At 48.2% G+C, this 57671-nt stretch carries 52 protein-coding genes and 1 tRNA gene (2 of these 53 cut by a window edge); 13 read left to right on the forward strand and 40 right to left on the reverse strand.

Going from position 1 to position 57671, the window contains the following annotated elements; all coding sequences use genetic code 11:
• On the reverse strand, positions 1-136 hold the beginning of the coding sequence (locus tag JSU04_10945; GenBank protein ID MBS1970818.1) for a GNAT family N-acetyltransferase. Its footprint begins 386 nt before the window's first position; 136 of the gene's 522 nt are visible here — the first part of the coding sequence; it begins with the start codon at positions 134-136; the stop codon falls past the left edge of the window.
• Between the two features lie 225 nt (positions 137-361).
• On the opposite strand from JSU04_10945, the gene pruA reads away from it, so the two are divergent.
• Entirely contained in the window at positions 362-3310 is a 2949-nt protein-coding gene (gene pruA / locus JSU04_10950; GenBank protein ID MBS1970819.1) for an L-glutamate gamma-semialdehyde dehydrogenase, read from the forward strand.
• A gap of 61 nt (positions 3311-3371) precedes the next feature.
• On the opposite strand, the gene JSU04_10955 is transcribed toward pruA, so the two are convergent.
• The 6 genes from JSU04_10955 to JSU04_10980 all read right to left on the reverse strand — a co-directional run bounded on the left by JSU04_10955 (position 3372) and on the right by JSU04_10980 (position 10087).
• Positions 3372-4379, reverse strand: a complete 1008-nt coding sequence (locus JSU04_10955) for a rhomboid family intramembrane serine protease (protein MBS1970820.1) — start codon at positions 4377-4379, stop codon at positions 3372-3374.
• A complete protein-coding gene (locus JSU04_10960; GenBank protein MBS1970821.1) occupies positions 4376-5623 on the reverse strand; it encodes an RDD family protein in 1248 nt (415 codons plus the stop codon). The genes JSU04_10955 and JSU04_10960 overlap by 4 nt, the downstream gene beginning before the upstream one ends.
• Positions 5624-5671: 48 nt before the next feature.
• Positions 5672-6301, reverse strand: a complete 630-nt coding sequence (locus JSU04_10965; GenBank protein MBS1970822.1) for a hypothetical protein — start codon at positions 6299-6301, stop codon at positions 5672-5674.
• 179 nt (positions 6302-6480) lie between these two features.
• Positions 6481-7716: a carboxy-terminal processing protease gene (locus JSU04_10970; protein MBS1970823.1), complete on the reverse strand. Its 1236-nt coding sequence runs from the start codon at positions 7714-7716 to the stop codon at positions 6481-6483.
• An 11-nt stretch (positions 7717-7727) separates the two neighbouring features.
• A complete protein-coding gene (locus tag JSU04_10975; GenBank protein MBS1970824.1) occupies positions 7728-8165 on the reverse strand; it encodes a hypothetical protein in 438 nt (145 codons plus the stop codon).
• A gap of 257 nt (positions 8166-8422) precedes the next feature.
• The gene (locus JSU04_10980; GenBank protein MBS1970825.1) at positions 8423-10087 is read right to left on the reverse strand and encodes a penicillin-insensitive murein endopeptidase; all 1665 of its coding nucleotides are present in this window, start codon (positions 10085-10087) and stop codon (positions 8423-8425) included.
• Positions 10088-10395: 308 nt separating this feature from the next.
• Between JSU04_10980 and JSU04_10985 the strand changes: the two genes are divergently transcribed.
• Positions 10396-11145, forward strand: coding sequence for a murein L,D-transpeptidase catalytic domain family protein (locus tag JSU04_10985; GenBank protein ID MBS1970826.1), 750 nt, complete (start codon positions 10396-10398; stop codon positions 11143-11145).
• 5 nt (positions 11146-11150) lie between these two features.
• Here JSU04_10985 and JSU04_10990 read toward each other — a convergent pair whose 3' ends face one another.
• The 3 genes from JSU04_10990 to JSU04_11000 all read right to left on the reverse strand — a co-directional run bounded on the left by JSU04_10990 (position 11151) and on the right by JSU04_11000 (position 14925).
• Positions 11151-12092: an aminoglycoside phosphotransferase family protein gene (locus tag JSU04_10990; protein MBS1970827.1), complete on the reverse strand. Its 942-nt coding sequence runs from the start codon at positions 12090-12092 to the stop codon at positions 11151-11153.
• Between the two features lie 223 nt (positions 12093-12315).
• Positions 12316-12834 carry a hypothetical protein gene (locus JSU04_10995; GenBank protein ID MBS1970828.1) on the reverse strand — a complete coding sequence of 173 codons (519 nt, stop codon included), beginning with the start codon at positions 12832-12834 and terminating at the stop codon, positions 12316-12318.
• A gap of 264 nt (positions 12835-13098) precedes the next feature.
• Positions 13099-14925 carry a TonB-dependent receptor gene (locus JSU04_11000; GenBank protein MBS1970829.1) on the reverse strand — a complete coding sequence of 609 codons (1827 nt, stop codon included), beginning with the start codon at positions 14923-14925 and terminating at the stop codon, positions 13099-13101.
• 126 nt (positions 14926-15051) lie between these two features.
• Between JSU04_11000 and JSU04_11005 the strand changes: the two genes are divergently transcribed.
• On the forward strand, positions 15052-15870 hold the full coding sequence (locus tag JSU04_11005) for a hypothetical protein (GenBank protein ID MBS1970830.1): 819 nt from the start codon (positions 15052-15054) through the stop codon (positions 15868-15870).
• Between the two features lie 103 nt (positions 15871-15973).
• Positions 15974-16471 carry a DUF2127 domain-containing protein gene (locus tag JSU04_11010; protein MBS1970831.1) on the forward strand — a complete coding sequence of 166 codons (498 nt, stop codon included), beginning with the start codon at positions 15974-15976 and terminating at the stop codon, positions 16469-16471.
• On the opposite strand, the gene JSU04_11015 is transcribed toward JSU04_11010, so the two are convergent.
• Both JSU04_11015 and JSU04_11020 read right to left on the reverse strand, forming a co-directional pair.
• A complete protein-coding gene (locus tag JSU04_11015) occupies positions 16468-17253 on the reverse strand; it encodes a hypothetical protein (GenBank protein ID MBS1970832.1) in 786 nt (261 codons plus the stop codon). The two genes, JSU04_11010 and JSU04_11015, sit on opposite strands and share 4 nt — an antisense overlap.
• A 55-nt stretch (positions 17254-17308) precedes the next feature.
• On the reverse strand, positions 17309-19186 hold the full coding sequence (locus JSU04_11020; protein MBS1970833.1) for an acetyl-CoA hydrolase: 1878 nt from the start codon (positions 19184-19186) through the stop codon (positions 17309-17311).
• A gap of 115 nt (positions 19187-19301) precedes the next feature.
• On the opposite strand from JSU04_11020, the gene JSU04_11025 reads away from it, so the two are divergent.
• A complete protein-coding gene (locus JSU04_11025; protein ID MBS1970834.1) occupies positions 19302-19874 on the forward strand; it encodes a hypothetical protein in 573 nt (190 codons plus the stop codon).
• Positions 19875-19893: 19 nt separating this feature from the next.
• Here the strand turns inward: JSU04_11025 and JSU04_11030 are convergent, their stop codons facing one another.
• On the reverse strand, positions 19894-20259 hold the full coding sequence (locus JSU04_11030; protein MBS1970835.1) for a hypothetical protein: 366 nt from the start codon (positions 20257-20259) through the stop codon (positions 19894-19896).
• 165 nt (positions 20260-20424) lie between these two features.
• Positions 20425-20991, reverse strand: a complete 567-nt coding sequence (locus tag JSU04_11035; GenBank protein ID MBS1970836.1) for a hypothetical protein — start codon at positions 20989-20991, stop codon at positions 20425-20427.
• Between the two features lie 106 nt (positions 20992-21097).
• Here JSU04_11035 and JSU04_11040 point away from each other — a divergent pair, with 106 nt between their 5' ends.
• Positions 21098-21523, forward strand: a complete 426-nt coding sequence (locus JSU04_11040) for a DUF2141 domain-containing protein (GenBank protein MBS1970837.1) — start codon at positions 21098-21100, stop codon at positions 21521-21523.
• Positions 21524-21549: 26 nt separating this feature from the next.
• On the opposite strand, the gene JSU04_11045 is transcribed toward JSU04_11040, so the two are convergent.
• The 6 genes from JSU04_11045 to JSU04_11070 all read right to left on the reverse strand — a co-directional run bounded on the left by JSU04_11045 (position 21550) and on the right by JSU04_11070 (position 26412).
• Positions 21550-22743 (reverse strand): GAF domain-containing sensor histidine kinase, encoded by a 1194-nt coding sequence (locus tag JSU04_11045; protein ID MBS1970838.1) that lies wholly within the window; start codon positions 22741-22743, stop codon positions 21550-21552.
• Complete coding sequence (locus JSU04_11050) at positions 22740-24083, reverse strand: response regulator (protein ID MBS1970839.1); 1344 nt, start codon at positions 24081-24083, stop codon at positions 22740-22742. Before JSU04_11050 ends, JSU04_11045 begins: the two co-directional genes overlap by 4 nt.
• 168 nt (positions 24084-24251) lie before the next feature.
• Positions 24252-24328, reverse strand: a tRNA-Arg gene (locus JSU04_11055).
• A 91-nt stretch (positions 24329-24419) separates the two neighbouring features.
• Positions 24420-25088, reverse strand: a complete 669-nt coding sequence (locus JSU04_11060; protein MBS1970840.1) for a TPM domain-containing protein — start codon at positions 25086-25088, stop codon at positions 24420-24422.
• Positions 25089-25091: 3 nt separating this feature from the next.
• Positions 25092-25814, reverse strand: coding sequence for a TPM domain-containing protein (locus tag JSU04_11065; protein MBS1970841.1), 723 nt, complete (start codon positions 25812-25814; stop codon positions 25092-25094).
• A 4-nt stretch (positions 25815-25818) separates the two neighbouring features.
• A complete protein-coding gene (locus JSU04_11070; GenBank protein MBS1970842.1) occupies positions 25819-26412 on the reverse strand; it encodes a LemA family protein in 594 nt (197 codons plus the stop codon).
• 75 nt (positions 26413-26487) lie between these two features.
• Between JSU04_11070 and JSU04_11075 the strand changes: the two genes are divergently transcribed.
• Together JSU04_11075 and JSU04_11080 are read left to right on the forward strand one after the other, a co-directional pair.
• On the forward strand, positions 26488-28113 hold the full coding sequence (locus JSU04_11075; protein ID MBS1970843.1) for a class I SAM-dependent methyltransferase: 1626 nt from the start codon (positions 26488-26490) through the stop codon (positions 28111-28113).
• A 6-nt stretch (positions 28114-28119) separates the two neighbouring features.
• On the forward strand, positions 28120-28758 hold the full coding sequence (locus JSU04_11080; protein ID MBS1970844.1) for a hypothetical protein: 639 nt from the start codon (positions 28120-28122) through the stop codon (positions 28756-28758).
• Positions 28759-28811: 53 nt separating this feature from the next.
• On the opposite strand, the gene JSU04_11085 is transcribed toward JSU04_11080, so the two are convergent.
• Both JSU04_11085 and JSU04_11090 read right to left on the reverse strand, forming a co-directional pair.
• Complete coding sequence (locus tag JSU04_11085) at positions 28812-29522, reverse strand: RNA methyltransferase (GenBank protein MBS1970845.1); 711 nt, start codon at positions 29520-29522, stop codon at positions 28812-28814.
• Positions 29523-29530: 8 nt separating this feature from the next.
• Positions 29531-30742, reverse strand: a complete 1212-nt coding sequence (locus tag JSU04_11090) for an acyl-CoA dehydrogenase family protein (protein ID MBS1970846.1) — start codon at positions 30740-30742, stop codon at positions 29531-29533.
• Positions 30743-30853: 111 nt separating this feature from the next.
• Here JSU04_11090 and JSU04_11095 point away from each other — a divergent pair, with 111 nt between their 5' ends.
• Positions 30854-31969, forward strand: a complete 1116-nt coding sequence (locus JSU04_11095; protein MBS1970847.1) for a competence/damage-inducible protein A — start codon at positions 30854-30856, stop codon at positions 31967-31969.
• Here the strand turns inward: JSU04_11095 and JSU04_11100 are convergent.
• Together JSU04_11100 and JSU04_11105 are read right to left on the reverse strand one after the other, a co-directional pair.
• Positions 31966-32217, reverse strand: coding sequence for a hypothetical protein (locus JSU04_11100; protein MBS1970848.1), 252 nt, complete (start codon positions 32215-32217; stop codon positions 31966-31968). The two genes, JSU04_11095 and JSU04_11100, sit on opposite strands and share 4 nt — an antisense overlap.
• Before the next feature lie 35 nt (positions 32218-32252).
• Positions 32253-34613, reverse strand: coding sequence for a vitamin B12-dependent ribonucleotide reductase (locus JSU04_11105; protein MBS1970849.1), 2361 nt, complete (start codon positions 34611-34613; stop codon positions 32253-32255).
• 18 nt (positions 34614-34631) lie between these two features.
• Between JSU04_11105 and JSU04_11110 the strand changes: the two genes are divergently transcribed.
• Together JSU04_11110 and JSU04_11115 are read left to right on the forward strand one after the other, a co-directional pair.
• The gene (locus JSU04_11110; GenBank protein MBS1970850.1) at positions 34632-35789 is read left to right on the forward strand and encodes a cysteine desulfurase; all 1158 of its coding nucleotides are present in this window, start codon (positions 34632-34634) and stop codon (positions 35787-35789) included.
• A 104-nt stretch (positions 35790-35893) separates the two neighbouring features.
• Complete coding sequence (locus JSU04_11115) at positions 35894-36220, forward strand: iron-sulfur cluster assembly accessory protein (protein MBS1970851.1); 327 nt, start codon at positions 35894-35896, stop codon at positions 36218-36220.
• Between the two features lie 64 nt (positions 36221-36284).
• Here JSU04_11115 and JSU04_11120 read toward each other — a convergent pair whose 3' ends face one another.
• From JSU04_11120 to JSU04_11185, 14 genes are all read right to left on the reverse strand, one after another.
• The gene (locus JSU04_11120; GenBank protein MBS1970852.1) at positions 36285-37862 is read right to left on the reverse strand and encodes a tetratricopeptide repeat protein; all 1578 of its coding nucleotides are present in this window, start codon (positions 37860-37862) and stop codon (positions 36285-36287) included.
• A 15-nt stretch (positions 37863-37877) separates the two neighbouring features.
• Positions 37878-38693: an alpha/beta hydrolase gene (locus tag JSU04_11125; GenBank protein ID MBS1970853.1), complete on the reverse strand. Its 816-nt coding sequence runs from the start codon at positions 38691-38693 to the stop codon at positions 37878-37880.
• Between the two features lie 70 nt (positions 38694-38763).
• Positions 38764-39297: a hypothetical protein gene (locus JSU04_11130; protein ID MBS1970854.1), complete on the reverse strand. Its 534-nt coding sequence runs from the start codon at positions 39295-39297 to the stop codon at positions 38764-38766.
• Between the two features lie 12 nt (positions 39298-39309).
• Positions 39310-39987, reverse strand: a complete 678-nt coding sequence (locus tag JSU04_11135; GenBank protein ID MBS1970855.1) for a 2Fe-2S iron-sulfur cluster binding domain-containing protein — start codon at positions 39985-39987, stop codon at positions 39310-39312.
• 26 nt (positions 39988-40013) lie between these two features.
• The gene (locus JSU04_11140; protein MBS1970856.1) at positions 40014-41228 is read right to left on the reverse strand and encodes a tyrosine--tRNA ligase; all 1215 of its coding nucleotides are present in this window, start codon (positions 41226-41228) and stop codon (positions 40014-40016) included.
• Positions 41229-41242: 14 nt separating this feature from the next.
• Entirely contained in the window at positions 41243-42808 is a 1566-nt protein-coding gene (gene rny / locus JSU04_11145; GenBank protein MBS1970857.1) for a ribonuclease Y, read from the reverse strand.
• 14 nt (positions 42809-42822) lie between these two features.
• The gene (locus JSU04_11150; GenBank protein ID MBS1970858.1) at positions 42823-43392 is read right to left on the reverse strand and encodes a 5-formyltetrahydrofolate cyclo-ligase; all 570 of its coding nucleotides are present in this window, start codon (positions 43390-43392) and stop codon (positions 42823-42825) included.
• 30 nt (positions 43393-43422) lie between these two features.
• Complete coding sequence (locus JSU04_11155) at positions 43423-43725, reverse strand: cell division protein ZapA (protein ID MBS1970859.1); 303 nt, start codon at positions 43723-43725, stop codon at positions 43423-43425.
• 166 nt (positions 43726-43891) lie between these two features.
• Positions 43892-44488 carry a hypothetical protein gene (locus tag JSU04_11160; protein MBS1970860.1) on the reverse strand — a complete coding sequence of 199 codons (597 nt, stop codon included), beginning with the start codon at positions 44486-44488 and terminating at the stop codon, positions 43892-43894.
• A gap of 45 nt (positions 44489-44533) precedes the next feature.
• Positions 44534-46282: a hypothetical protein gene (locus tag JSU04_11165; protein ID MBS1970861.1), complete on the reverse strand. Its 1749-nt coding sequence runs from the start codon at positions 46280-46282 to the stop codon at positions 44534-44536.
• 625 nt (positions 46283-46907) lie between these two features.
• A complete protein-coding gene (ftsY, locus tag JSU04_11170) occupies positions 46908-48104 on the reverse strand; it encodes a signal recognition particle-docking protein FtsY (GenBank protein ID MBS1970862.1) in 1197 nt (398 codons plus the stop codon).
• A gap of 2 nt (positions 48105-48106) precedes the next feature.
• Positions 48107-48301 carry a hypothetical protein gene (locus JSU04_11175; protein ID MBS1970863.1) on the reverse strand — a complete coding sequence of 65 codons (195 nt, stop codon included), beginning with the start codon at positions 48299-48301 and terminating at the stop codon, positions 48107-48109.
• Between the two features lie 58 nt (positions 48302-48359).
• Entirely contained in the window at positions 48360-51938 is a 3579-nt protein-coding gene (gene smc, locus JSU04_11180; protein ID MBS1970864.1) for a chromosome segregation protein SMC, read from the reverse strand.
• A gap of 271 nt (positions 51939-52209) precedes the next feature.
• The gene (locus tag JSU04_11185) at positions 52210-53073 is read right to left on the reverse strand and encodes a LysR family transcriptional regulator (protein ID MBS1970865.1); all 864 of its coding nucleotides are present in this window, start codon (positions 53071-53073) and stop codon (positions 52210-52212) included.
• 85 nt (positions 53074-53158) lie between these two features.
• Here JSU04_11185 and JSU04_11190 point away from each other — a divergent pair, with 85 nt between their 5' ends.
• Together JSU04_11190 and JSU04_11195 are read left to right on the forward strand one after the other, a co-directional pair.
• Positions 53159-53422, forward strand: coding sequence for a hypothetical protein (locus tag JSU04_11190; protein MBS1970866.1), 264 nt, complete (start codon positions 53159-53161; stop codon positions 53420-53422).
• A gap of 134 nt (positions 53423-53556) precedes the next feature.
• The gene (locus JSU04_11195; protein ID MBS1970867.1) at positions 53557-53805 is read left to right on the forward strand and encodes a hypothetical protein; all 249 of its coding nucleotides are present in this window, start codon (positions 53557-53559) and stop codon (positions 53803-53805) included.
• 39 nt (positions 53806-53844) lie between these two features.
• Here JSU04_11195 and JSU04_11200 read toward each other — a convergent pair whose 3' ends face one another.
• Positions 53845-57018 carry an efflux RND transporter permease subunit gene (locus JSU04_11200; GenBank protein ID MBS1970868.1) on the reverse strand — a complete coding sequence of 1058 codons (3174 nt, stop codon included), beginning with the start codon at positions 57016-57018 and terminating at the stop codon, positions 53845-53847.
• A 6-nt stretch (positions 57019-57024) separates the two neighbouring features.
• A protein-coding gene (locus JSU04_11205; GenBank protein ID MBS1970869.1) for a TolC family protein crosses the window boundary here: on the reverse strand, positions 57025-57671 show its end. The gene runs 712 nt beyond the window's last position; only the last 647 of its 1359 coding nucleotides appear in the window; its start codon lies off the right edge, out of view; the stop codon is at positions 57025-57027.

Genomic DNA, 57671 nt, shown 5'->3' on the forward strand with positions numbered 1-57671 from the left:
GTCCTTGGATCCAGCTCTCTGCTAAGCCATCCGGATATGGATACGGAATCATCCCGGTTCTTGAAGTGATCTCTTTGTTGCCCGCCAAATGCTGCACGGTTTTGGCGTCGCTCAGCTGGAAGGGTCTTAAGATCAATCTTTCGGTCTCGAATGAGGGTCGGTTGTCCTGAAGTAAAGCTTGTGTATCCATAGGAAAAGGATGAGATGGAATGCCGCCGGAAGCAACGAGAACGGGCCCCGTGTCACCTCGCGATAAACGCCGCGTCAACAGCGTCCAGAGTGGGGTTTACGTTCCCGTAAAGTCCTTGAGTTTTTGCTCTCACGGAGCGAATATGCGGGCCTCTCAATTGGGGTAAAATTTATGTCAGATATTCAGGCGCAGATTCTCGCTAAGGGCGAAGAAATTCTCAAAAACATGGAAGGCCAATCCAAGGCTTCAATTTTCTCTAAAGACTTCTGGTACGGCTCCATCATGGAATGGAGCATGAAGAACGAAAAGTTCAAAACTAACATGTTCCGCTTTGTCGACGTTTTGCCATCGCTCAATTCTGGCGACGAAGTGTCTCGTCACTTGAAAGAATATTTTTCTGAAGACGGCGGCAAGCTTCCTCCAGTGTTCAACGTGGGACTTGGTTTGGGATCACTCGCTCCGGGCTTAATGGCTGGTGCGATTAAGAAAAACGTTGTCGGTATGGCGCAAATGTTCATCACGGGTGAAAATCCCGATGAGGCTCTGCCGGTTTTGAAAAAAGCCCGTAAGAACAAAATGACTTTCACCGTGGACATCTTGGGTGAAGCGATTCTCTCTGAGAAAGAAGCGCAAGAGTACACGAACAAATACGTGGAACTTGTGAACTGGCTCGCGAAAGACGCTGAGAAGTGGGACGAAATTCCGCAAATCGACCGCGATCACGAAGGCGCGATTCCTAAAGTGAACGTGTCTGTAAAAATGACGGCGCTCTACTCGCAAATCAAAGATCTTGCTTGGGATGAGACTAAGAAAATCCTGAAAGACCGCATGCGCCCTGTTTTCCGTTTGGGTATGGAAAAAGGAGTCTTCATTAATCTGGATATGGAACATTACGGTGTTAAGCATTTGACGCTGGAAGTGTTCACCGAGCTCATCAACGAGCCTGAATTCAAAAATTACAAATACTTCGGTATCGTGATCCAAGCTTATCTTCGTGACTCTTTCGAAGACATCAAAGCCATGACAGATTTCGCGCAAAAACGCGGAACTCCGTTCTGGGTTCGCCTTGTGAAAGGCGCTTACTGGGATTATGAAACGATTGAAGCTGAACAACGTGGCTGGCCGATCCCGGTTTACACGAACAAAGCGGAATCCGATGCGAACTATGAAGTTTGCGCGAAGTACTTGCTTGAAAACATCAAACACATCCGCCCTGCTTTTGCTTCCCACAACGTGAGAACTCTTGCAGCGTGCATGGTCTATGCTGAGAAGCTGGGTATTCCAAAGGCGGCTCTTGAGTTCCAAATGCTTTACGGCATGGCCGAACCTGTGAAGAAAACCATCGTCGACATGGGCTACCGCCTGCGTGAATATGCTCCGGTGGGCGAACTCATTCCGGGCATGGCGTACCTTGTTCGCCGTTTGCTTGAGAATTCATCTAACGAATCTTGGTTGCGCGGAAAGTTTGCCGACAACAAATCGACGGCGGAACTTTTGAAAGATCCTGCTCAAGGTTTGACTCCGACCTCTTCACAAGTTGTGAAAAAGCCTGGCAAGTTCTACAACGAGCCTTTACTTGATTTTGCCGTGAAAGCAGACCGCGAAAAAATGCTCAAAGCTTTGAGCGACTTCAAAGCGACATTGCCTGTGAACGTGCCTTTGCACATTAACGGCAAAGAAATTCAAACGAGTAAAATCTTTGATCGCGTGAATCCATCTGAGTCTGCTCAAGTCGTGGGTAAGATCAACATGGCGTCTATCGAGCATGCTGAACAAGCGATGCAAGCGGCACAAACTGCTTACAAAACTTGGAAGAATGTTCCTTGCGAACAACGTGCAGCGATGGTTGATAAGCTCGCGGACATTATGGTTCGCGATCGTTTCAAGTTGATTGCGACTCAAGTGTTGGAAGTTGGTAAACCATGGGCCGAAGCGGATGGCGATATCGGTGAAGCCATCGACTTCTGCCGTTACTACGCTCGCGATATGCGCAATTTACAAAAACCACTTCGCGTGGGTGGTTTGCCTGGTGAGTTGTCTCATTACATCTACAAATCTCGTGGCGTGACGGCTGTTATTGCTCCGTGGAACTTCCCATTGGCAATCTTGGCCGGCATGGTGACGGCAGCAGCTGTGACTGGAAATACCGTTGTGATGAAACCTGCTGAACAGTCGTCAGTGGTTGCTTGGGGCTTGATGAAAATGATCGCTGAAGCGGGCTTCCCTGCTGGCGTGATTAACTTCTTGCCTGGTTACGGTGAAGAAGTTGGTGAATACATCGTGAACCACAAATTCACGACGACCATCGCTTTCACAGGTTCTAAAGCTGTTGGTTTGCACATCTTGAATCGCGCTTCGCACGTTCAGGCTGGTCAAACGCACGTCAAACGTTGCATCATCGAAATGGGTGGGAAGAACGCTGTCATCATCGATAACGATGCGGACCTTGATGAAGCCGTGGATGGAGTTCTTTACTCAGCCTTCGGTTTCAGCGGTCAGAAATGTTCTGCTGCGAGCCGCGTGATTGTATTAGACGAAGTTTATGATCGTTTCACGGATCGTTTGGTTGAGGCTGCAAAATCGATCGACGTTTTGTCTGCTGAAAATCCAAAAGCTTACATGGGCCCGGTTGTGGACCAAGAAGCTCATCAACGTATTTTGAATACCATTGCTGAGGCTGAGAAGACGAACAAACTTCTCTTCAAAGGCCAAGTTCCTACGACAGGCTTCTTTGCTCCGCCTACTATTTTTGGAAATGTTCCAGGAGATTCAAAGCTTGCTCAGCAAGAAATCTTCGGTCCAGTAGTGGCTGTGATTCGCGCAAAAGATTTGGATCAAGCTCTCGAGATCGCTAACAGCACGGAGTATGCTTTGACTGGTGGTATGTTCTCTCGTAGCCCAGCCAACATTGCTCGCGTGAAAGAAGAATTCGAAGTGGGTAACTTGTATATCAACCGTGGTATCACAGGTGCAATGGTTGACCGTCATCCATTTGGCGGTTTCAAAATGTCTGGTATCGGTTCAAAAACCGGCGGTCCAGATTACTTGAAACAGTACATGGAACCGGCAGCGGTCACTGAGAACACTCTCCGCCGCGGCTTCGCTCCGGCGGAAGAGTAGAAAAACTTAACTACAAATACCAAGGGGACCAGAAGGTCCCCTTTTTTTATTGATCTAAAGACTAAAACCACTCTTCGTCATCGTAATCGTCGCGGTCTTCTTCGTGCTTTGGAACCGGCACGGGATCGACAAATACCAGCGGACGCTCGACGTGCAAAACCCAGCGGGCAAAGGCGCCTGTGATCACACCAAAGATCGTACCGCCGACATGGGCTGAGTACGCGACTCCACTGCCGATCCCCTCAGGATTGGCGATCAAGCTCGTAAAATCGACCAGCAAGAAAAGCGGAATGATCAACAAGGTTGGCAGATAAATGAAGCCGTTATGCCCCGGGAATGGCGAGATGAAATACACAAAGCGCACGCGACGGCGTGTCTCAGCCACCACGTAGAAGGCCAAGAGCGCACTTATCGACGCACTCGCCCCGACCATCGGAATCACTCCGTGACCGTTATAGAATAAAAATGCTGCACCACCGGCGATGCCGCCTAAGAGATAAATCACTAAAAGCGCAAAACTACCCACCATGGTTTCAACCGCAGTTCCCATCACGACAAGAAAAAGCATATTACTAAATAAGTGAGTGAGACTCGCGTGCGAAAACTGATACGTGATCCAGGTAATAGAGTTCTTATCGGCTTTATTCAAACCGAAGTTGTACATCGTATCTTCATCGTAGAATTTCATGAAAGCCGCTGCTTGCTCGCGCCAGCGATTGATAGCGACTTGATCCCCCGTATAAGGAAAGCTCTCGGCTTGGCCCAGGAAATCCGCATCGCGAAGAGCATACGAGCCCAGGATTTCCATTTGATCATCGCTCTCGGCGTTGAGTTTGTAAATCCACGAAGCGCGGCTTGATTGCTCAAAGCTGCTGAGGTGTTGGAGATACTGATGATAGAGTTTGCCGGTAATAATCGTTGATTCTGTCTGCAAAATCTTTTGCTCTTGAAAAGCATCCGGCTGACCGGCAAAGAATAGAAAGTATATCAGAACATTCAAGGCTAGCAGCGTCCACGTCAGAGGATAGCGATGAAACTTTGAAAGAGGTTCTGGGTTAGGTAAAATCATTCGATTTCATACCGTTTCTTGAACTCTTGAAGAATTTGTTTTTCATCGGCACTCGCAGGAACACGAGAGTTCTTCTGAGTCGCCTGAGCATTCAAGATCCACGCCGCCTTCACGAGATTCTTATTTAAGAACCCCTCGAGCGGAGATTCCATCTCAAGATCCTTGATAAGACCGACCGCCGAAGCATAGTTCTTCTGATCCATTGAGTCTTTCAAAAGAAGCAAACGCGAAGACACAAGACCTAAACCCGCGCGACGCAGGATATTGCCCTTGTCTTTATCTTTAGATTTTAAGTAGTTTGAAATCGCACAAGCCTCGGACTTCTCACTCCCCGCGCAAACGAGGTCCTGATAAGCAGCGGCTTCTTTTTCATCCTCTGCGATAACAGCCATGGCCAAATTGCCGAGAGCTTTGTTTTCGCCTTCGAGAGCCCAAACAGCCTTCTGAGCTTCGGTGTAAACGCAGGCATCGTCGGCTTCATCCGCTAAGTACATCGCCAAAGCGACATCCAGACGCTTTTGCCCCTGATAGCGATCTGTCGGAATGCTTGGACAATAAGCCTGACTAAATGTCTTCTTACCGTTCAGACCTTCAAGGACTGCCGCTTTATAGGCTTTCCCCATCAATGCCAGCCCCATCACAAACATGAAGCCGAAGAAAATCCAAAGTGTCGAACTGATGTAACGAGTCTCGACCGCCAGTGGCAGATCCACCGGTTCATGCTTATGAGAAATCACGAGAGTGTCAGAAACTCGCTCATGAAAAGCACGACGCAGAGGATGGCCTAAGATCTCGAGAAATGGCACTCCCATCAACAGAGAGCCAAACCACCAGCCCATTGGACGCAAGAACGATTGTGCGAAGGTCAGTTTGCGATGATCACTCAAAGCTTGCGGATAGGAGATGACTTCCAACTGAAGAAACTTCTGCCCAGGGGTCGCCTGCCAGAAGTAGATGAAAAATGCCTGAACCAATGAAGACACACAAACAATGCCCACAACGAAGAGAGCCCAAATCACAACGGCTTCTTCAGAGTCAGAGTTTAAAAGCAAAACAGTTTTTAGATTTCTGAGCACTCCAGCGACACAAAAACTCACAACCGGAGAAAGGATAAGGAAATCCAAAATGAAGGCGATAAAGCGATCTGTGACTGGAGCCAGCGGCAGTTGCGCCGTCGCAGGTGTCGACGGTTTATAATTGCGTGGCGGATGTGTTTCTGAAAATGATAAATCCCTTACTACCATAAGGGATTTATCGGTCTAACAGTCTTAAAACTGCGGTCTAGTTATATATTATTGGACAATCTTCAAGGACAGAACTCGCCCTTGTTCATCGAGGTCAAACTGAGCATGACCGAGGTCTTTATTTGCCGAACTCATCAGTTTATAAACCTCTTTGCTGCCCTCGCGGCTTTCCAACTGGACTTTTGCATAACCCACTGTGAAAACGCTCTTGAAGATCTTCAAGAATTCCGCTTTCTCTTTGATGACCAAAGGCTGGTCTCCAGCTTGGTTTTCAGTAAAGTCGAAGCCTTCGATCTTTGCGTTGACCAAACGAGTTTTGTATTTCCCCTCAAGGAAACCAAACACCAATTCGTCTTTCAAAGTGGGCTTCACAGCCATGAGGCTTTTTGCAGACTCTTTTTCTTCAGCGAATTTTTTAGCGATTTCATGTTCCCATTTGATGCTCTCAACAGAATCGCGATCGTCGAAACTTGCGATTCCACGGTTGCCCTCAGTGATGGCATTGACTGACTGCTGGGATTTTACAATCCATTCATTGAGGAAAACCGTCATGACCAAAACAGACACAATCGAAAGACCCAAAACGGCTTTCTGATCCTGACCACGATCCATCAAACGCTTGCGCAATGATTTGGATTGTGGAAACTCAAGGACTTTGTTTTCTGCTTGTTTAGACATCTACGGCCCCTCTTGTTCGACACGTGAAATTTCCGGTCGGGTTAGTCTTAATGATCTATTATAAGACTTAAGCGAATCCCATGCCGAACCTGTACTTCACCAGCTTCTTTTAAAGTACATCTTATCGTACACTCGCTCAACATCCGACTGTAAGTTGTTAGACGTTTTAATATGAGACGCTAAAACAGTTGCACCGCAGTCTTCACCCAACTGTCTTCGCCATTCTGTAGCTCTCCCAAATGATAATAGAGAACTTTATCGACCTGGACTCCTGGACCTTCGATCTTGTGGCCCCGCTTCGTCTGATAAATCGCTTCAGGCACGGAGATTTTTACGCCCTGAGACAAAGCTGGCAATGGATACCAAACACCCACCAGCAACTGACCTGCACTGGCCGAGCCGAAGATTTTTGCTCCGATATAATCCTTCAATGCCTGCGCCACCATCTCGGCCGTCGAAGCACTGCTCGAGTCGACGAGAACCGCGACCGACGCCGTTAAGCAGTCATAGTCCTCAAAAGTTAAAAGCCGAACAAGAAAAGACTCATCCAGAATCTCCACCTGGTGTTCATCATCGAGATCATCAGGCAATACGGCTTCTTTTTTAAGTTTGGATTTTGGCTTCCACAAATACCCGATATCCTGAGAGCCGCACATAAACGGCGACAAAAACCGAAGACCTGCGACGAAATTCCCGCCCAAATTGCCGCGCAAGTCGACGATGATTTTCTGATACTTCTTAAGTTCTGCGATCTGCTTTCGCCACTGATCTTTTTCAAAATACTCCGCACGGAAAGAAGGGACAACGAGCCTTGCCGTGCGCTCTGAAACCCGCTCGACGCGGGGGTTTTCTTCGCGCTTAATTTCTTTTGCGACGATTTTGTATTCAGTGATTTTTTTATTCCTGACAATAAGGTATTTGCCCGAGGTTTTCTCTGCGATTTCCGGAGTGCCGAGGTCATCGTTAATTTGGTAAATGATATCACCCATGCGAAGGCCGACAGCCTCCGCCGGGGAATTGCGGTGAACTTTAAAGATGACAAGCTCCCCTTCGACGTAGCCGGACTCTATACCGGTCTCTGTACTCTCGCCGCTCCAGACTCGTTTTGACTCGGCAGCATTGTAAATCACTAAGTGAGAGGTGTGGAGTGCCGAGAATTGATCATTGAGATCTTCGATGATGTTGCCGACTGCGGTATCTGGCTGAACAAGTTCGGAGCGCTTCAAACAATTCTGGCCCCAAGTTCGGACCGTGTCGCCATTCATGTAGATGTGCTCGGTCACGAAATGGCAAATCTGTGCATAGGCGTTGACGGGTTTTGCTTTACGAACCGTCCAAACACCGAAGGCTATACACAGTAGTAAAAATAAAAAGCCAGGAATCCATCCTGGCTTTTCGAAGACCTTCATCTTCATAATAGGGAATATTAAGCCGCTCTCTTCTTACGAGCTTGTGACGGATCGATGTGATATTGCTTCACTTTACGATAAAGTGTCGCACGACCGATACCCAAAGCTTTTGCTGCTTCAGTCAAATTCCCTTTGTACTGAACAATCGCATTTTCGATAGCATGAGCTTCCAACTCATCCATCTTTTGGATTTTGTTGTCAGCTGTATAAGAGCCTGGACCTGGGAATGGCAATACATTGTTGCCACCAGTTTCGCCGCTGACTGAGCTAGAACCAAATGCCAATGCAGGAACACCAGCAACGAGTTGCTGACGGAAGAACGGAGATTCCATTCCTTCTCTCCATTGCGTTGGTGAGTATACTTGGAAAGTCACATCGCTGTGTTCCCATTGCTTCTTGGCATTATCGATCGCCTCAGCATTATCACTCACCATAATCATAATCGTACGAGACATTTCGTCCTCCCCTATTGATACGTTAAACGTTCATGTTTGAATCACTTTTATCGTATCGGCGTTTCATCGTGAGAATTTAGGGGTCTCAACAAAAATATTTTGAGACAGTTTAAGCCTCGAGAAAGACTCCACAATCAACCTGTCTCACAATGGGACTTGACTTATAACGAGAATGAGCACTGGACCCAGGTCGAGTTGAATCGAGCTGAGCCCAGTTCGGTGGAAACTGACAATATTATAGAGAGCAGCACAGCCGACTAGCAGCCCGTCGACGTGCCTGATGGCAATGGCTGCTGACGGCAACGAGGCTGACCTTCCGAACATTTCAAGCGCAGGTGGAAGTGATTGTCATGGCCTGGCGCTGATGTATTCAAGCTGCGCAATGTTCTGAATGCCACACTTGTTGTATCACCCGATTTGAAATCACCCGAGCGAGTTGCAAATGCACAGAGATCTTTCTTAATCACCGGATCGACAAAGATGAACGCCACGATGTTCTGTTCAACAAGGGACTTAAACAACGTCCACTGCTCATCTTCCATAAAACTTCTTACAACTTTCGAAGACTCAACAGCATCATCAAGACCCTTTTGCTTGTTCACGTCATCAAAGTAGTAAGAGATATCTGCATCAATACCCATTTGATGGGAGCTATGGTTACCGAGGCTACCACCCTTTTGACGAGAGACATCTCCGACTTTTGTCACATAGCCATTTACTTTAGCTTTGTTGAACTTACCGATATTCATGAGAGCGTTCAGCATATCTTCGGTACCGTAGTAAGTCTCACGCTTCGGATAGATAAAGTGAAAGCCGATATCTGGAATCTTCTGTTCATAGCTATAAAGATTCGTCGCGTTTTCCAAACGGCCAACCGTAAACTTAGGATTGCCACGCTTATCATAAACAACCGAAGTCACCGCCTGGTTCAACTTACGAAGAATCGTACCGACAATACCCGTGTTCTCAGAATCAGATTTTGTATCTGTCTTCTTATCGTCTTTTGCAGGTTGTTGCTTAGGTTCCTGCTTCGGATCTTTCTGAGTATCTTGACCTGCGTTCTGTTTGTCATCCTTCTTACCGCCGGATTTAGGGTCTTGCTTGTTATCATCTTTCTTCGGCGACTCCTTCTGTGGAGTCAAATCCGGGAAGATCACGTTCACGTCACGCTCTTGCTGACCGACGTAGAAACCACCATTTTCATTGCTGTCTGCATCGCCATCGCTATGCTCGAACTGAGAGCCGTCATCCTCATACTGCTTCTTAGGCTTCTTTGGTTCTGGCTTCGCTGGAACATCTTTAGATGGCTCTAAAGACGGTGCATTTCCGCCCGTGCCTTTGCCTGAGCCTTTTGTAGGAGCCGAAGTTGTATCCGAGTCCTCATCATGTTGAGGATAGTTCCCCTTCGTAAAATCAGGGATCTCGTTTTTGTGTGCCTGAACCTGATGATGGTAGACATAATTATTTTGGTAAACGTAGATATCGATGAAAGAATCCGCACAGTTTGCAGTCAAGCACGTGATCTTTGCGCCCATTCGCATATTCTGAGTGGCCAAGTGGTCGTTATTAAGCGGCTTCATGTATCCCATAGCGCCGAAATCAGGATCTTCTTCAATCGTTCCTTCGACATCGACTGGGACATTCACGCGACCGACGCCGATCACGTTTACAGCGACATTACCCTTCACAGATGTCTTTGCCGTTTTGCCGTCGATAGAAAGTTTGAGGTCGTTCGATTGAACATAACCTTCGACGATGGCGAGATCGCCGACTTTGCGGGAGATATAAGGTTGCTCAACTTTTTTGATTGTGGGTTGAGTTTCTTCCTTTTGCAGTGTCACCAATGGTTCCTGAAACCCGTGCGGCGAGCAGGATGCAAAAAGGAATGCCAGTAATGGTAATAATACGATCTTACGTTCCATAGGGATCTCCACGCTTCTCTACCAAGCACGAGATGTGCCAAAACGAGACACGCACTTAGCTCCAATTAATCCATCATCCATCCATTTTCATCTGTCGAACTTTTTAAAAAGCGACCCTTTTTGTCATCCCCCGAAGCCGCAAATTGTGGGGTCTCACCTCCAGGAGGCTTCGTTTATTTCCGCGACCTACGTTTTATTTTTTCTCAGTCGAAGGTCTTGATTTCAATTGTTTAGTCAGCAAATCCGCGCCAGCAGCCGAAAACGTCTTGTAGCCTTTGAACGCACACTGAAACCACAAGGGGGATCTAATGGTAAAAATGATTTCAAGAGTATTTCTGATGTGCAGTTTGGTATTCAGTTTCACAGCTTGTGGCAACAACTTCAGTAACCCTGGTCAAACTGCGCTCAACGATGATCCGACAACAGAGCAGCCTGGGAATTCCGCTGCCGGTGAGGGAGACACGACGAATAAGGATTTGGGAGAGTTGACTCCGCCATCCCAAAATCAAGGCGATAAAGACGTGGCTTTGTCCAAGTATGACTACTTGGATCCAAGTCACATCGTTCCAAGCAAAGCACTTGCTGATACTGTTGCTTACTTCGAGGCCAACCAATCAAAAATCAGCAACAAAAACTACATCGCTGTGATCAACTTCGCACAAAGCTCGAAAGAAAAACGTTTTTATATTATTGATATGAAAACCGGCAAGGTGATGGCAATCCACGTTGCTCATGGCAAAGGTTCCGATCCTGATCACGACAGTTACGCAACAAAGTTCAGCAACGTCTCTGGCTCAAACGCAAGTTCACTGGGCTTCTATACGACAGCAGAAACTTACAGCGGCAACCACGGTCTTTCATTGAAATTGGATGGACGTTCAACAACAAACTCAAACGCTCGTAGCCGTGCCATTGTTATTCACGGCGCAGACTATGTCAGCGAATCCAGCGTGACCCAAGGCCGCAGCTGGGGCTGCCCTGCAGTCACAATGAGCCTTCGCACTCAAGTGATCAACATGTTAAAGGGCGGCGCGCTCATCAACGCAGTCTACAAGTAGTGCCGTTAAATCATCCGCTCGAATTGTTCTAAGGTCGTTTTACGATATGATTGTGCCTCGTCTGCCGGGAAATGTTCTGCGGCGACGGGGCACAGTTCTATATTCTGAAGCATTTGATAGATCTCAATGCGCCGTAATTCCAGATCACTGAAGCCACTTCGGCCATAACCCTGTAAGAAGCCTTTACGGCTCCCCGGCCAGTCTTCACCATGAACCCAGCGGCAGAGATCATAAAGAGGATCTCCCGCAAAAGCCCATTCAAAATCCAAAACCGCAGTGACTTTCAAATCCTGGTGCAAAAGATTGCCAAGATGATAATCCATATGAATGAGGCTTGCTTCTGTGACAGATTCAAAAATCTCGCGGCGATCCTGCAAAGCCTGACGGAAGCGATCCTCCGTTGCGGCTTCAAAGATTTTAAATTTTGCTGATTGCTGAAGATGATACTCGAGCCGCGCTTCAAGATACTCAATCCAAGTCCCAGTACGTGGCAGCGGCCCGCGATTCGTCAGTTCTCCGAAAAAATCAAAGCTCTGTCGATGTAACTGCGCTAGCCATCGCCCGGCGTCTGCTGCTACGAGCTCACGCTCCTGCGTATCTAGAGAAGGCCATTGAGCTTCGATATTCTGACCCGGCAGCATTTTAGTGATCAGCACCTCATAAGGAACGAACTCGCGGCTTTCATCTAAAACAAACGACTTAGGAGTCGGGATCCGCGAAGCATGAAGAAGCGAGAACACAAACTTCTCGCGCTGAAATTTCGGCACCTCAGGATCGCGAGCGTTAAAACGAATGACATACTCCTCGTTTAAAAAGAAACAAGGATTGACCCATCCGTTCTCATCGAGCCGAAGCAAGATAACTTCACCGAGTCCATGCTTATCCGCCAGCTGCGGAATCGCTGTACGACAAACTTCTTTAATAGCTAAATGATTCGGAGATCTCATCTTTCAAAGCTAATTCCATAAAAATTAAAAGACAACTCCCAAGCACATTGAACTGACGGGCACGATGCCCGTCAGCAGCAGGAGCTCGAGGACAGAGTCCGCGATGAGCTGCGCTGCCCTTCGGGTATCAGGATGTAGAAAGACCAGCGGAGCCACCACTCCAAGGGCAAAAAAAAAGCTGACTTTCATAGTCAGCTTTTTTCTTTTCAAGTCTACGCAGAAACTATCTACGGCCAGACTTAATTTTTACCTGAAGTTTAGAAATCAAATGAACCGCCATCTTTTCTTGTACGCGGCACATTTTCAATTCGTCACGACGGTATGAACGTTGAGATGGAGTCAAAGTTCCTGTCTCGAGTTCCATTTCGTAATCAAGTTTAGAAGAACGGATGCCTTCCAACTCTTTCGTTTGTTGCTTGAACAGCTTAGTAACGCCACTCAATGGAGCCACTTCGATCCACTCTTCTTTAGAGCGGTACCAGCTCACCATGCGCAAGAAACGTGCTTTGTTCTTCGCGAGGGTGAACTTAGGATATTTGTCATCAGTGAGATCCAAGATATTGTCGATCTCATCAAGATTCATGTCTTCTTCTTCTTCGCCCAATTGGCCAAGAGAGTTCAGACCTAACTGACCTTCGAGAGCTTCGGCAGATAAACCGTCGTCACCGAACTGATCTTCGGCTTCTTCACCATCAAGATCCTCATCGAGTTCATCGTTGAGATCACTGTCGAGTTCATCCATTTCTTCTTCAATAGCATTTGGATTTGTACCAGTTGAATCGATCACGGCCCCAAGCCTCCCCATTTATTTTTTAAGCGTTTAGCAGAGGAAAAGGTTATATCCTAAAAGACCCAATGACACAATATGGCAATTGGATGAAAAAATGACAAAACCGAAAATTTCCAACTATTTAAACAAATCGATCGAGTGAAATTGCAATTTCTACGTAGAAAAACCATGCCTTTTTGGCGGGCACTTCGACGAGAAATTACACTGAAATCCTCTCTAGAAAAGCATCTTAGCACCTAACCAAACAAATCTTCCTGGAGTCAGATAGCCATAAATGTCTTCATAGAAAGTATTGCCAAGGTTGTTCACCCTTAAAAAGTATTGCCCATAAACGCCTTTATAGGTCACAGCCACGTTCCAGAGCGTCACGGCATTGAGAGCCACGCGCTGAGTTCCGGTACTATCCTCGCGCTCGCCGATGTAAACGAACTCGTTCATCAACCGGAGCGGCTCATAAATGTTATAGCCGAGGTTCCAAGCCCCCTGCCACACCGGACGACGGAGCAAATAAGATCCTGTCTCCTCATCCTTTGCGTAAACCTGCGAAAGCGAGAGCTGCGAATCCCAGAAAACCGCATCGTATTGATGGCTAAGTTCAGCGCCTTCGGTTTTGGCACGCTTGGTGTTCTTATATTTTGAAACCGCAAAGTCGTAATCAATGAGGTCCGTAAACTGATTGGTAAAGAGGGCGAGTTTCACCTTTTGTGGAGTCCCGAATCTCTGCACGAAGCCGAGCTCATAAGCCCGGCTTCGCTCCGCCGCCAAGCTTTGATCGCCGTAGCTCGAGTAAAGCTGATACAGCGTCGGACGCTTCAGACCGCTGCTCACAACGCCATAAAGGCTTCGCTGAGCTTCCGCCCAATGCCACTGGTAAGAGAGCTGATAAACCGCTACGCAGTCCTTAGAGTCCTGGCAATTGCCACGCACGCCCCATGAAAGGTCTGAGCTCTGAAAGTTCCAGTCGTTCACTAAATAAACGCTGCCGTCATTGGTGTGCGGGCTAAATGAACTCCCCGCCGGATCTGTATTGGAGTTTGAGTAAAAATCGCCATGCTCATCGTTATACTCAAGGCCCACTTGCCACAGGCTTTTGAGCGCACGGATGTTGTTGCGATTCAAGAAGCTGGTACGAAGTCCTTTGGATTGATCCAAATAATAATCAGAGTTGTAAACATCTGTCGGATTTTTATTTTCACGGTCGGTGTTCTGCTGCGTAACTAAGAACGAGCTGTCGGCGCTATCACTCCAGTTGGCTTTGTAGCGGGCCTTCCATTGCGTCCCGCGATTTTCAGTGTGCGCATTGATATCATCCAAAGGAGGAGCATCGTCGCTGAGCGTGTCGCGAAGGCCATTCACCATGATCTGCAACTGATCCTCACTCGGAAGGTCAAAGCTCGCAATAAGGCTGGCTGAACTTTTCTGACGGCCGTCGGTTTCAAGTTTGCCATCACTGCCACGCGGAACCGCCGCATTGTATGCTGAAACACCTTCCGTGCTAAGAGCTGAGCCCCCAACCGCTAGTTGCCAGCGATTGCCGCGGAAGCGGAACTCGCCAGTGCCACGGCTGGTGGCAAGGCTGCCGCCGGCGACCTCTAGGCTTGAATCCAAATCCGGATCATTATCGATCAGAACCACGCCGCCCATGGCTTGAGTTCCGTAAAGCAAGCTCTGCGGGCCTTTCAAAACACGAATGCGATTTGAAAACTCCGCGCCAAAACCGAACGGATCCGTTGCGCCGGTGGGCGCGGTGAAGTTATCCGCACGAAAATCATTCCAAATGAACAGTGTCTGATCGCCACTAGCTCCGCGCAAGAAGAGGCTTCCGGCATAGGTCGTCACTTCTGATCCCACCATCACCACACCCGGCAAGGATTTCATGGCTTCTGTCGGAGTGACATCCTGGCGCTCTTGAATCGTGTCGCTGGGAATTTCCTCTGCCGACGTCGGCGCCTGCATGAAAGATGTGTTGTTGTTCTGAATCTGAAGTCCCATTCCCAGAGCGAAGAATGGAACCATGAAGTGTTTGCGAAGCTGTGTTGTCATGGATTTGTCTTAACACCAAAAAGGGCCTCTGTCTAAAAGCTTAACAGCTGAGACCTGCGTAAAGAGTTTGCAACCCTGGTCTCGGGTTTGAAGGTAGCACCGGTTGGAACTTTCAGGAGAAATATTATGAAACGCGTTTTGTTGATATCTTTAGCTGCTACTTTCTGCGTTGCTGCTTGCGGTGACAAGAGCCAATTACAGCTCAAAGCCCGTCAAATGAAAGACAATCAGGCCAAGGCGGGAGCTGGAAATAGCGGAAACCCTTCTGAAAAGACCGGCGATGATAATAGCGACGGCATTTTGAACATGCCGACGAACACCAACAGCCGCAGAATTATGATGAACGGCAGCGCCATTCGACATGTTTCTATCAGCGGCGAAAGCATGACCACGACTGTTTTCTGTGCCGAAAACATCGCAAAATCTCAAAACGAAAAAGAGCAAATTAAAATTCAAGGCAAGAGCCAGATCATCCTTCGCCAAGTCGTGACCATGGACATTCCTGAAGCGGTTCTGCCGACTCGTCAAAAAGAAACGACGAAAGAAGCTCCAAAAACTTTGGTCAGCCTTGCTTGCCTTGGCAACTCCGCGGATCTTGACAAAGAACCGGCGGATCAAGACATCACAACTGTGAAACTGACTCCTGGCAAGACTGTGGCGGCTATCGGCCGATTCAGCAGTGTCATCCCAGAGCGCGAGAACAAGGCTGTCTTCGCCTGTGTGACTGCAAAAGACATGGCAAAAGCGAACGACCTCCTTTTGCCTGATGATGCTTCAAAGGCCGCTGATATTTTGATGGCTGGTAACTCTAAACTCTTGGTACAGACTTCGAGCAAAGACAAAGATATTAAGAAGTACATCTTAGTGACTTGCGAAGAACCTGCGACGGCTCCTCCTACCGAGGACAAAAAAGATTCTACTGACGATGCATCAGACTTCGAATAGGTCCCTTTCATAAACGACAATAAAGTGATTTCTCAGAGAGAATTTCTTGCCCTAAATCACCCTCGGCTTGCCATTAGACGTCTATGGCTTATAAAATGCCTTCATGATTCATAAACTTCGTATCGGGATACACCGCAAAGGCCTGCACCTTATCGCCGCATTTGAAGCGTTTAAGGGCACTCTTGTGCTGGCTGCAGGCTTTGGCATTTTGCGTTTCGTTCACCACGATCTGCAAAAACTCGGTGAGCATCTGGTGGTTCACTTGGGTCTGCACGAACGCTATTCGCAAATCTTTTTGAAAATCATCGCGGGACTCCACGATCGGGATATCGTGCTGCTGGCCTGCCTTGCGTTCGCCTACTCGGCTCTCCGCTATGTTGAAGCCTATGGTCTGTGGAAACAGCGCACATGGGCCCAGTGGCTGGCAATCATCTCGGGTGGCTTGTATTTACCGGTGGAGTTTTACGGGCTCTATCACCACATGACGCTGCTGAAGGCCCTAGTGACTCTGTTTAATATCTTATTGATCGTGTATTTGATTTGGATCAAAAACGCGGATGATAAAGCGCGTGCCGAGATCCTCGGCGAAAACCAGCCTTAGTCACCCCAGTCATAGAAATGATCCTCGGTCGCATCATATTCGTTCACTTTCGTGTCATAGTCGGCGACTTTCAAAGTGAGCACATACTGAGGTGCGCCCCAGGCGTCGTTGCAAGAGATTTGATAGTCCTGAAAATCGGTGCCGTCGTAAGTCACAGGCGATGAAATCGGCGTTGATCTTAAAGCCGAAGGCAGATTGTTCGCGGCATTCACATTGGTTTTCAATGCCGGATCTTTCAAATTGTCACCGCGTAATGTGTTTGATGCTTTCAAATTAAAGGTTGCCTTCGATGCCACGGCCGGAAGGAAGTAAACTCCCGTGAGTGCCGGAAATTTCGTCAGCATACTGACGGCGGCTCCACCAAAACATTTGGCATCAGCTCCGGCTGAGCAATCAATAGCAGTCGTATCGCCAGGAGGTGTGAAAGACCCTGTGCTGTCTTTACGATAGTAGTACGGGTAGAAAGCAACTTGAGCACAGGTTACGATGTCATTTGAGCCGATTTCAAAATGCAGATCTGAGTAATAAAGTGTCAGCTCTGGAATTCGCACTGTGCAGCTGACAGCTTTAGGCGGTGTCGCTGTCGAGTCAACGTAGCACGCGCCCTGCGTGGTCGTGTCTGTTTGTCCTTCGTAAGACGTCGACACCAACACATACAAAGGTGAGCCCGCAACCTTTTGCTTTGGATCCGTGACTGAATAGTATTCATCGCTCGCTTTTTTTCCGTTACAAGACGCTAGAAAACTCAACGCCACGCCCACTAAAATAATTCTATTATACACACTCACCTCTTTATCTACTGAAGTAAGTTTATAAACAGTTTCTTGACTTGTAAATTTAGTCGAACGCTTTTCTAGACTGAAGACTCGACAGCAGGAGACGACGGAACACGCGCTCTTGGAGCGATTTCGGTGACTGGAGTTTCATTCTCTCCAGCTCTTCTCTGAACTCAGATCCATTGACACTGAACCCCTTGATAAGACTCTGAATTAATTCAACCAGAGTTTGCGTCTTTAACCTGAGAAGTCCCGCCTGAAGACGCTCCTCGACCGGAGTGAAATCACTGCCAAAAGGAAACTCGGTAAAAAGACCTTGGCCTTGGTAGGAACGCGTAAACTTCAAGATTCTATCAGGGTGATTGTGACGGGCCTCTGCGGGCAGTTGCCAATTCGAAGAGACTTTTCCGAAGCTCTTGGCTTGATCCAAGAGTTCTTCCTGAAACTCGGAGTCGGCAATCATCAAAAGACGTTGAATGCAGACCTCATCACTTTGCCCTTTCAGCGCCGCAATGCCGTATTCGGTGACAACCACGTCCCGAAGATGGCGCGGAATCGTCAGGTGGGCCGGTGACCAGATGATATTTGAAGCTCTCTTTCGGCCTTCTTTGCGAAAGCTTTTGAGCATGAGAACAGAATGCGAATCCGGCAGTTCATGCGACATGGCCACAAAGTTATACTGTCCGCCCACGCCACTGACGACACCGCCATTTTCAAGAGTTTCCGAAGCTGCTCCTCCGAGCAGACTTACTTGCATGCAGGTATTGAAAAAACGCGCGCGTTTGCGCTGTCGGCGCAGGGCCAGCTCGTGCACATCATAAAGATCGTTGACCTTCGACACCCGAGTCATCGATAGGCCGTCATAATCTTCGCCCTTGAGCCCTCTGAGCCATTCATAGAACTCCGCCGAGCCCAAGTAAAAAGCTCCGTGCAAATAACGGCGGGCTTTTTCATCATGATCAAAAATAAGCCTTTTAAGAACCCCGCCCCGGCGCAGATTCATAAAGCCATCCATCAGCATTTCACTCGTCCCATAAATTCCGTGATGAAAGATGTCTGAAAAAATCTCTACGCCCTGCGGAGATGCACCACCTTGATCAAGAGACTGCAGTAATTCTCGATACAGCTCGTTCTTTCCATGGCGAAGCAACGTCGCATACACTAAAGCGTCTGACAAAGAGCCTATGCCGATTTGCAAAGTGCCGTCATCGGGAATTAGACGACTTGCATGCAGGCCAATTAAATAGTCGACTGGAGTCACCGGTGCCTTTGGCACTGCAAAGAGCTTATCCTTGACCTCCGGTGTTTTCACGATCGCATCAAAGAAATCCAAGCCCACTTCGGCGTCGCCTCCGAGAAAGGGCAGATCCGGGTGTACGACACCAATGAGGAGCAACTTCTTTCCTTGTTGCTTATAAAGGTCTCGCAAATCCAATGTCAGATCCGGATTACAGCTCAGACTGCAGCGCTGCCCATCTGGGGACAGAGCCACGAGTTGAACGATCACATTGATCTCCATCTCAAAGATCGCCCTCGTCACATGGGTATAATTCAAACTGATGTAATTTTGCTGCGCGAGTGGAATTTTTAACTGCGACCCGGCCTGAAAATAAAATTCATGCAACCGGATATTTGAAGGAACAGACTTGCTATGAAGATCCCGAAGATAGTCAAGGCGAGGATAATTCTTACCGAAGTGGCGTTCGTAAAAAGGTTCTACGAAGCGGCTTTCTAAATCACTCTTAGGATCCGGCATGTCTAACGACAGCGCGGTAAAAATCGTCAGGGATATTGAAGCATCTTTCTTTGCATGGTTGTAGATCTGATTCAACAGCTGGTTGGGTTTACCAAGACCGAGAGGTGTTGCCAGACGAATTTCTTTGCCAAGCTGGGAGAAAATCAGGTCTTCAGCACTTTTCAGATCGTTCAGCAACCACATATTAAAACTCCTACCTTAGGCGTTCGCGAAATACTTTTACGAATCAGGAATCTTGTCCAAATACAAAATTTCAAAGGCCAAAACAAGTTAAAAGTAATTTTGAAGGAGATGTCCTATGAATCCACTGCAGGAGTATACTCGCAAAAGAAACTTCCGAGTCACCTCTGAACCCAAGGCACGCATTCTTAAGAAAACCAAAAGCAAGCCACTTATTTTCGTCGTTCAAGAGCACCACGCCTCACATCTTCACTACGATTTCCGTCTAGAGCTCGACGGCGTCCTGAAAAGTTGGGCGGTTCCTAAGGGCCCATCAACAACTCCCGGGGAAAAGCGTCTTGCGGTTGAAGTGGAAGATCATCCTCTCGGTTACGCAGAATTTCATGGCGATATTCCCGAAGGCGAATATGGTGCAGGTCATGTTGAGATCTGGGATCATGGAACTTGGCTGAGCAACGGAGATCCTCACGACGGGTTGGAAAAAGGACACTTAGAATTTACTCTTAAAGGAAGCCGTCTTCAAGGCGACTGGATGCTGATCCGGACTCGCTTTAGCGGCAAAAAGGCACAATGGTTACTCATCAAACGAAGCAAACCGGCGGAGCTCGCACGGACGAGCTCGAACCTCACCCATCCAGAAAAAATTCTTTTCACGGCGGAAGAGCCAAAGAAAAAGAGAAGACGGTCATAAGCCGTCTTCTCTTTTTAACCTAGTGAGCGCTCATGCGACGGCTTGTTTGACCTCTGCGGGAAGACGTTTGTCTTTTAGCAGAAGCACTGCGAACAGCGCCAGAGCGAACCGCACTAGAACGACCTGGCTTTGATAAAGCACGACGGCCGATTGTAGATGCAGATTCCGATTTCAATGTTTTTACGTTAGCTCTTGCACGACGGCTTTTGCTAGCGCTTTGCGGGCTACGAGCCACTTTTGAAAGTCTTTTCTTCTTAGATGAAGAAGCACCGGACATTTTCATTCCAGAAGACTTTGATGAAGCTGATGCAGATCTAGATGCTTTACGACCGTTTCCACGGCGGCTAGTGTTGCGACTTCTCTCTGATGCAATTCTCTCAGGCATAAAACCTCCCTTTTGATTGAGTTCACTGACATTACGACGATACGACCCAGTCTTCGGGTTTATTTGACAAAAATATTTGTTTTTCACTAAATGGTGATTTTAATCTTCGAGAACGGCCTTGAGCTTCTTGTCCACGAACGCGAGCTTAAAAATGTCCATATCTCTTTATAGCAAGCTAGAGAACGCGACTTTATTTCCGGCGAGGGTGAGTTCTAACTCCGGCGTCGCACTCGCCAGAATTTGCGAAAGGCCTAAGGTCTGAAACATCTGCAGCTCTTTGGCCTGCAGGTGCGGAATGCGAATCTCCTCCACGAGCGGTCGGTGCGTTTTCAGCTCTTCACGCTCTTGCACTTCGATCAAGGTCGGAATTCCAGGCCGCGCAAGATAGGCCGTCTTACTTTGCCGGATCATCTTGACACTGCGAGGATGCAAAAGCCAGCCACTGCTGGCAATGCTATCCAAAAAATCTTCCATGTGGAGAACATCGATCGCCAGATGGTGCAAACCCGGGCCGCGTTTTTTCATCGCGTGACTGTAAGCACCCTCTTGAATGGGCTCCATCAAAAGAAGACTCGCCATCTGTGAGTCCAGATCTCCAACGTAGATTTCAAGCGTGCCTTCACCTTCCCACTGAGCCGCGGGATTCATCTTAGCTCCCAGAGGACGCAAAATCTCTGAAGCGCGTTCGGCCGAAGGGAGTAAGAGTGCCACGTGATTTAAAACTGTTTTCATACACTGAGCTTAGTGTTTTTCTGCGGCGCCAGCAAGCGAAACAAGTTTTTTGCACCAGCGACGTTTTTAATATCAACTTCGAAAGAAGTTCTGAATAATGGCGAGCATGAAAACACTTAAAACATCTCTCATCGCGGCTCTTATGTTTTTCACAGCGCAAGCTTTTGCAAGCCCCGTACAAGTGCATATCCATGGACTCAAAAAGAATACGGGTTCGATCATCCTGAACCTTTTTGCCAAGTCCGCGAGCTGGGACAATGAAACGCCGGACGCCGTAGTACAAATCACACCTTTGCAAGGCGATACAGCAAGCACAACAATGGATTTACCACCAGGCGAATATGCGTTCTTCCTTTATCATGATGAAGACGGCAGTGGTGATTTGAAACGTGGCACTTTTGGTTTGCCGGGTGAACCCTATGCCTTTAGCAATAACGTGAGAATCGGTTTCTCAAAACCGAGCTTTGCTAAAATGAAATTCGCAGTGAGCGCGAGCGGTGCTACTCAAGAAATCCAGCTCGTTCACCCATAAATACCAAAAATTCGATTTATACTTTATTAAGTCAGCGGCAATTCAAAAAAGAAGGTTGCACCGCGGCCCTTAACACCTTCAGCACGGATACTGCCCCCATGCATTTCAATAATTTTTGCTGAAGACGCCAGCCCCAATCCTGTTCCCGCAAACTCAGCTTCTGAGTGCAAACGACTCATTGCCCGAAAAAGCTTATGCGAGTCTTCGTTATGAAAACCATCGCCGTTATCTTTTATATAAAAAAGAACCGAGCTATTGGTTGTGCCGAGCTTTTTAAACTGAATCAAAGCCTGAGAATTGCGAGCCGTGTACTTCACGGCATTCCCCAACACATTCTCCAGCGCCAGACGAATTAAGTGGGCATCTGCCATAACTATGACATTGGATTCAATTTCCACTTTGATCTCTCGGCCGACGGCCTGGGCCTTCAGTTGCTCAGTGATGTCATAAACCAACGCCGACAGATTAACTTCGGTCTTTTCAATTGTCCGGCTGCGCACGCTGTACAAGGACAACATCTTGCGGATTTGTTCATTGGCGTGACGACCGGTTTTCAAAATAGACTCGATATAACTGAGCAGCTTCTGATCCTGCGTCGATCCCAGTTTATTTTGTAGCAACTCCGTAAAGAGCATCATCGTACTCAGAGGATTCCTAAGATCATGAGCCAGAGTGTGAATCGCCGTTTCAAATTCCTTTTCTCGATCGGCGTTATCGTTTTTCGCAGAAGGCTTTAGATTCTCTTTCAACTGAAAATTCTCCAGCGCGATCGCCGCACTATTGGCAAGGACCTGCAAAAGCTTGATTTCTTCCGGGCCTGGACAATAGCCATTCGCCCAATAATTTCCGATGGCTCCCATAGGCGCTTCGGTACGGATCGGAACCATGCAAAGACTTTTTACGAAGGTCGGTCGGTAAGCATCATGCGGGATACGGTTATCTTTATAGATATCTTCGATCACAACGACCTGCCGATGATTCATCGCCCAGCCGCTGATGCAAGTTTCAAGAGGAAAACGACGGCCTTTCCACAACGGAGAAATCGCCGTCTCGTCCGCGTAAAAGCAATGATCATGATCTCTTAAGACGAAGGTGGCGCCGTCCGCCCCTGTCAATTTTCGGGCGGCGGCTGCAACCGTTTGGGTGATGACCGGCAAGGTACTTGCCATCGAGAGCTTCTCAACAACATCGGTGAGAATAGTTCCTGGATTCGTATTCATGCTGAGGCTCCATTGTTATCACAAAGAGATTTTAATGCCGTAAAAGAAACACGATCAAGCTCACCACTATGATCAACCACCATCTGCCGGATTGCTACAGCCGCACTGCTGCCCGAAGAATGGGGACTTACGAGAGCCAAGTAACAAAACCGGTCTGCCACAGCAACGATTTTCGCCAGCGGATGGATTTTTTCAGGCGGCACCTGGCGAGGATACCCCCGGCCCGTGCAGTCTTCATGGTGCTCATAGACAATTTGAACGATGTCCTCTGAGATTTCACGAAGTTCACGCAGAATTTCACGGCTACGAGCCGCGTGGGACTCCATTCTTTTACGCTCATCAAAACTGAGAAGTCCGCGCCCACGGGCCAAAATTTCTTTTTCGAGTTCCTTTTGGCCGATGTCATGGAAAAGCCCGCTCATCGCAAGCTTAAACAGGGTCGACTGACTGCTAAATCCCATCTTACGCCCGATCATCACGCTGTAAACGCTGACCCCTAAACTATGAGCATAAAGCCAGTCCGAATGCCCATTTAGAATCTCAAGCATGCCGAGGATGTTTTCACTTTCCGAGATCACGGCAAGGCAGGTGTTCAGGCAATCGACGGCCTGCTGAAAGCTCCTCGAGTGAATTCCGTTCACTGCCGTGTTTTCAAGAATCAGCTCCGCCGTATATCGCAAGAACGCGAGCTTCTTTTCAGCCGAAATTTTCGATGACTTTTTTAGGACCTCGGACAAATTCAAATTAAAACCGACAAGACGAGTAAAATCCTCTTTCCTCGCATAAAGAAACGCCAGGCCCCGGGATTTGTAATTCTCGACTCGCTCGTCGGGAATCTCATCGCCTTTATGGGCGACACGGACGTATTTTTTTTCTGCCAGCTTGATATAGACGCTGATTTGAATCCCCGAGCTTGAAACGAAGTCCTCAATGGGAATTCGGCAGTAAAGGGCATCCACATCTTCGGGTTCTGTCGCACCTGCGGCACCGTTACGCAGTTTATTGATGGCGTCAGTAATCGCTTTAAAACTAAATGGCTTTGAGAAAAACTCTTCGACACCAAGCTGGTAAGCTTGCTGAGTTTCCAAAATTTGCGTGAAGGCGGTTAACAGAAAAATCGGCGTCGGCTGACGAGCTTTAATCCATTGGATAAGCGCAAGCCCGTCGACCTCAGGCATTTGTAAATCCGTGATCACCAGATCAAAAGATTCGGAACTCAGAATTTCCTGAGCCCTTCTGCCATTTTCGGCTTGGACTACTTTATGACCGCCTTGATGTAAAATGGCTTCGAGGGCCGCGCGAATTCCCGGCTCATCGTCCACCACCAAAACCTTCAACACATTTCCTCCTGAAATGTAGATCCCCCCAAAAAGGATGTTATAAACAGGATATTGTTATCAAGAACTTTCTTGAGTTTATAGACCAAAAAGGATGGGACAACGGGTGCGATTCCTAGAAACATTTGTGAGCAAGACTATTTAGAAATGCAAATATTTGAGAAAACGAAATGGTGCGGCCGGAGAGATTCGAACTCCCGACACCTTGGTTCGAAGCCAAGTACTCTATCCAGCTGAGCTACGGCCGCCCGAGAATAGTAAAGACCTATCACTATTTAGTGGCTCAGGGAATTTATTGCGCCCATATGACGCGGCATAACCAGAAACAGGGCCTGGCACCTATTCCTTGATGATGAGGTTATTGCTGATTTCGTTGGCAGCGTCGTGTTCTGGAAGATGCTGCTTGAGTAGCTCGCCGCTTCTGCGAATGGCGTCTTGAAAGCCCTTTGCCCATTCCCCGCTTCGCATAAAGCCTGTGAGTGGTTTTAGAACCTCTTCCCAGGTTTGCGGCGGAAGATGTTTTGCAATGCCCTCATCAGCCAGAATGACCGCCCGTCTTTCCATCACGGAAACAAAGATCAACACGGCGGTTTTTTTGTGGGTGCGGTTTAAGCGATGGAGGAAAAATTCCAACTGGGCCCGCTTCCAAACCTGCTCTTTTTCATCTTCATCAGAAGTCAAAAGCCTTTGCACGGGATGCAGATGCGAGAGCCCCCAAGCGATTAATAAAAGCACCAGCAAGAAGCCCACCTGATAAGCCCAGTGGCCCATCAGAAATGGCAGGAAATCACTGAAGTACCAGCCATTCAGGCCCAGCATTTCAATCCCCAAAAAAATCAGAGCAAAGCTCAGTCCCAGAACTAAAGGCACATGACGAACCGCCGAGCTTCGGCGCACGATCATCGGCACAATATCGCCACCGGTGCCGAGTTCCGCCTGTTGCACGGCTTTACTGATATCAGCGACTTGTTCTTCAGAAAGATATTTTGTGACCCATTTTTTATGCATAAATCACCATGAGCCCGAAGCTCCGCCTCCACTGAAACCACCGCCACCGCCGGACCAGCCGCCGCCTCCACCGCCACCGAAGCCTCCACCTCCGAAGCCGCCGCCGCCCCATCCACCACGGCCACCGCCACGGAATGAAGACGCCGGCAAGAAGCGCCCGATGAACAACAATAAAAGAAGAATGACGATGATCACCCAGCCCGGAATGCTTTTTGTCGGCTCAGGTTCTGGTTGTGACAGATGTTGATCCGCATATTCTTGATCGATGTACTTAATGATTTGATAAGTACCAACAACAATACCCGCAGAAAGATTGCGGGCTTTAAAAAGAGGAACCACTGTATCCGCGATAATTCGCTTCGCGATCACGTCAGGCAGAGCGCCCTCGAGCCCCTGCCCCACTTCGATGCGGAGCTTGCGCTCATTCGGCGCAATCAAAAATAAAATACCGTTGTCTTTTTTCGCCGTCCCCAATTTCCACGCATCGGTGATTTTGATGGAGGCTTCTTCAATCGTCAGATCTCCGAGAGAATCGATAACAAGAACTTGTAACTGCGCTTTTCCCTGGCTGTTGTAATCACGGATGACATCCTCAAGATCCCGACGATCCTGTGGACGCAAAACCCCCACCTCATCCATCACGGGACCCGTCAGGCGCGGCACTTCAAATGCCGCGTGGGCCCAGCTCGCAAACAACAATGCGAAAGCAAACAGCCAGCGAGTCATCGAATTAGAAATTCACTTGTGGTGGTTTTTCTACTTTGCCTTTTTCATCTTCAGACACATCCCACTGAGGCATTTTCTCGTGGTGGTAAAGCATCGAGTTCGTCCAGCTTGTCGGCGGAACCGTCACAAGATTGTTAAACTCTTGCACAGATTGAATGTATCTTTGACGAGCCACTGTAATGCGGTTTTCAGTGCCTTCGAGTTGCGCTTGCAAATCGCGGAACTGAGTATCGGCTTTCAAGTTTGGATATTGCTCAGACACTACCATCAGACGACCGAGAGCTTGTGAAACGCCACTTTGCGCCGCTTGATACTCTTTCAATTTTTCAGGTGTAACTTTGCTAGGGTCAATGGTCACTTGAGTTGCTTTTGCACGGGCTTCAATGACGGAAGTCAAAGTTTGCTCTTCGTGTTTTGCGTATCCTTTAACAACACTGACGAGATTTGGAATCAAATCAGCTCGACGTTTGTACTGATTCTGAATTTCAGCGAGGGAGGCCTCGACCTGGTTCTTAGCCTGAGGAATAGACTGCATACCACAACCAGAAAGAACAGAAAGTGTTAAAAAGAGAGTTGCGAGTTTTGTTAGTGTTTTCATCTCGGTGAATCCTCCAAATGTGAGACTAATCTACTGAATCTCTCCGTGACCCACAATCAAATCCGTGTAACGCTCATGGACATGGGCTCTTCTCATTCTGATTTCATTTTTACTCAAAAACCAGCGGGCTATAACACCCATTCACCGGATATTGGCAAAAAGGGATTCGTCGAAGTTCTTTCCGAGACAACGCACCAAGAACTTCTTGTCGTGCACCGTCTCGACAAAGAGACCTCAGGCGCTATGCTGTTTGCCAAAAACAAAGCGGCGGCGGCAGAGCTTGCATCGCTTTTTGAAAAGCATCTCATTCAAAAAAAGTATTTGTTTTTAACCGATAAAAAAATCAATCTGACTCGTTTTGAGTACGAATCTTTCATCGAAAAAGACAAGGGCCAATTCGTCAACGTCGCCAACCGTGCGCCGAATTCAAAAACTCTTTTCACAAAAATGAAAACTCTCGGCAAGTATGATTTGTGGCTGGCGGAACCTACCACCGGCAAACCTCACCAAATCCGCTTGCACGCTGAAGCGAGCGGCATTGCGATTCTCGGCTGCAAAGAACACGGAGGCAGCGCTTTCTATCGCCTGTGCCTTCACGCCGACTCGTTGGCGTTTGAATACAAAGGCCGTCCTTACAGCTTTCAAGCAGAAGATCCTGTTTGGATCACTGAGATTGAAAGCAATTCGGACATCGAAGAAGAAGAGCTGATGATTCTCGAAGCATTTCAAAAACGCCAATGGCTTTTGGATGTGATGAGTAAACCAGATGAATGCTTCCGCCTGAGCCATCAAGACATCGACTCTTACCGTATTGATATGTTCGGTGAGTATTTGTGGTTCTACTGGTACCGCGACAGCGATCCGACAGTAAAAGATCTCGAGCGTTTTGAACGCGTCGCCACTCGCTTCAAAAAGAAGTATTATGTTCGTAAGATGCTCAATCGCGGTGAAGACCCGAATGCGCAACTCTTGTGGCCGACAAAAGAACAAAATCGCTGGATCGCCAGCGAGAACGCCGTGAAATTCGAATGCCGTAACGACACGGGTCTTTCTCCGGGTCTCTTCTTGGATCAACGCGAGAATCGCAAATGGGTGCGCGAGCATAGCAAAGACAAATGTGTCTTAAATCTGTTCTCATACACCGGCGGCTTTAGCGTGAACGCAGCTCTCGGCGGCGCCAAAGAAGTGGTGACAGTCGATGTCAGCAATAACTTCCTGGAGTGGAGCAAAAAGAATTTCGAGGTTAATGGCCTTGAAATGCCAAAACCCGAAGAAGCGGGACAACAGCGGCCCAAGCTTGATTTCAAATCCATGATGTCGGATGAGAAGCAAAAACCCATCTATGAGTTCTGGAACCAGGATGCGATCCTCTTTTTAAAGGGCACAGCCCGCCGTAAGCGTAAATTTGACCTGATTGTCTGCGACCCTCCCTCCTTCGGAAGATCTAAAAGTGGGACATTCAGCATCAGTAAGAACTACGAAGAATTGATCGTCAATTGCCTCTATTGCCTTGGCAAGGGCGGTTTGTTACTATTTTGTACGAACTATGAGAAATGGACCCAGGCTGATCTGGTTAAAAACATCCAAAAGCTCAAAAACCAGTTCTATTTCACGGTTCTCTCTTCTCCTGGATTCTGTTTGGATTTCGAACTTCCCGACGAAGACCCTTTAATGAAGTCGGTGATCATTCGCAAGAATTGAGGATTTATGAAAGCTCTTTTAGCTCTCGCACTTCTCGGCACTTCACAGTTTGCAGTCAGCAGCGCTCTTGCGGCTGCAGCCTCGGATGAAATCAAGCTCATCATCGCCTGCAACGAAGCCATGGATGGAAAATCCAGCGGAGTCACCGATAAACTCGCTTTCGATTCCACCACGCCGATTGCCTATGTCGCGACGAAGAAGATCTACTTCCTCACCGATAAATCGATTTACTCGCTCGAAAACAAGTATCGCGATCAGGACATCGTGGTTCACCTGACGAACAACGATAAAGATTTCTACCGCAAGCTCAACATCAACAAAGACGGTAAAATCGGCAATATCTCTTACGATGAAATCAAAGACAAAAAAGACGCCCTCGAACCCAAAGCACAGCTGGATGAAGACACGTTGGGCCTTTTCAAAAAAGACCTCATCACTCGCGTAAATTCCATGCAGGGCGAATACCAAAATAAGTTCGACCCACAAGACACTTTGAACGCGATCAAAATCTGCGACGAAGTAAAATCTCCGGAGATGCAAAAAGCAACGGCAAAGCAAACCGCTTATTACGAAAAGCTTTTAAAAAAACCAAGCGCATACTCAGACGGCCTAAAGAAATCCAAAAAATCCAGCGGCCAACAATAGGTGCCAGGCCCTCTTTCCGGACGCGGCGCTTACAGAAACAGGACCTGGCACTTTTAAGCCAGAGTCCCGCGCGAGAACATTTCTTTGAGATAATCAGCAGCGGAATCCTGAGTGCGCATGTAATAGAGCGCTTTTAGGATTTCTTGTTCCTTAGGCGTGAGATCCGCATTGCTGCCGGTACGGCGAATGCGGTCTTGCATGATGTGGTACAAGCACAGCGCGCCGGCCACAGAGATATTAAAGCTTTGCACGAAGCCCGGCATCGGAATGATCATGCGCTCATCAGCAGCATCAATCATTTCACGAGACACACCATCGCGTTCATTACCAAGCACCAGCGCCGTTTTGCCTGAGAAGTCGATTTCTGCAATCGGCTTACTTGCCTCCAACGTTGTGACGCAAATACGGTAGCCTTGGTCCCTCAGAGCTTGAATGCAGTCTTTGGATTGCTTCCACTTCTGCACTTCGACCCATTTGTCGGCACCTTGAGTAACCCGATTGGCTTCTTTAAATTTTTCCTGAGTTTCAACCACGTGGAAGTTGGCATAACCCAACCCTTCCGCGGTTCTCATCACGGCACTGATATTGCCGCGATCATAGATCCCTTCAAGTACAACCGCCGTTTCAAAATTACGGCCGGCTACGACCCTGTCGATTTTTTGACGGCGCTCCGCTGTCAGCAGAGGGCCAATGTGTTGCAAGACGAGCTCGTAGTGAACGTTCAGGTTTGCATCGACAGGAATACGGTCAGAATGAGGGAACATTGCTATCCTTATTTGTAGAGAGACTCTGGGCTCTTAGACAAATCGCGAGTGATGTTCTTTTGGTGAGCTTCGAGAGTTCCGCCACCAATCTCAAGCAATTTTGCATCTCTCCACAAGCGCTCAACAACGTACTCACCAACGTAACCGTAACCACCCAACACTTGGATTGCGCGGTCCGCGACGTTTTTACCCATTGTTGTCGCCACAAGTTTCACACCGTCTGAATCCAAACGATTGCCTTCTTTATGCAGATCCATACGACGAGCTGTCTCGTAAACATAGGTACGAGCTGCTTTGAACTCAGCGTAGCTGTCAGCGATGTAACGTTGCATTTGACCAAAGAAGTTCAAAGATTTACCGAAAGCCTCACGCTCTGTCGCGTAACGGTTCATGATTTCAACCGAACGACGAGCAATGCCCAAGCTCATCGCAGCCAGAGTCAAACGCTCAAGCTCGAGGTTTTTCATCATGTGAATCATCGAGTCGCCTTCCGCACCGATCAAGTTCTCAACGGGAACTTCACAGTCTTGGAACACAAGTTCCGCCGTGTTTGAACCACGCATGCCGAGTTTGTCGTGGATTTTTTGACCCACTTCGAAGCCTTTGAATTTAGTTTCAACCAAGAATGAAGAAATCAAAGCACGGCCGTTTTTCTCGCCGGTCTTTGCGTAAACCAAAGTCAAATCGCACGGAGTTTTATTTTCATCGATCGTGCCGTTGGTGATCCACATCTTACGGCCATTCAAGATGTACTTGTCGCCTTTTTTCACCGCCGTCGTTTGCATACCGAGAACGTCGGTACCAACAGCCGGCTCAGACATCGACATAGAGCCGATCCACTCGCCTGAACAAAGTCTTGGCAAGTACTTCATACGCTGCTCATCACTCGCGTTCATCGCGATATTGTTCACGCACAGCATCGAGTGTGCGAGGTAAGCCAATGTGAAACCCGGATCAGAAGCAGACATTTCTTCGTGCACGATGGCCGCCGCTGTCGCATCCATTCCGGCGCCGCCGAATTGTTCTGGCACAGTCAGGCCCAAAAGACCGAGTTCGCCGACTTTGCGGAAAAGCTCCAAATTGAAGCGCTCTTTACGATCGTACTCATGAGCTTGGGGTTCGATTTCTTCCTTGGTGAAAGTCGCGACGGTTTCGCGAAGCATCGAATGCTCTGGAGTGGGATTGTAAAGATCAAATTGCTTCCAATTGAATTCAGACATGGGAACCATCCTGTTACGGTTTTGTAACCCTATTTTTTGCGAGTTATTCGCTTATAACGCAAGTCTAAAGCCATTTCGCTGCGATAAGTTATGGGATATATCTAGAGGCCTATGCTAGTTGCAGTCGTCGGTGTCGGAACAGAGCTTACCAGTGGCCAAATTATAAATAAAAATGCGGCCTGGATCTCCAAAAATCTAAAAGATTTGGGAGTTCCTACCAGTTGCCATTTAGTGGTGCCCGATGACCGTGCACTGATCCTCGATGCTCTCCATTTTGCTTCCGAACGCTGTGACACTTTGTTTGTGACCGGCGGCCTTGGCCCCACGACTGACGATTTTACCCGGGAGCTGATTTCGGAATGGACACAAGCACCACTGGAGTTCGATCCGGGCTCTTGGGAGCATATCGTGGATCGTCTGAAATCCCGCTCCATTGAAATTCGCGAAAGCCAGCGCCAACAGGCGATGTTTCCAAAAGGCTCGATCGTGATCGAGAATCCTGACGGCACGGCCAACGCGTTTCGCATGAAGGCCTTCAACAAGGATGTCTTTGTTTTACCAGGCCCGCCGAGTGAAATCGCCGCCGTCTGGAAAAATGGCATCGAAGAATTTGTTCGTGAAAAAACTAAGGGCCTTGATCGTCATATCACCTACTCCTGGGACACGATCGGCCTTGGCGAATCCGACGTGGCACATATGACCGAGCTCTGTCTTGATGGGATTGAAATCGAAAAAGGCTATCGCGTGCATCTGCCTTACGTAGAGGTCAAAGTCACTTGCCTCGAGTCCCGACTCGCGACCCTGAAGCCCGCGATCGACCGTTTAGACAAAACTTTGCATTCGATCACCGTCACTCGTAACGGCGAAGATGTTCCGGATCTGCTCGCCAAAAAATTGACGACCATCAAACGCTTGCAAGTACAGGATTCGCTCTCGGGTTCGGCGATCGTGAACCGTCTGGCACCTGCCTTAAAAAATTATATGAAATCCGGCGAGTGGAGTTTCGCCAATCACAACGACGTCCTTTTAGATCCACAGACTTTGTGTTTAATTCTTCGTCCTTGGGATACGACGACAGCCGTCGCTGAAATTTACTACCATGGAGCGCACTTCAAAACTTATTTCGAAGCCCCCTTCATGATTTCACGGATGACCGACAGAAGGGCCCTGTATTTCGCAGAACGCGCCATGATCTTCTGGCTGCAAAAAATGGATGATCTTATCTAGTAGCACCAGCATCTCACATTTTCTTGATCATAGGGATTCGAGCGTTGGTGGCAAAATCCCGCTTGGCCTTTTTGCGCATCGACCATGCAAATCGAATCCACCGGACGGCCAAAGCACTGCGAATCACTCAGTTCATCGCAGATAAGAACTTTTCTGTCTTCGCTCGGCTGAATGTCATCATCCAGCGCCTCTGCAAAAGTGATCGCAGGAAATATAAATGCCACGACAATAAGGAATACGGTCTTCATAAAAACCTCCTTTGAGTCGAGCTCCTAGCCGCGAGCTAAGCACATCCCACGGTGCTGCCACAGTTTGGACAGCGGTAGCAGCCACTCGTCAAAACAGTATCACTGCCGCATTCCGGGCACTTCATTGTCCATGTCGCATTTTGCGTATTATCAACAACTTTTCTTTGCTCTTTCACAGAGTCTTTAACAGTGTCCTTCGACTGATTCAATGGCTGACTCATTTTGCTGCCATCACGGTAGATCGCCACGGCTTTCAAGCCCAGATGCCAAGATTGTAAATAGATCTCGCTAATATCTTTCTCTGTGGCCGAATTTGGCATGTTCACCGTTTTCGAAATCGCGCCGCTAATAAATGGCTGCACTGCCGCCATCATTTTAATATGACTTTCCGGCGGCAGAGCACGCTTTCCAGCTTGAGCAGAAGCGCAATCAAACACCGGCAGATCTTCCGCACGCAAGTCCGGCGAGCCTTCGATCGTGCGATGTTGTTTGATGTAAGCCATAATACTTTCAATCTCTTTTTCAGGATAGCGCAACACACGCAAGGCGGCCGTCACTGATTGATTGACGATTTCAACCTCACCGCCGCCAACAAGTTTTTTATATTTTACGAGAGAAAAATCAGGTTCAATCCCCGTCGTATCACAATCCATCAAAAGGCCAATGGTGCCTGTCGGTGCAATCACTGTGGCCTGAGCATTACGAAAGCCATGCTTTGTGCCCGTGACGACAACATCGTCCCATAGATCGTTGCATGTTTCGCGGAAAGATTCCGGCACAAGCTTCCAGTCAATTTGTTGACGAGCTTTAGCATGCTTATTGATCACCTTGAGCATCGACTTTTTATTTTTGGCATAACCCGCAAAAGCACCACGAGTTTCGGCAAGCTGCGCGCTTGTCCAATAAGCCACTCCGTGCATCAGATTCGCAATCGCTCCAGCCCAAGCGCGCCCCTCATCGCTGTTGTATGGCAGTGCTTTTCTCATTAAGAAACTTCCAAGATTGGCAAAGCCCAAACCCAGGGGACGATAGTTGTGGCTATTCTCAGCGATCTTTGCGGTCGGATAGCTCGAATAATCGACCAGAATTTCTTGCGCCGTGAACATGATGCGAGCGGCATGCATGAAACTCACGAGGTCGAAATCCCCTTCGGATGTCATGAATTTGACAAGATTCAGCGACGCCAAGTTGCAGGCGCTGTCATCCAGGAACATATACTCTGAACACGGGTTGCTTGCGCGGATTTTGCCGGATTCAGGGCACGTATGCCATTCATTAATTGTGTCATGGAACTGCACGCCCGGATCCGCGCACATCCACGCAGAGTGAACGATGCGATCCCAGACTTCTTTGGCCGGCAATGTTTTTAAAACTTTATTGCTGACTCGTGCACGCAACGACCAATCTTTGTGATCAATCAATGCATTCATAAATGATTTTGGAATACGAACGGAGTTATTGGCGTTTTGCCCCGCAACGGTTCTGTAGGCTTCACCTTCAAAATCCGCCTCATAGCCTGCGGCGATCAAGGCGTGGGCTTTTTTCTCTTCGCGCATTTTCCACTCAATAAAATCCAGCACTTCGGGATGATCCAGATCCACACAGACCATCTTCGCCGCCCGGCGAGTGGTGCCGCCCGACTTAATCGCTCCGGCACCGCGATCTAAAACTTCCAAAAAAGAAATCAATCCAGAGCTGGTCCCGCTACCGCTCAAAAGCGGTTCGTACTTACTACGCAGGCGCGAGAAATTTGTTCCCGAGCCGGATCCATATTTAAATAACTTCGCTTCGGTTTTGGCGAGGTCAAAAATACTTTCCAGACTGTCTTCGACACATTGAATGAAACAAGCTGAGCACTGCGGGCGCTCATACGCATTTTGAATTTTCTGCACCTTCTTGGTTTTTTCGTCCCAGGCAAAATGCTCACTCTCAGAGACAATGCCATAACTATCAAACAGTCCAACGTTAAACCACACAGGACTGTTAAAGGCCGCGCGCTGTGAGTACAGAATAAACTTCAACTCTTTGGCAAAAATTTCCGCTTGGGCTTTATTAGCAAAAACGCCGCCTTGCCGAGTGCCAGCTTTCACCACTGCATCCACCACGCGAGTCACCATTTGCTTTACTGAGTGTTCGCCCTTGAAACTCCCCGTCTTTTTACGGAAATATTTACTCGCGGCAATGTCGACTGCCAGTTGCGACCAGCCTTCGGGAGCTTCGGCATTTTTCATCTCAAAGAAGACGCCGCCGCGACGGTCTTTGATAAGACAATCCCTGCGGCTCCATTTAAACATCTTCTCGACGTCTTGGCCCCCCGTCGTAAAGTGCTCTGCAAAGACGAGGGACTTACCAGCGGAGCGACGTTGAACTGAGCTTTGTGTTTTCTTTTTTGCCATGGTATCTATTCTAGGCAGATGGACAGTATAAGCAAACCCATTTATTTGGATTACAACTCAACGACGCCTGTAGACCCGCAGGTTTTTGCCGCGATGGAGCCTTACTTTAAGACTCACTTCGGCAATCCTTCGAGCTTCGCCCATCAATGGGGCTGGGCCGCACAAAAGGCCGTCGACAAAGCCCGCGTGCAGTTGTCGGATCTCATTGGCACAAAACCTCTGGAGCTGACTTTTACCGGCGGGGCGACTGAGAGCAATAACTGGGTCGTCTTTGGACTGATTGAAAAATTTCGCGCCGAAAACCGCAACGAACCGATTCACATTATCGCGAGCCACATCGAGCATAGCTCCGTGATGAACTCGCTCAAAGAAGCTCAACGTCGCGGCGTTGAAGTCGATTTCGTAAAGACCAATAAATACGGCCAGGTCGAAGTCGAAACCGTCGCAAAAGCGATTAAGCCGCACACCAAACTGATGAGCTTTATTTGGGTGAACAACGAAATCGGCAGTATCAACCCGATCCGTGAGCTCGCACAACTCGCAAAAGAAAAACAGATCTACATTCACACTGATGCCACTCAGGCTGTTGGTAAAATCCCAGTGAATGTGCAAGAAGCGCCAGTGGATTTGCTGTCAGCTTCGGCTCATAAATTCTATGGGCCGAAAGGGATTGGTTTCTTGTACGTGCGAAGCGCTCACCCGAAAGTGAGCCTGCCGCCGTTTATTTTTGGCGGCGGTCAAGAGCACGGAAATCGCTCGGGCACTCACAACGTGCCTGGGATCGTGGGCCTCGGAGCTGCGGCGGAAATCTGCCACAAGCAGCTCCCTGAAGAGTACGAACGCACGACCGAGTTACGTAACTATTTGTGGATGGGACTCCAGCAGCGCCTTCCTTCGGCACGCCTCAATGGACACCCGACGGAGCGCTCGCCGATTAATTTGAACATCACTTTCCCGGGTAAAAACATTGAGCAGCTTTTGCCAAAGCTCGGCCGTTTGGGCTTCAGCCAGGGTTCAGCTTGTCATACGGGAACCCTCGAAGTGAGCCCCATGTTAGTGGCTTTGGGACTGACTCCCGAGGAGGCCCAAGGCACCCTCAGACTCAGCCTGGGACGCTGGACCACGAAGGAGGACCTCGATACGGCCATTGAAGTCCTCGCGAAAGCCTTAAATTAGCGTAATATTTTCAATTACTTACAATGGGGCGCCAAATCCCACCCAAGTCTTCTCAGAGAAGCCCCACTGTGGTATTATGGTGGTAATTGTGAAGGAGAGTTATCGTGATCACAATCTCTGAATCTGCCGCAAAAAAGTTAGCAAATTTGAAATCAGAAGAAGGTCAAGTTGATGAGGCTTTCTTGCGCGTTGAAGTTAAAAAAGGTGGATGCTCGGGCTTGTCTTACAAGATGAATTTCGACACGGTTTCTCGCGAAGGCGATAAACTGTTTGAAAGCAACGGCCAGAAAATCGCCGTCGACCCGCAAAGCTTGCTCTACATTTTGGGGATGACTCTGGAATATTCCGGCGGCCTCAATGGTAAGGGCTTTGTTTTTAATAATCCCAATGCCAGCAAAAACTGCGGCTGCGGATCTTCATTCAACGTTTAAGAGATTTTTAAATTCCAACGAAAAAGGGACTGACGAACTCAGTCCCTTTTTTTTATTCCTTTTGCTATTTCAATTTTTCAAGCTGCTGGGTGACCACCGGAACCAACCACTGATATTTGAAATCTGATTCTTGCTGAAGATCTTTCAAAGCGCCGCTCAAAACCTCGCGGGCCTCTTCTTTCTTTCCCAATGCTGCATAGAGATTTCCCAGATTCACGCGCATTTCATAAGTGTCACGAACACGCTTTGTAGCGCCAATCCCCTCTTTGAGAAGCTCTATAGCTTTAGCCGGAGAGAATCCTGTATAGCGAGAATCGGCGTAAATATTTGCAAGATTATTGTACGCAAGAATCTTATTTCCGTCATTCGATGGCAGACGCAAGATCCGTTCATAAAGTTCGGCCGCTTCGCCCAGCATTCCGGCATTTTGATAATCAAGACCCAAGTTATTTAAAGCAATCGTATTGGTCGGAACGACTTTCAAAGTCTGAACCCACAGCGCGCGATTACTGACCCACATCTCACTGCGGGCGTAAGAAAGAACCGCCATCAGAATTCCGCACACGATTCCCACAGCCAGCATTTGCTTGGGTCTAAAGTACCAGCAGACCAAGGCCACGAACCCAATCATCGGCAGATACATATAGCGTTCGTTGACGTAGTTAATGCGCGGGAAAATCTGCAAAACCGGCAGCAAGAACAACAAAAACCAAACCCAGCCAAACCGCGGAAGAAATTCTTTTCTGCGATAAACAGCAAAGCTCAATAGTAAAACCACCACCAGCATCCATCCTGCAGTGATCAGCGTCGCCGTTGTCATTTCAAAATCAGGATAGATTGCCGAGCTTTGAAGGGGCGCTAAAAGAAATTTGAAGTAGATATCTAAAGCGTTCAACGCCCGCACCGGCACCGTTAGAAGATAAACCCCTGTCAGCAAACTTGCGGGGTTTGCTTCAATACTTGCAGAATACGCCAAAATCCGAAGACCCATTAAAACCATGGCCGCCACAGCAAAAGGAGCAATGCGCTTTCCCCACTGGCGCAAATGATCGCCGGACTTTGCAATATCGAGCATCACAAATAACACCGGCATCAAAAGCGCCGTGGCCTTCGTAAGCCCCGCACAGATAAAGAACACCAGTGCGAGACCGTACCATTTCTTTTGATTGCTCTCTTGTGATTGCAGATAAAAGAGTAGAGACAAGAACGTGAACACCGCAGAGAGCACGCTCTTACGCTCTGAAATCCACATCACCGTTTCTGTTTGCACAGGGTGTATCGCGAAAAACAGTGACACCAGCACCGCAAATGTCATGCTCTTCGTGAGCTTGTACAAACAGCTTAGAAGCAGCAACGTTGCCGCCATATGCAAAATCAGGTTTTCAGTGTGCTGAAAGAAGGCGCTCACGCCGGCAAGTTGCACATCAAGCCAGTAACTCATCAATGTGAGCGGGAAATAATCGCCGTGATAGTAGTTGCTGAAAGAGACTTTGACAGCCTCCCAGAAGGGCATTTTCAAGATGGGATTATTCAATACCAGGGCATCATCGTCCCACAGCACATACTGAGCAATAAACGCCCTTTGAAACACCAAAGGAATAAGAATTGCCAGGAGGAGATACCACCATCCGTTTTTTTTCATAATGTCATTGAAGCACTAGGCGGCTTTTTCGGCAACCGCAGAAAGATACTGGTGGATCGCACGAGAAATGAGTTCAGGGCGCGATTTAATTGCTAAGTGGCCGGCGCCATTGAGCTCCACAACCTTCTCGGCGTGACAGTCTTCCGCAAACTTCAGATAAACTTCTTTCGAGAACAACAAGTCCTCGCGATCATAAATCAGCAAAGTCGGGAAATCGGTCTTAGAAACCTTTTCTTGCCACCACTGCCAGTCTTCGCGACGGAGCATCCACGCGAAATTATAAATCAAATGCGACACAAAGAGCAGTCTGCGACCCTTCAAGGAATCCAAACGCCCTACACCGCCGCTGCGTTCATCACGGAAAATCATCGCTGCGCGCTTAAGGAAGGCTTTTCCGATCGGAGTAGAAAGCAACACATAGATCGAACGCGAATTCATCGGCATCACAAAGAAGTACCGAAGCTCCGGCAATGAAAACTTCGGAACCGGATCCGGCACGACCGGATTAATTAGAATCAATTTCGAGATCAACTCCGGACGCTGGCGAGACAGAGCCCACGCCAAAGCTCCACCGAAACTAAGACCAGCAAGATGCACTTTTTCATTTGGGAAATTCGTACGGATAAACTGGGCAATGGCCTCAACTTGCACCGTGAAGAAAACACGGTCCGTACTCATAAACAGATGTGATAAGTTTGGAACGATCACGCGATAGTTTTTTGAAAGCTCCTCAGCGCAGGATTCCCAATGGTGAACGCTTCCGCCGAAACCATGCAGAAGAATAAGGATGGGGCCCTGACCGCGTTCACGAAATGTAATCTTATGAGCCATACTTACTTTTCGGTATGGCGTGAATCCATGTTAACTGGACCGAGGTCGGTGAGTCCCTCTCAGATCGAAACTACAAGCTCCCGCCGCCGGATAGAACAATAAAATATTGTGTTTCATCCTTCGGGAGGACGATGTTGTTCTGATCTTCGCGGGTTTTGAAGTAAGACAAGTACTTGGCACCGCCACCGACTTTGATACTACCGAGGGTGAAAATCACGCCGGCTTCTGCGGTTGCGGCATTGTTATCCGCCGAAGCGAAACGAACTCCGGGACCGGCAAAAATCTGAAAGCCCAGAGTGCGACTGTCATTACTGACATCATAGGCAGCAAGAAGTGCCGAATCCAAACCGCTGACTGATTGAATATTCGAACCAAAGCGAGTGAAAACACCATTTCGCCAGTTCAACCAATCCGTCATGTACCAGTTTAAATTCAATTTGAGTTCAGAATACGCATTGCCATTTTCAGTTCCTGACGAAGCACTGACATCGTAAGTGAATGTCGGATGAGAATCTGGAATCACTCTCATCGCAGGCATCGAGCGAGCCTGCGCGAAAGAAGTCATAAGAATAAAAACACCTGTCGCTAGAAGAATCCTTCTCATAGCTAACCTCACTTAATTTTTAGGCTGTTGTGGCTTTTGCGGACGCCCCTGCTGCTGCTGCTTTCCCTGCTGCGGCTGCTTGTTTTGATTGTGCTGCTTATTCTGGTTCTGATTGTGCTGTTTGTTTTGGTTTTGCGGCTTGTTCTGCTGCTTACCTTGTTGCTTATTCTGATTCTGGTTTCTATTTTGATTTTGTTGCTTGTTTTGATGCTGGTGCTGCTTTGCCTGCTGAGGGCGTTGCTCACCTTCAGCGCGCTCATCTTGCTGAGAACGTTCCGGTCTTTGATGATCCGGTTTATCTTCAGGCTTTTCCGTTAGCAACATCGTATCTTGAACTGCACGTGACTCAATATGCTTCTGAGTGCGGAAACCACGAACCTTTTTGCTTTGATTTTCTTGGCGTTCGATTTGCTCTGTGAGATCCACAGTCACATTACCGAAGCAACGGACTTGGCAAGAAAGACGGCGGCTATCTATACGCCAATTCGTACCAATCAGACCGAGCTCCGTCTTATTAGGCGGAAGGACGTTGTTTTCGCCTTCAACAATGTGCACACGGCATTCCGCACAGCTTGGAACTCCCTTACAAATGGATTTAATCTCGATCTGATTTTCTGTCGCGATTTGCAACAGACTCTTCTCGGGAGTCACATCCACTTCAATATTTTGCGGGACAAATTTAACTTTCATTGCTCTACCCTATTTCAGCTACGGGTCTACTTAACTATAAACTTAATAAATTTTTTCTTACCGGCTTTGAGGACGAAGCTTTCACCGGTCTTCAAATCCCAGCGAGCCTTCGGGTCAGCCAGCTTCACGCCATCACGCTGAACGCCGCCGCCGGCAATCAATCTGCCGGCTTCGCCGTTACTTGCGGCCATCCCCGCTTTCACCATGAGAGCGGCAATGCCCACTTGGTTCTCGGCAAAGACTTCAAATTCTGGAACTTCATCCGGCAAGCCTTTATCTACGAAAATACGATTGAATTCGTCTTCAGCTTGCTGAGCCGCCGCTTCCGAGTGGAAACGTTTGATCAAAAATTTCGCTAAAGCGACTTTCACTTCGCGCGGATGCTTGCGTTTTTCCGCCACATCGGTTTTCAACTGCGACAACGCGGGCCCTGTGATATCAGTCAAAAGCTGGTACCAACGGTACATCAAATCATCGGAAATTCTCATTGTCTTCCCGAACATGTCTTTCGGGGTGTCGATAACAGAAATATAATTATCTAAGCTCTTCGACATTTTGTTCACGCCGTCGATCCCCTCAAGGATCGGCATCGTGAGCACACACTGAGGCTCTTGGCCGTAAGCACTTTGTAAATCACGGCCCACTAAAAGGTTGAACTTCTGATCCGTACCACCAAGCTCCACATCAGACTTCAAAGCCACAGAGTCGTAGCCCTGAGTCAGTGGGTACAAGAATTCATGCAAAGCAATCGGACTACCAGATTTATAGCGATTCGTGAAATCATCACGTTCCAGCATACGAGCGACGGTGTACTTTGAAGCCAAACGAATGACATCGGCAAAATTCAATTTGCCACACCAGTGAGAGTTAAAAACAATTTCCGTTTTTTCTGGATCAAGAATCTTGAAAATTTGTTTCTTGTACGTAGCTGCGTTGATTTCAATATCTTCCGGAGTCAACATCGGGCGAGTGGTGTTCTTGCCGGAGGGATCCCCGATCAATGCCGTGAAATCCCCGATTAGGAACTGCACGTGATGGCCCAAATCCTGGAAGGTTTTCAGTTTATTAATCACGACTGTGTGACCAATGTGAATGTCCGGACGCGTAGGATCCGCCCCGAGCTTGATTCTCAGAGGCTGATTCTTTTCTTTACTGCGTTTGAGCTTTTTCAGCATGTCTTCATCACTGATGAATTCAGCCACGCCGAATTTGATTCTCTCAAGCTGTTCGCGAGGATCCATGAAAGACATGCTCATTACCTCGCGTGTTCAACAGTGCGGCTCTCACGAACCACGGTGACTTTAACCTGGCCAGCTTGCGGCATTTCACGCTCGATCTTACGAGCGATATCACGCGCAAGCATGGTTGATTGATCGTCAGTCACTTTAGCACTTTCCACCATCACACGCACTTCACGGCCGGCTTGCAATGCAAATGTTTTCAAGACGCCGTCGAAGCTATTGCCGATACTTTCAAGATCTTCCAAACGATGGATGTAAGCATCCATGTGCGGACGACGCGCGCCCGGACGAGATGCTGACAAGATATTTGCGGCATGGATAATCCACGCCAAAGCAGACGTTGGTTTCTCATCATCTTGGTGAGCACGGATCGCATGGCAGATCTCTTCAGATTCACCGTATTTTTTCGCCCACTCTGCACCAACCAATGCATAACTGCCTTCAGCTGTGTGCTCAATCGCACGGCCGATTTCATGCAAGATCCCCGCACGGCGAGCTTGCTTCACATTCATGCCCATTTCGCCGGCGAGCAAGCCAGCGATGTAAGCCACTTCCAAAGAATGATTCAAGACGTTTTGAGCATGGGTTGAACGGTACTTGAGGCTACCGATCAATTTTACGAGCTCTGGGTGGATGTTCGGAATTCCGAGCTCCACAACCACGCGCTCGCCTTCTTCTTTGATGGATTTAGTAATTTCGTTCTTTTGTTTTTCAACGACCTCTTCGATACGCGCTGGATGAACGCGGCCGTCTTCCATCAACTTTTCAATCGTACGTTTCGCCAGTTCACGGCGAACCGGATCGAAACCAGAGATAACAACCGCTTCCGGAGTATCATCGACGATCAAATCCACACCGCACATGGCTTCCAAAGTACGGATGTTCCGGCCTTCACGACCGATGATTTTACCTTTCATTTCATCGCTTGGCAGAGCCAAAACGCTGACAGTTCTTTCAGACGTGTACTCAGAAGCAAAGCGAGATAATGCCGTGCTGATAATGCGACGAGCTTTTTTGTCGGCTTCTTTTTGTGCTTCTTCTTCGATGGCAGAGATTTTCTTAGCTGCTTCGACTTTTGCTTCGTCCTCAAGTGCTGTGATCAACTGACGACGAGCTTCTTCTGCCGTCATCGCTGCAATGGATTCTAGCTTCTGCTTCAATTCACCGATGTGAGTCTCTGCTTTTTTCTCGAGGTCTTTAATGCGTGTTTCAGTGATGGCGACTTTTTCTTCGCGGTCTTTCAACTGACCGACAAAACGGTCATTCTCTTCCAGCTTCACCTTGAACTGATCGTCGACTTCTTTAAGACGACGCTCCAGCTGAGATTCTTTATTCTTCATCTGAGCTTTTTGCTTATGAATATCGGCCTCAACATTCTTACGCGCGCGGGCTTCAAAATCCTTCGCTTTTGTTTCAGAATCTTTCTTCACCTTTGCAGCTTCAGACTTTGCTTTGTTAATAATGCGGTCTGCTTCAGCACGGGCTGATTTCTTTTGGGACTCGTCTTGAATTCTTTTGATAACGAAGACAAGAACGCCCCCGATAACCAATCCAAGAATCGATGCGATAACAACTTCCATAACCGGACTCCTACTTACTTACACTGAATAATCTCGTTTTCGGTGATGACGAAGTCGACATTGATGTCGTGCTCTTCCACCGGAAAGTCCTCAGCAAGGACTTGGCAGCCAAAACAGATGCCAACCTTAGGACCTTTGTAATCAGCCAGGGCTTTGTCATAAAACCCGCGGCCTTTACCTAAACGATTGCCTTTTTTATTAAATCCTAAACCCGGAACTAAAACTCCGGTGAGCTCTTCGAGATCCAACTTACGGGAATCCTCGGAAGGCTCCATCACCCCGAACGGACCTTTGATGAAATTCTGCGAGATATAAAAAGTCAGGTGGTCGGCTTCCATACGCGGAAACGCCCATTCGATTTTTTCGGAATGATGAAACACCGGACTCAGATCAGGTTCCTGAGGAAGGGCATGATAACCTGCCCAAATACCCTGTTTCTGGCCGATAAATTCTGTGAGATTTTCGCAGAGTTGTTGCTGGATTTGCACGGACGAATGCGGGGACTCTTTTTGCAAAAGAGCCTTCAGGTGGTCACGCCATTGGCGTTTACCCCACGCTTGCATTTTATTTAGACGCAAACTCATCCTAGCCTCAAAAACGAAAACAGAAATTAATTAAACTGTTCTGTTGAGCTTGGAATTTTCTAGATCGATAGAGAGTTTAAGTGCTTTTTCTTCTATTTTCTCAAGCTCGCGGTGAGCTTTTCTTTTGAGAAGAATGAGTTCCTCTGCCACGTTAAGGGCTGTTAGAACTGCTGCATTTTGAAAAGAACCATACTTCGTCACGGACAAAGCTTGATCCATTTTATTGTTCACAAATTCGACGAGTTCCTGAACAGTCGCATCATCATGGGAGGTTTTTAACTTATATGGGACTCCCGCAATAAGGAAGTCGTAGGTTTTTTTCTCAGATGCCACTCGGACCTCGTGGGCCGTTCTTGGCCCTCACAAATCTTAAACTAAACTGCCTGTCTTAATACGCCGCTAAGTGTACTAAAAGGTTCTAGAAATTCCTTTTCAACAGTACCTTAAAATTATAACTGACTTCATAGACTTAGCAACTTTTGTTTGTCAGTTAGCTGCGTTATTTTTGAAAACAGGTGCAAACCACGCCTAAGCCATTCTTCTCTTCGCAGAAAAGACGCTGATGAGCCCTCTCATCATTGAATTCCAGTTCGAAAATCTTTTGAAAGGCGCGTTTAAAACTCAAAGTCTGTCCATTGAGCTTAGTGTCATAGTAGGAGCGTTCATCCTCAACCACATCGTGATTAAGAAAGTACTGATCGAGATCTTTTTGACTCGGATTCGTGCGCTGAGCGGCAGGAATCGCGACAGGCATTCCCGCCCCCTTGTCATCGAGGTTTTCAATGCTCAAGAGGTAACTGACTTTGCCTTTTTTTACCGGTTTTGCTGAAAGTTTAAGCCGTTTCTGCTGACCCAAGGAGTCTTTGAGGAGCACTTGGCGGTAACGAAGCAGCGACTGCGACGTGACATAGCTCTTGTCGATATCGTCCTTCAAAACGTTCAGATCGACTTTGAGGGATTGAGTTTCATTTTTTAAACTGGGAAAGCACTTGATCACGTTGGTGTAAGAAACGGAAACAGGTTTTTCTTTGGTTTCAGCCCCCGCGGACATACCGAACGTAATAACACATGCTGTAGATAAAAATGCCTTTAACAAATAGCCCCCGAAAGAGGCCCAAACAAGGGCCCCTTCAGAATGCTATTAATATTTACTGAGGAAAGCAATCACGTCCAAATCTTGCCCACTCGCCACCCCGGCTCCGCCAGGCATCGGTCCCGTCAATTGATCCAAAGTGTATCCGGTAAATGCATCGGTGTTGCGATCATGCTGGAAGCGCAGCCATTTTTCCCGATCATACCAAGCCTTCTTCGTAGAATTGTCGCGACAAGTTGCGAGCTCACTGCCTTGAGCGCCCCAACGAAGCTCCGGGCAGTGATAAGGATCGAAACTCAAATCATAGATTCTAGCGCGCGCTTTTTCCAGGTTGATGGAAACACTTTGACCTGCACTATTTTTGTAAGTGATCTGGCATGCACTCGAGGTTTGCTTGTAAGCATTCAGCATATCTGCCGCGATATTTTTGCCGTCGTAGCCAATCTTGCCGTCGCGAGCTTTGTAGTGACGAATCGCCTCTTGCACATAAGTGCGAAGTTCTAGGAAGGCCACTTTCAAACGCGCATCACGCGCTGGAGTTGCATAAGTCTCCCACTCGCCGTCAGCCCCATAAATATTGTTCGGAAGTGTGTAGGGATGCTCCTTCTGATTCACGCCCGCTGAGACCGCCACTTGGACAGCATCGGCACGTTCTTGCATCCCATTACACAACTCGGTTGTCATGACTTTGACATCATCAATAGGATTTTCTACGAGGGGCCCGTCGGCCAAACGGTTACGAACCCAATCATAGTAATCCATTTGCTGCCCTTGGAATACAAAGCCCGCTTGGCGCCAATCTTGGCTCGCGTTTGTTCCGAAGTATTGCTCCGTACTGTACAGAGGCAACTCGCGGTCTTTCGCTCCGACGATTTTTCCGCCGACATAACCCGCACTTGCATTCCACACCGCCCCTGTCAAGCGCAGGGGACGCCAGTTTTTAAAGCCAGCACCTTGTCCTGGATAAGAGCGCATGAAGCGCGAGTTGTACAAACCAGATGTCAGACTGTTATCGGGATGCGCATCAATATAATAAATGCGCCCGTCTTTTGTTACTTTATAAACTGTCACCACGTGGCCGTTCGGATCATAGATCACTGTGCCCGGGCGAATGGCATCACGACTAATGCGCACAGGATAGAAATCTGAGAAGAGTCTATCCGCATCCATTCCCGAATAACTCACTCGAAAATTCGCCGACGAAACTTCGTCCGGCAAAGTATGATTGAAAATCTCTATGGCGTTCGTCAATCGTGGGCTGCCCGAGCGAGTTTTCTCGGTGAGCACCGCATAGCGCGCGCGAACGGTATTGCCATACGGAGAGTAGCGAATATCTTTGACCACATCTCCCGGCCCTTGAATCGGACTCACACTGCTGACGAAGCTAAATGGCAGCTGATTTTTCCAGGCATAGTAGGCGCGCAAGAAGTACGGAAAATCCGCACAGTCTGAATAGAACTTCAGATAGGCGACATCCGACTGCGCATAGGGATTTACTTGAGGATTGCGGAAGCAACTTGAAACCGTCGCACAGAGACCGCGAGAAACGCCATCTCCCACCATAGAGATATAGCGGATGTAGTTTTGCTCCTCCGTGACTCCCCACTCGGTCTTGCTGATGATCCAAGGCTCTGACACCGCGAGAGTATCGGCATCAAAAGGGATGACGACGTCACGTGAATATCCCTCTTGCGCGTATCCATCAAAAGCAATCAACAAAGTTAGAACGATGAATATGAAAAAGAAGCTAAGATGGCGGTCTTTACCGCCGCGAATTGCGGTGCCTCGATTTGTCACTGAGCCCTCCAGAGCTATCAATATTTTTGACAGGTCAGAAAGACTTACAGGATGTCTTTTACCAGGGTTCACTATAATGCGGAAGAAACTGTCACACTTATTGCTTTATATCCCGACAGTTGAGTTTTCAAAGTGATCTTTGCTCTGTGGCGTTCGACCCCCCTTGGACCCACGGAGCACCAAAACGGAGCGCCAAAACGCTCCGTTTTCTTTTTCCGGCAACGCCGAGGAGGCGGAGGTCGGGACGGCCGAAGCTGGATTGAGCCCGGCAATTGAATTTATCCGACCGGCTGTTCACCAATCCGGACATCTATTCAACTTTAACAGCTTTTAAAAAATGGCATAGCTTGCAAACAATAAAAGCGGCCCTAGAAGCCGCTTTTAAGGATGAGAGGCTCCCTTTCACCAAGGAGACTCTTATGAGAAGAACAATACAACTATTGTCTTTTCGGCTATTTGATAAAAAACTGCAGGTCTTGCTCTTAATTTTGCTATTGCTGCTGAGCTGCTGCAGTTAGGTTTTAATAGATCCCAGACGGGCTTAGTTTAGAACTATAGTCCTGGTAAGTGGGCAACCAGGCTCTAAACTTGGAGTGCAAAACAAGGACGAAGCTTCTGGGGCCACCTAGTTCGCGAAGATGCTTTCAACAAACTCATGCGGGCTGAAGTGGCGGAGATCTTGGATGCGCTCGCCGACGCCGATGAACTTGATTGGGATTTGTAGTTCGTTCGCGAGGCCCACGGCCACACCGCCTTTTGCAGTGCCATCCATTTTAGTGAGGATCGCGCCCGTTAAAGTCAGGGCTTTATGATATTCTTTTGCTTGGATCAAAGCGTTTTGGCCGGAGTTTGCATCAAGTACGATAATCACTTCGTGAGGTGCATCAGGAATAACCTTCGTCATCACGCGCTTCATTTTCTTGAGCTCTTCCATCAGGTTTTCTTGCGTGTGCAAACGGCCTGCGGTGTCGATGATCACAATGTCATAGTTTTGACCCTTGGCTTTTGAAACTGCATCAAATGCGACAGCACTTGGATCTTTCACGCCATCTGGAGAGAAGATTTCAACCTGCGCACGCTCCGTCCATACTTTCAATTGCCCGCCCGCCGCCGCACGGAAGGTATCCCCCGCCGCAACCAAAACGCGTTTGCCTTGGCTCGCGAACTGCGCTGACAACTTACCGATGCTTGTGGTTTTACCAGCACCGTTCACACCAACGACCATCAAAACTGTGGGGCCGTCTTTCGAGAATTGCAAATCATTGCTCGGAAGGTTTGAGAACACGCCTTCCATTTCGGTCTTCAAAGTGTCACGCACTTTACCGAGATCGGCTTTTTCTTTGCGATTCATGTCTTCGAGAGCGCCCATCAAGCGCTGAACTGTTTCAGGGCCCAAGTCGCTGGTGTAGAGAACTTCTTCGATGTCTTCTAAGTGCGATGAAGCCTCATTAGCTTTAAACAGATTCTTGATACGGCCGAAGATGTTTTCTTCTGTCGCTCGGAGGGCTTTTTTAAGATCGACTTCTTTTTCTTCGACTGCCGGAGCTTGTGCTACTGGCTGCACCGCTTCGGCTTTTCCCTGAAGCGTTGCTTCAGGAGCTGTTTCCGGTTCTGCCTTGGCGGCTTCTTTTAATTTCTCTGCGAGTGGCTTTTCTTGCGTCTGAGTAATTTGCTCCGCTTGTTTTTTTGCTAAAGCATCGCGGGGATTTTCGCCCTTGTTACGGAGAAGGAAGTACCACAGGCAGATGAAGATGATCGTAAATACAACACCAACACCTGCAAACACCAAAATCATACTGTCTTCGCTAACACCTTGGAACATGGCTACTTCCCTTTCTGCGAAAATCCATAGGGACAGTGGCGACAGCCGGACTGACAGCAATGACCGCGCTTTTTATGGAAAAGCTCCGTCATCACCTGATAGCCGGTTTCAGGATCAATATAAAAATCCTGGCCCTTTTCGCAGGCTTTCTTGTGGGCTTCTTCTATCTTACTTTTGCTGGTTTTTGCATCACTCATTATAAAAAAAGGGGCCTTTTAAGCCCCTTTTCCATAGTTTTACGATTAATACGCTGAATTAACGGATATCTTGTAACGAAACAGATACCATCGTAGAAACCCCACGCTCTTGCATCGTCACGCCGTACAACTTACCCGCCACTTCCATGGTGTGTTTGTTATGCGTAACAACGATGATTTGCGAACGTTTTGCCATCTCACGAACAAGGTCGTTGAAACGGAAGACGTTGGCGTCATCAAGTGGAGCATCAACCTCATCCAGTAAGCAATAAGGAGAAGGTTTCACGAGGAAGATCGAGAAGACAAGAGCAACCGCAGTCAACGCTTTCTCACCACCCGACATCAAAGACACGTTCTGCATCTTCTTGCCCGGAGGTTTCGCGATGATCTCGATACCCATTTCGCCTTTTTCAACATCTTCATGCAATTCCAACTTCGCTTCACCACCGCCGAACAAGACAGGGAAGACGCGAGTGAAACGGTCGTTAACCAAATCAAACGTCTCTTTGAAACGCTTCGAACAGATTCTGTTGATACGATCGATCACTTTGCGGAGTTGCTCTTTCGCCTCAGTCAAATCTGCGTGCTGCTTTGTGAGGAACTCATAACGTTGAGCCGTCTCTTCGTACTCTTCGATGGCTGACAAGTTCACTTCGCCAATCTTCGCGATCTTCTCACGAAGATCTTTCAATTGAGCTTCAGCCTCAGAAGGATCCCCCTCACGGCCTTGATACTTGTCTGCCACGTCTGAAAGGATCAGCATGTAACGCTCGCGCATTTGATCGACGAGGTACTGCTCTTTCATCCGAGCTTGTTCCAATTTCAATTGAGCATCATTCATACGAGACTGACGTTCATTGCGGGCCCGTTGAGACTCCGCCAATTGATCTGCCATCTCTTGAATTTGCGCGGCCATTTGCTCGTACGTGTCTTTTTCGATTGAAAGGTTTGCTTTCAACTCTTCGACCATACGGATGTCGCGTTCAAATTCGATTTTCTTTTCTTCGAGATTCATCTGACTGTCGGTCATCTGAGTCGAGTACATTTGCGATTCTTCGCTCATGCGAGAAAGCTGCAAATCCAATTCGCTCAAAGACTTGTTCACCATTTCCAACTGACGAAGAACGCCGTTGTACTCTTGAGTTCTAGACACAGACTTCACTTGAAGGTCACGAACTTCAGCTTGCAAACCATCAAAGCCCATACGAGTGCTTGTCAGCTCTTCGTTCAGCTTTTGAGTTTGTTCTTCCAAAGTCGTTTTCTTGATGCGCGCCTCTTCGAGGTTTGTCATCAGGTCTTGCAAACGAGCTTCTTGTTGCTCGACTTGCTCAGTGATTTTACGCAATTCACGTTCTTGGCGCTCGACCGCGTACTGAGCATTTTGCAATTCATTTTCAGAGCGTTCCAAGTCCTTACGGAGCTCAGTCACTTTGATTTCTTGTTCAATTTTACGCTTTTGTGCGCCTTCGAAGTCGTTCACAACATTGGCAAGTTGTTCTTCGACTTTTTTCAACGCCTGCTGAGCCAACGCAAGCTTACCAGCCCATTCGTTTTTCTTGTCAGTGAGTTCTTTGATCTCGCGACGGCGTTTCAAAACGCCAGAGTCCGCAGATTCAACAGAACCACCCGTGAGCATGCCGTCCGCAGACAACGTGTCACCGTCCACAGTTACGAATGTCCAGCCTTCGTATTTTGCACGAAGGTTTAATGCTGTACGGATCGAATCAACGATCGCAACACCGTCCAACAAGTAACTCACTGTATTTTTATACTTATCATTGGCGCGAACCACATCTTTAAGGATGGCTTGAACGCCCGACTCAGATGCCGGAGCTGCTGCCAAAGATTTATGGCCTGTTTCGCTTGCTGACATGAAGCTAGAGCGGCCCGATTTGTCTTCTTTCAAATGCTCAACAGCTTCAACCGCTTTTGCGTTGTCCGCGGAAAGAAGCATTTGCAAACGAGAACCCAATGCCGCTTCCATCGCCACTTCGTACTCGCTTGGTACTTCGACAACTTCAGAAACCGGCTGGAACACAACAGAACCGTCTGCTGTGATTTCTTGGTACTTCGTTTTCTGCCAAAGCATGACGTTCTTCACGCCCTCTTGGAAGCCTTCGAAGTTTGAGTGCAAGTTTTCCAAACCGTACAAACGAGAAGTGACTTCATTGAGTTGATCTTTGAACTCTTCAACTTCCGCTTTTTTAACGGCTGCTTGTTCTGTGAGGATCTTTTTATTGGCTTCGAAAGACTCGAAGTCGTTCGCCAGATCCAATTGCATTTGGCGTTCTTTTTCTAATTCATTGAATACTTTGCGGCGACGGCCTTCGAACTCCACGTGTTTTTCGCGAAGTTCGTTCACCACCAACTGTTCGTTGGCTTCGCGGTCTTTGATATCCGCGATTTGCGCTTGCAAAGAGTTGACGCGAGCATCGAGTGAAGACTCTGTCTGGCCGACAGCGAAGAGCTCGCGGCGCTTTTCAGTCAATTCGTCATCAACAACCGTGATACGAGACTGAGAGTTTTCAAAGATCTCATTTTTCTCATTATATTGAGCTGTCAAAGTCTCAGATTCTTCTTTCAAAGCCTCTGTTTGAGAGTTCAACTGAGTTTGATCGCGTTGCAAAAGCTCACGACGAGCTTGCTGTTCTTGCAAGATCGTCCCAGTCATTTGCTCATTGCGACGAGCTTGTTCGATTTCGAAACGAAGCTCTTGGATTTCCATTTCTTTTTTCTGAGTGGTTTGTTGCTTGTCGTAGTACTGAGCTTGAACGACTTCTACTGCTTTTTCTTTTTCAAGAATTTGCAATTTCAGAGTTTCAAACTGAGCTTGTAAAGACGATACATTTGTTTCGCCTTCGACTTCCATGCTTTGAGCTTCGTCAAAGATGCGCTGAGCTTCGTCAGCCACTTTACGAAGTTCGTTGTACTGGATAGAGCTCAACCACAAATCGAGGTCTTCGATTTGGTTCTTCAAATTGCGATAGCGCTCAGCACGCTGAGCCTGACGTTGCAAAGAATCGATCTGGCGTTTTAATTCGCCGATGATGTCTTGCAAACGCACTAGATTCTGATCCGTCGCTTGAAGTTTTCTTTGTGATTCACGCTTACGAACTTTGAACTTTGTAATACCCGCAGCTTCTTCGATCAGCGTACGGCGCTCTTCAGGTTTCGCAGTGATGATTTTACCGATCATCCCCTGAGCGATGATAGAGAAACCTTTAGAACCAGCACCCGTGTCCATGAAGATCTCTTGCACGTCTTTCAAACGTGAAGGCTCTTTATTGACGAAGTATTCCCCCTCACCGTTTCTGTGAAGACGACGAGTCACCATAACTTCAGAGTGTTTAATGTATTTCGCTGGGAAAGGACCCCCGTCGTTCTCGAGAGTCAAAGACACTTCACACATACCCAGTGGAGCGTAACCGTCAGCACCGGCAAAGATAACGTCCGTCATTGTAGAGCCGCGAAGATCCTTCGCAGACATCTCACCCATAACCCACATCAATGCATCTACGATGTTTGATTTTCCGCAACCGTTTGGTCCGACGATGCCTGTAATACCAGCATCAAAATGAATCACTGTGCGGTCTTTGAACGATTTAAAACCTACGAGTTCAATCTTCTTGATTCTCAATTTAGTGTCCCCTTCCACCTTCGCTACAGCTTCGGAGGACTGGCGTCCGTCGTGCTGAATAGCAAACAAGCCCTTGGTCTGGTTAGACCAAAGACCCATTAACTGTCGCTAGGGATTGGGACTGTGTCAATCAAAGCCTACTAAACAGCCCCTGCAAGCTGAAAAGTTCAGCAGAGTTAGCGACCGATTTGTGCAACGCGTTTGCTGCGCCGCTATGTTTACTTCTTATTTACCGGCGATTTGCCCACGAAGACGGATATTCGCAGGAGCCCTAGATCGCAGAATAGGCCTCACTGGCCCATTTGCAAATGGCAGCATGTTGCTTACGCTCGCTCTGGTGATGACGCGGCCACCACACACAGACTTTTCGATCCATTTGGATCTTGATCGGAACTTCGATCAACCGGCGCAGTTTCAAGTCATCGCTGACGAGCGCTTTCGGCACAAGACTCCAGCCAAGGCCGTTGATGACGGCGGAGCGCACGCCGATGAGATTATCAAAGGTTAGCGATACCATCGGATCATAACCCAGCTCTTCATTCAAAAAGACGGCGGGATTTAATTCGCGATGACGAACGAGTGGAATTTCGCGCAGATCCTCGACGCTCAGTGAACGCGAAGAACGTTTTAAGCGGCCCGGCGCCATCACGAGCGACCACAATTCGGGCTGCAACTGCTTGTGAGCAATCGAAGGATTCTCTGGAGCATGACAAGCAACGACGAAATCACACTCGCCTGAGAGCAAAGATTTTTCTAATCCCTGATCCGGCGTCAGATATTGAATCTGGGCGCGCCCGCCGAAAAGTTTCTGTAAATCATGCGACGCTGGAATCAGCACCTGTTCAGCAAACCACGCTGTGGAAGCAATTCTTAAGTGGATAGAGGATCGTAATATTTCTTGCTGGCTCAGAATACTTTCTTGAGTCCACGCAGCGACGGCCTGCCCTTCTTGCGTTAGTCTCCACTTACCGTCGGTCTTCGCGAGAAGCCCATGCTCTTTGGCAATACGCTGGATCTTGCGAAGCAGACCTCCGGCGTCGCAATGGAGCCACTCGGCAGCTCCTCGGAGGGTTGAGCTCCGTTGGAGGGCTACTAATATAAGACAATCATCGGGGGCGATCGTGTATTTGTTCATGTTGATGTTTATACAACACAGACGTTGATAAATATCAACATACAAAGTCTGTGGCGTCGCTTAGTCCTTTTGTATGGAGGATAATATGATTAAAACATTACGTACTACGATGATGACTTTGGTTCTTTTCGCATCTACCGCGAGTTTCGCGGGCGGCATCTTGTGCAAGCAGTGCCCGGTTGAAAGCGACCAATGTGTTCCAGTGAACTGCCCCAGTGCCACAAAAGGATCTCAGGCAAAATGCACAAACGATTCTGCCATCAACGACTTCCTAAAACCTGTTGTGAAAACAGCTGCGGGAGTCTGTTGTTCAGATTTGGAAGTGCAAGGCTGCTTCAAAGGTTGCTAGCGTTCCCGATTGTTCGTGTTCCACGTTGTTATCGGAAATTCGATTTGGCTTTCATTTAGGAACACCCTCTTGACCCCCGTCGGAGGCGAGCCTAACTAACTTCAAATGTTATCAACATAACTCAAGGAGAAAATATGAAAGCACTTATTGCAGCTTTGGTAATGATGACTGTTTCTGCAAGCGCATTTGCTCAAGACGCTTACTCCACTCGCGAAGAGCTTCCTGCAGGTTCTGTGGTTGAAGCTTTGATCAGCAAAGACGGCAAGCCGGTTTGCCCTAAAGGCGAAACAGCTTTGAAAAAATATTGCTGGAGCAAGCAAAAGCATTGGTTCGTTCAGTGCGGCTGGTACTGCAATCCAAATCCAGAACCAGGTGATCACTAGATCTGAATAAAAAAGCCCCGGCTCATCACCGGGGCTTTTTTAATGCGTGACCTCTTTTGCTGAAAGCGGGATCGGTTTCGTTTCTTCACCGAGAATTTTGAGCGCCTCTTGCAAATCTTTTTCATGGCGATGCCCTTCCAGGCGATGAGTCAAACTATAGGCACAAGGAACCACCAACAAAGTTAAGAAGGTCGAAACGGCCACACCCCCCACAACCGCAATACCCATCGGACGAATCACTTCCGCACCCGAGCCCGTGGCAAAGGCTTCAGGAATAGCCCCGGCAATTGTTGCAATGGACGTCATCAAAATCGGGCGCAGACGCAATGGGCAGGCTTCGAGCAAAGCCTCGGTAACTTCGAGGCCTTCTTTGCGTTTACGATTGGTAAAATCGACAAGCAAAATCGAGTTCTTTTTTACGATCCCCATCAGCAGCAGCATGCCGATCAAGCTATAGATGTTGATAGATGTATCGGTCAGCCACATCCCGAGCAAAGCGCCCGTGATCGAAAAAGGCAAGGCCAGCAAAATCACCACCGGATGCAAGAAGCTATTGAATTGGCTCGCAAGAACCATGTAGGCGACAAAAATCCCCAGTACCAGGGCCACCATCAAACTGCGGAAGGACTCGGTGAAGGCCTGCGAACTTCCCGAAAGCAGCAAGTGATAACCCGGTGGCAAAACTTCTTTGCCAAGTTTTTCGACATAGGCCATCACTTCGGCCTGAGACTTTCCAGGCGCGAAATTTCCGAAAACTCCGATGGCCCGTTCCCGGTTATAGCGAGTGATGGTTAGGAGCGTGCTGCTATCTTGGATTTTTATCACCGCCGCCAGAGGCACAATTTCCCCTTGGGCATTGCGCACCCAGATTTTTTTAATATCGTCAGCCGTTAGATTTTCCCCAGGATCGAGTTTGATTTGAATATCGTCGCGGTGACCGGAGGCATCGGTGTATTTATTCGGCAGAAGCTTCATTCCACCCACCATAGCGGCGACTGCATTTGAGATCGTAGAAACGCTCACTCCACGCGCAGCGGCCGCATCACGATCCGGAATGATTTCGGACTGAGGCATATTCGGATTGTAGTCACTATCCACGTCCGCCATGTATCCCGAAGCAACCAGGCGCTTGCGCATTTCCAACGAAAGCTCCGCAAGTTTATTCCAGTCCGGGCCCTGCAACTCAAACTCAACCGGATATCCACGCTGAGCGCTAAACCCAGTCAATGATAAATCGAGAATCGCCACCCGCTGCACGCCATTGATTTTTGCAAGTTCCGTGCGGAGGTATCCCATAAATTCTTGCTGAGTCGGACGCTTCTTAAAGGGCGCCGCCACCGGGCGATCGCCGGGATCCTTCATCGTGACAAAGGAAATACCTTGATTCACCAAACCACCGCCAAAGCCCCCCACTGCCACATAGTAAGAGTCAATTTCGGGACGAGATTTATACAGAACCTCCGCTCGGCGAAAGACGGTATCGGTGTAAGATATCGACGAGCCCATTTCAGTGTAAAGTGTCACCAAAAAGCGGCTTTGATCCTGTGGAGGTAAAAATTCTTTTCTTAAGCCGCCAATAGTAAGCAGCGACACGATAAAAAATCCGGTCGCGACAGCCAGGACCGTCCATCGCCAATTCAAGCAAAGACGCAAAGTTTTTTTATAAAAGCCCGAAAGAATTTCCATCCCTTGGCTGACTTTATGGGTGACCACGTTTTCACGTCCGACTTGTAGAAACTGCGAACAACGCATAGGCGCGAGAGTCAGAGCCTCTAGGAGTGAAAGCGACACGGCAGTCGCCATGGTGATACCGAATTGAAAGAAGAACTTACCGATAATTCCCTGCATGAAAACCACGGGCACAAAGATCGCAAGAATTGCCAAAGAAGCCGCCACGGCGGCGCCGGTGATTTCGCGGGCTCCGATGAGGGCGGCCAGTACGCGGTTTTTACCTTCTTCAAAGTGGCGTGTGATATTCTCCAGCACCATGATCGCGTCATCCACGACGATTCCCACCGAAAGCGACAGCGCCATCAGCGTAAAGGTGTTAATCGTAAAACCAAGAAAGTGTAAAATTAAAAATGAACCGATCAAGGAAACGGGAATCGCCAAAATCACGTTAAACGCTGAGCTGAAATTTCCAAGGAATAGATAACACACAAGGGCTGTCAGCAACACCGCCATCCCCAAGGTGCGCAACAACTCCGCAATGGCGTCTTGAATAAACACCGTCGTATCGGCAACGACTGCCATCTCGGTCCCCTTCGGCAAGGACGGCGCCAGTTGCTTTAATTTCTTTTTCACGTTGTCGGCGATTTCAACCGCGTTGGTTCCGTGCTGTTTAATAACACCCACACCAATGGTCGGCTGAATCCCGTCATAGCGGGAAATTCTGCGAATTTCGTCCGTCCCCTCTTCACAGGTCGCGACTTGTTTAATGCGGATTTGCCGCCAGACCGGCAAGCCCAAGCGAGTTGGAATCGTCAGATTGTTACATTGCTCAGCGTTTGTGAACTCGGACTGAACCCGGATGAAGTTTTCTTTTTCGCCTAAATCCTGATATCCCGTTGGAACAAGCTGATGCTCATTATTGATGGCTGCGATGACATCCTCGGAGGTTATTTCCAGATCATACATTTTTTTCGAATGCAGCCAGATCCTCATCTGGGGATCAACATAACCACCAAGAGCCACGTCACCGACTCCGGAAATGGTTGTGATAGTGTCTTTCAAATGATCGCGCACAAATAAAGCCAGCTCGCGCAGCGTTCCCGTGCGACTATAAACCGCCGTCCACATAATCGGCTGATCGTTAGGATTGGTTTTTGTAATGATCGGCGGATCGATGGTTTGCGGTAAGTTCTTTTGGGCCTGCGAGATTTTGGTCTGAACTTGTTGTAAGGCTACATTGATATCCTGATCCAAATGGAATTGGATCACAATCTGTGTCGAGCCTAGCTGCGAAGTCGATTGCACGTGATCAACTCCGTCGACACTCATCACCGCATCCTCGATCACGTCCGCAACCGAAGACTCCATCACATCCGGCGAAGCGCCGGCCCAGGTGACGGTGACAGTCACAACTGGAAAATCCACATCCGGCAGCTGGCTAATCCCCATGAGAAAATAGGAAATCGTGCCAAAGACCAAAAGCCCCGCCATCAGCATCCATGCAAAGACAGGCCTTTTAATCGAGATATCCGAAAGAGTCATAGATTTCTACTTTGCTCGGCAAAGCTCCATCAATGGAACGAGTTTGTTTGGGTGAACTATACGACGGATCACGCCACCGCCGCCGATTTGTGAAACTTTACAGGCGCGAATATCTGCGAACTTGTCCAAAATCAAAGAACGGTTCAATGTCACACGCTGCGAATCCAGATCGATCTGCGCCTGTAAACGCGCCACCGATGCCTGCGCGAGCGAGTTCGCGGCAGTCAGAACATGCAGAAGATCCGTGGTACCAAGTGTGTACTGGGTTAAGTAGGCATTATAGGCTCTCTTAAAATTGTTTTCAGCATCCGTGGCGGACACCAATTGCTGCTTCGCCGATCGCACCGAGGCCAGGGCTGATTCCAGAATCTGCGCCTGCTCTTGCACCACCGCCTGACGGCGCAAGTACATATCTTGAATATTGAGATTACTCAGAGTGATGTTGGGAAAATAGCCAAAACCAAAATTAAATGATCCTTCGCCGACAACCTTTCCGAAAGAAACTCCGCCGCCTTGGCCACTACTCTGAGCGCTGACGGTGGCGCCGTTGAAGAAACTAAAAACTTTGCTCCACTTATCTGCCTTGGCTGCTAAAATGAGTGCATCGATTTGCGCCATTTCCGGTGCTTTCTTTAAAACTGTCGGTAACAAAC

The sequence above is a fragment of the Bdellovibrionales bacterium genome (genome assembly GCA_018266295.1).
Classification (GTDB): domain Bacteria; phylum Bdellovibrionota; class Bdellovibrionia; order Bdellovibrionales; family Bdellovibrionaceae; genus JACMRP01.

Bases quoted from the DNA above. Each gene is read 5' to 3' on its own strand.
- pruA (MBS1970819.1), top strand. From the start codon at position 362: ATGTCAGATATTCAGGCGCAGATTCTCGCTAAGGGCGAAGAAATTCTC.
- JSU04_10955 (MBS1970820.1), bottom strand. From the start codon at position 4,379: ATGATTTTACCTAACCCAGAACCTCTTTCAAAGTTTCATCGCTATCCT.
- JSU04_10960 (MBS1970821.1), bottom strand. From the start codon at position 5,623: ATGGTAGTAAGGGATTTATCATTTTCAGAAACACATCCGCCACGCAAT.
- JSU04_10965 (MBS1970822.1), bottom strand. From the start codon at position 6,301: ATGTCTAAACAAGCAGAAAACAAAGTCCTTGAGTTTCCACAATCCAAA.
- JSU04_10970 (MBS1970823.1), bottom strand. From the start codon at position 7,716: ATGAAGATGAAGGTCTTCGAAAAGCCAGGATGGATTCCTGGCTTTTTA.
- JSU04_10975 (MBS1970824.1), bottom strand. From the start codon at position 8,165: ATGTCTCGTACGATTATGATTATGGTGAGTGATAATGCTGAGGCGATC.
- JSU04_10980 (MBS1970825.1), bottom strand. From the start codon at position 10,087: ATGGAACGTAAGATCGTATTATTACCATTACTGGCATTCCTTTTTGCA.
- JSU04_10985 (MBS1970826.1), top strand. From the start codon at position 10,396: ATGGTAAAAATGATTTCAAGAGTATTTCTGATGTGCAGTTTGGTATTC.
- JSU04_10990 (MBS1970827.1), bottom strand. From the start codon at position 12,092: ATGAGATCTCCGAATCATTTAGCTATTAAAGAAGTTTGTCGTACAGCG.
- JSU04_10995 (MBS1970828.1), bottom strand. From the start codon at position 12,834: ATGGATGAACTCGACAGTGATCTCAACGATGAACTCGATGAGGATCTT.
- JSU04_11000 (MBS1970829.1), bottom strand. From the start codon at position 14,925: ATGACAACACAGCTTCGCAAACACTTCATGGTTCCATTCTTCGCTCTG.
- JSU04_11005 (MBS1970830.1), top strand. From the start codon at position 15,052: ATGAAACGCGTTTTGTTGATATCTTTAGCTGCTACTTTCTGCGTTGCT.
- JSU04_11010 (MBS1970831.1), top strand. From the start codon at position 15,974: ATGATTCATAAACTTCGTATCGGGATACACCGCAAAGGCCTGCACCTT.
- JSU04_11020 (MBS1970833.1), bottom strand. From the start codon at position 19,186: ATGTGGTTGCTGAACGATCTGAAAAGTGCTGAAGACCTGATTTTCTCC.
- JSU04_11025 (MBS1970834.1), top strand. From the start codon at position 19,302: ATGAATCCACTGCAGGAGTATACTCGCAAAAGAAACTTCCGAGTCACC.
- JSU04_11030 (MBS1970835.1), bottom strand. From the start codon at position 20,259: ATGCCTGAGAGAATTGCATCAGAGAGAAGTCGCAACACTAGCCGCCGT.
- JSU04_11035 (MBS1970836.1), bottom strand. From the start codon at position 20,991: ATGAAAACAGTTTTAAATCACGTGGCACTCTTACTCCCTTCGGCCGAA.
- JSU04_11040 (MBS1970837.1), top strand. From the start codon at position 21,098: ATGAAAACACTTAAAACATCTCTCATCGCGGCTCTTATGTTTTTCACA.
- JSU04_11045 (MBS1970838.1), bottom strand. From the start codon at position 22,743: ATGAATACGAATCCAGGAACTATTCTCACCGATGTTGTTGAGAAGCTC.
- JSU04_11060 (MBS1970840.1), bottom strand. From the start codon at position 25,088: ATGCATAAAAAATGGGTCACAAAATATCTTTCTGAAGAACAAGTCGCT.
- JSU04_11065 (MBS1970841.1), bottom strand. From the start codon at position 25,814: ATGACTCGCTGGCTGTTTGCTTTCGCATTGTTGTTTGCGAGCTGGGCC.
- JSU04_11070 (MBS1970842.1), bottom strand. From the start codon at position 26,412: ATGAAAACACTAACAAAACTCGCAACTCTCTTTTTAACACTTTCTGTT.
- JSU04_11075 (MBS1970843.1), top strand. From the start codon at position 26,488: ATGGACATGGGCTCTTCTCATTCTGATTTCATTTTTACTCAAAAACCA.
- JSU04_11080 (MBS1970844.1), top strand. From the start codon at position 28,120: ATGAAAGCTCTTTTAGCTCTCGCACTTCTCGGCACTTCACAGTTTGCA.
- JSU04_11085 (MBS1970845.1), bottom strand. From the start codon at position 29,522: ATGTTCCCTCATTCTGACCGTATTCCTGTCGATGCAAACCTGAACGTT.
- JSU04_11090 (MBS1970846.1), bottom strand. From the start codon at position 30,742: ATGTCTGAATTCAATTGGAAGCAATTTGATCTTTACAATCCCACTCCA.
- JSU04_11095 (MBS1970847.1), top strand. From the start codon at position 30,854: ATGCTAGTTGCAGTCGTCGGTGTCGGAACAGAGCTTACCAGTGGCCAA.
- JSU04_11100 (MBS1970848.1), bottom strand. From the start codon at position 32,217: ATGAAGACCGTATTCCTTATTGTCGTGGCATTTATATTTCCTGCGATC.
- JSU04_11105 (MBS1970849.1), bottom strand. From the start codon at position 34,613: ATGGCAAAAAAGAAAACACAAAGCTCAGTTCAACGTCGCTCCGCTGGT.
- JSU04_11110 (MBS1970850.1), top strand. From the start codon at position 34,632: ATGGACAGTATAAGCAAACCCATTTATTTGGATTACAACTCAACGACG.
- JSU04_11120 (MBS1970852.1), bottom strand. From the start codon at position 37,862: ATGAAAAAAAACGGATGGTGGTATCTCCTCCTGGCAATTCTTATTCCT.
- JSU04_11125 (MBS1970853.1), bottom strand. From the start codon at position 38,693: ATGGCTCATAAGATTACATTTCGTGAACGCGGTCAGGGCCCCATCCTT.
- JSU04_11130 (MBS1970854.1), bottom strand. From the start codon at position 39,297: ATGAGAAGGATTCTTCTAGCGACAGGTGTTTTTATTCTTATGACTTCT.
- JSU04_11135 (MBS1970855.1), bottom strand. From the start codon at position 39,987: ATGAAAGTTAAATTTGTCCCGCAAAATATTGAAGTGGATGTGACTCCC.
- JSU04_11140 (MBS1970856.1), bottom strand. From the start codon at position 41,228: ATGGATCCTCGCGAACAGCTTGAGAGAATCAAATTCGGCGTGGCTGAA.
- rny (MBS1970857.1), bottom strand. From the start codon at position 42,808: ATGGAAGTTGTTATCGCATCGATTCTTGGATTGGTTATCGGGGGCGTT.
- JSU04_11150 (MBS1970858.1), bottom strand. From the start codon at position 43,392: ATGAGTTTGCGTCTAAATAAAATGCAAGCGTGGGGTAAACGCCAATGG.
- ftsY (MBS1970862.1), bottom strand. From the start codon at position 48,104: ATGTTCCAAGGTGTTAGCGAAGACAGTATGATTTTGGTGTTTGCAGGT.
- JSU04_11175 (MBS1970863.1), bottom strand. From the start codon at position 48,301: ATGAGTGATGCAAAAACCAGCAAAAGTAAGATAGAAGAAGCCCACAAG.
- JSU04_11185 (MBS1970865.1), bottom strand. From the start codon at position 53,073: ATGAACAAATACACGATCGCCCCCGATGATTGTCTTATATTAGTAGCC.
- JSU04_11190 (MBS1970866.1), top strand. From the start codon at position 53,159: ATGATTAAAACATTACGTACTACGATGATGACTTTGGTTCTTTTCGCA.
- JSU04_11195 (MBS1970867.1), top strand. From the start codon at position 53,557: ATGAAAGCACTTATTGCAGCTTTGGTAATGATGACTGTTTCTGCAAGC.
- JSU04_11200 (MBS1970868.1), bottom strand. From the start codon at position 57,018: ATGACTCTTTCGGATATCTCGATTAAAAGGCCTGTCTTTGCATGGATG.